The 57,671-nt window shown below is 43.3% G+C and carries 43 protein-coding genes and 2 tRNA genes (1 of these 45 running past the window's edge); 35 read left to right on the top strand and 10 right to left on the bottom strand.

Annotation, left to right across the window (positions count from 1 at the left end; genetic code table 11):
• The 3 genes from der to BN161_RS19780 all read left to right on the top strand — a co-directional run.
• Nucleotides 1–932, top strand: the 3' portion of a protein-coding gene (gene der / locus BN161_RS19790) for a ribosome biogenesis GTPase Der (protein ID WP_044269563.1). The gene continues 382 nt to the left of window position 1, outside the view; 932 of the gene's 1,314 nt are visible here — the last part of the coding sequence; the start codon falls outside the window, past its left edge; its stop codon occupies nucleotides 930–932.
• Between the two features lie 153 nt (nucleotides 933–1,085).
• A complete protein-coding gene (locus BN161_RS19785; RefSeq protein WP_044269561.1) occupies nucleotides 1,086–3,287 on the top strand; it encodes an ATP-binding protein in 2,202 nt (733 codons plus the stop codon).
• A gap of 7 nt (nucleotides 3,288–3,294) precedes the next feature.
• Nucleotides 3,295–3,948, top strand: coding sequence for a response regulator (locus BN161_RS19780; protein ID WP_044269559.1), 654 nt, complete (start codon nucleotides 3,295–3,297; stop codon nucleotides 3,946–3,948).
• Nucleotides 3,949–4,180: 232 nt separating this feature from the next.
• On the opposite strand, the gene BN161_RS19775 is transcribed toward BN161_RS19780, so the two are convergent.
• Together BN161_RS19775 and BN161_RS19770 are read right to left on the bottom strand one after the other, a co-directional pair.
• On the bottom strand, nucleotides 4,181–4,951 hold the full coding sequence (locus BN161_RS19775) for an ABC transporter ATP-binding protein (RefSeq protein WP_044269557.1): 771 nt from the start codon (nucleotides 4,949–4,951) through the stop codon (nucleotides 4,181–4,183).
• Entirely contained in the window at nucleotides 4,948–5,691 is a 744-nt protein-coding gene (locus BN161_RS19770; protein ID WP_007210210.1) for an MlaE family ABC transporter permease, read from the bottom strand. Before BN161_RS19770 ends, BN161_RS19775 begins: the two co-directional genes overlap by 4 nt.
• 123 nt (nucleotides 5,692–5,814) lie before the next feature.
• On the opposite strand from BN161_RS19770, the gene lptB reads away from it, so the two are divergent.
• Nucleotides 5,815–6,570: an LPS export ABC transporter ATP-binding protein gene (gene lptB, locus BN161_RS19765; protein WP_007218708.1), complete on the top strand. Its 756-nt coding sequence runs from the start codon at nucleotides 5,815–5,817 to the stop codon at nucleotides 6,568–6,570.
• 104 nt (nucleotides 6,571–6,674) lie between these two features.
• On the opposite strand, the gene BN161_RS19760 is transcribed toward lptB, so the two are convergent.
• Entirely contained in the window at nucleotides 6,675–6,923 is a 249-nt protein-coding gene (locus BN161_RS19760) for an RNA recognition motif domain-containing protein (RefSeq protein WP_007210212.1), read from the bottom strand.
• 454 nt (nucleotides 6,924–7,377) lie between these two features.
• On the opposite strand from BN161_RS19760, the gene tig reads away from it, so the two are divergent.
• From tig to BN161_RS19700, 12 genes are all read left to right on the top strand, one after another.
• Nucleotides 7,378–8,733, top strand: coding sequence for a trigger factor (gene tig, locus BN161_RS19755; RefSeq protein WP_044269555.1), 1,356 nt, complete (start codon nucleotides 7,378–7,380; stop codon nucleotides 8,731–8,733).
• Between the two features lie 139 nt (nucleotides 8,734–8,872).
• Nucleotides 8,873–9,535, top strand: coding sequence for an ATP-dependent Clp endopeptidase proteolytic subunit ClpP (gene clpP / locus BN161_RS19750; protein ID WP_007210214.1), 663 nt, complete (start codon nucleotides 8,873–8,875; stop codon nucleotides 9,533–9,535).
• 2 nt (nucleotides 9,536–9,537) lie between these two features.
• Nucleotides 9,538–10,785: an ATP-dependent Clp protease ATP-binding subunit ClpX gene (clpX, locus tag BN161_RS19745; RefSeq protein WP_007218710.1), complete on the top strand. Its 1,248-nt coding sequence runs from the start codon at nucleotides 9,538–9,540 to the stop codon at nucleotides 10,783–10,785.
• 169 nt (nucleotides 10,786–10,954) lie between these two features.
• Nucleotides 10,955–13,138, top strand: a complete 2,184-nt coding sequence (gene recQ / locus BN161_RS19740) for a DNA helicase RecQ (protein ID WP_044269553.1) — start codon at nucleotides 10,955–10,957, stop codon at nucleotides 13,136–13,138.
• 106 nt (nucleotides 13,139–13,244) lie between these two features.
• Nucleotides 13,245–14,720, top strand: coding sequence for an IMP dehydrogenase (gene guaB, locus BN161_RS19735; protein ID WP_044269551.1), 1,476 nt, complete (start codon nucleotides 13,245–13,247; stop codon nucleotides 14,718–14,720).
• 428 nt (nucleotides 14,721–15,148) lie between these two features.
• Complete coding sequence (locus tag BN161_RS19730) at nucleotides 15,149–16,690, top strand: peptidylprolyl isomerase (protein WP_044269569.1); 1,542 nt, start codon at nucleotides 15,149–15,151, stop codon at nucleotides 16,688–16,690.
• Nucleotides 16,691–16,747: 57 nt separating this feature from the next.
• Entirely contained in the window at nucleotides 16,748–17,590 is an 843-nt protein-coding gene (locus BN161_RS19725) for a peptidylprolyl isomerase (protein ID WP_044269549.1), read from the top strand.
• Between the two features lie 14 nt (nucleotides 17,591–17,604).
• Complete coding sequence (locus BN161_RS19720; protein WP_044269547.1) at nucleotides 17,605–18,969, top strand: peptidylprolyl isomerase; 1,365 nt, start codon at nucleotides 17,605–17,607, stop codon at nucleotides 18,967–18,969.
• A gap of 26 nt (nucleotides 18,970–18,995) precedes the next feature.
• Nucleotides 18,996–20,657, top strand: coding sequence for an OstA-like protein (locus tag BN161_RS19715; protein ID WP_044269545.1), 1,662 nt, complete (start codon nucleotides 18,996–18,998; stop codon nucleotides 20,655–20,657).
• Between the two features lie 5 nt (nucleotides 20,658–20,662).
• On the top strand, nucleotides 20,663–20,953 hold the full coding sequence (locus BN161_RS19710) for a hypothetical protein (RefSeq protein WP_044269543.1): 291 nt from the start codon (nucleotides 20,663–20,665) through the stop codon (nucleotides 20,951–20,953).
• Between the two features lie 97 nt (nucleotides 20,954–21,050).
• The gene (gene mutL, locus BN161_RS19705) at nucleotides 21,051–22,985 is read left to right on the top strand and encodes a DNA mismatch repair endonuclease MutL (protein WP_044269541.1); all 1,935 of its coding nucleotides are present in this window, start codon (nucleotides 21,051–21,053) and stop codon (nucleotides 22,983–22,985) included.
• Nucleotides 22,986–23,232: 247 nt separating this feature from the next.
• Nucleotides 23,233–24,423: an OmpA family protein gene (locus tag BN161_RS19700; RefSeq protein WP_007210422.1), complete on the top strand. Its 1,191-nt coding sequence runs from the start codon at nucleotides 23,233–23,235 to the stop codon at nucleotides 24,421–24,423.
• A 90-nt stretch (nucleotides 24,424–24,513) separates the two neighbouring features.
• Here BN161_RS19700 and trpS read toward each other — a convergent pair whose 3' ends face one another.
• The 4 genes from trpS to BN161_RS19680 form a co-directional block, all read right to left on the bottom strand.
• On the bottom strand, nucleotides 24,514–25,608 hold the full coding sequence (gene trpS / locus BN161_RS19695) for a tryptophan--tRNA ligase (RefSeq protein ID WP_044269539.1): 1,095 nt from the start codon (nucleotides 25,606–25,608) through the stop codon (nucleotides 24,514–24,516).
• Nucleotides 25,609–25,621: 13 nt separating this feature from the next.
• Nucleotides 25,622–25,813, bottom strand: coding sequence for a hypothetical protein (locus tag BN161_RS19690; protein ID WP_044269538.1), 192 nt, complete (start codon nucleotides 25,811–25,813; stop codon nucleotides 25,622–25,624).
• Between the two features lie 8 nt (nucleotides 25,814–25,821).
• On the bottom strand, nucleotides 25,822–27,378 hold the full coding sequence (locus BN161_RS19685) for a hypothetical protein (RefSeq protein WP_044269536.1): 1,557 nt from the start codon (nucleotides 27,376–27,378) through the stop codon (nucleotides 25,822–25,824).
• A gap of 73 nt (nucleotides 27,379–27,451) precedes the next feature.
• A complete protein-coding gene (locus BN161_RS19680; RefSeq protein ID WP_044269534.1) occupies nucleotides 27,452–28,084 on the bottom strand; it encodes an HU family DNA-binding protein in 633 nt (210 codons plus the stop codon).
• A 693-nt stretch (nucleotides 28,085–28,777) separates the two neighbouring features.
• Between BN161_RS19680 and BN161_RS19675 the strand changes: the two genes are divergently transcribed.
• The 3 genes from BN161_RS19675 (at nucleotide 28,778) to carB (ending at nucleotide 35,999) form a co-directional block, all read left to right on the top strand.
• Entirely contained in the window at nucleotides 28,778–30,127 is a 1,350-nt protein-coding gene (locus BN161_RS19675; protein WP_044269532.1) for a PEGA domain-containing protein, read from the top strand.
• Between the two features lie 42 nt (nucleotides 30,128–30,169).
• Entirely contained in the window at nucleotides 30,170–32,482 is a 2,313-nt protein-coding gene (locus BN161_RS28200; RefSeq protein WP_052356343.1) for a fibronectin type III domain-containing protein, read from the top strand.
• A 298-nt stretch (nucleotides 32,483–32,780) separates the two neighbouring features.
• A complete protein-coding gene (carB, locus tag BN161_RS19665; RefSeq protein WP_044269531.1) occupies nucleotides 32,781–35,999 on the top strand; it encodes a carbamoyl-phosphate synthase (glutamine-hydrolyzing) large subunit in 3,219 nt (1,072 codons plus the stop codon).
• Nucleotides 36,000–36,098: 99 nt separating this feature from the next.
• On the opposite strand, the gene BN161_RS19660 is transcribed toward carB, so the two are convergent.
• Nucleotides 36,099–36,638 (bottom strand): DUF5043 domain-containing protein, encoded by a 540-nt coding sequence (locus BN161_RS19660; RefSeq protein ID WP_052356342.1) that lies wholly within the window; start codon nucleotides 36,636–36,638, stop codon nucleotides 36,099–36,101.
• Nucleotides 36,639–36,891: 253 nt separating this feature from the next.
• On the opposite strand from BN161_RS19660, the gene BN161_RS19655 reads away from it, so the two are divergent.
• From BN161_RS19655 to tsf, 11 genes are all read left to right on the top strand, one after another.
• The gene (locus BN161_RS19655) at nucleotides 36,892–37,449 is read left to right on the top strand and encodes a sugar O-acetyltransferase (RefSeq protein ID WP_044269530.1); all 558 of its coding nucleotides are present in this window, start codon (nucleotides 36,892–36,894) and stop codon (nucleotides 37,447–37,449) included.
• A gap of 176 nt (nucleotides 37,450–37,625) precedes the next feature.
• Nucleotides 37,626–37,700: transfer RNA gene (locus BN161_RS19650), tRNA-Val, on the top strand.
• 29 nt (nucleotides 37,701–37,729) lie between these two features.
• Nucleotides 37,730–37,804 (top strand) — tRNA-Val (locus tag BN161_RS19645).
• Between the two features lie 153 nt (nucleotides 37,805–37,957).
• On the top strand, nucleotides 37,958–39,304 hold the full coding sequence (purB, locus tag BN161_RS19640) for an adenylosuccinate lyase (protein ID WP_044269529.1): 1,347 nt from the start codon (nucleotides 37,958–37,960) through the stop codon (nucleotides 39,302–39,304).
• Between the two features lie 144 nt (nucleotides 39,305–39,448).
• Nucleotides 39,449–40,942 carry a pseudouridine synthase gene (locus BN161_RS19635; RefSeq protein ID WP_044269528.1) on the top strand — a complete coding sequence of 498 codons (1,494 nt, stop codon included), beginning with the start codon at nucleotides 39,449–39,451 and terminating at the stop codon, nucleotides 40,940–40,942.
• A 28-nt stretch (nucleotides 40,943–40,970) separates the two neighbouring features.
• Nucleotides 40,971–42,374 carry an asparagine--tRNA ligase gene (asnS, locus tag BN161_RS19630; RefSeq protein ID WP_044269527.1) on the top strand — a complete coding sequence of 468 codons (1,404 nt, stop codon included), beginning with the start codon at nucleotides 40,971–40,973 and terminating at the stop codon, nucleotides 42,372–42,374.
• Nucleotides 42,375–42,515: 141 nt separating this feature from the next.
• The gene (locus tag BN161_RS19625) at nucleotides 42,516–43,007 is read left to right on the top strand and encodes a DUF4488 domain-containing protein (RefSeq protein ID WP_044269526.1); all 492 of its coding nucleotides are present in this window, start codon (nucleotides 42,516–42,518) and stop codon (nucleotides 43,005–43,007) included.
• Between the two features lie 289 nt (nucleotides 43,008–43,296).
• On the top strand, nucleotides 43,297–43,758 hold the full coding sequence (gene rplM, locus BN161_RS19620) for a 50S ribosomal protein L13 (RefSeq protein WP_007659593.1): 462 nt from the start codon (nucleotides 43,297–43,299) through the stop codon (nucleotides 43,756–43,758).
• A gap of 5 nt (nucleotides 43,759–43,763) precedes the next feature.
• Nucleotides 43,764–44,150 (top strand): 30S ribosomal protein S9, encoded by a 387-nt coding sequence (gene rpsI, locus BN161_RS19615; protein WP_007210470.1) that lies wholly within the window; start codon nucleotides 43,764–43,766, stop codon nucleotides 44,148–44,150.
• Between the two features lie 174 nt (nucleotides 44,151–44,324).
• Nucleotides 44,325–45,161: a 30S ribosomal protein S2 gene (gene rpsB, locus BN161_RS19610; RefSeq protein ID WP_007210471.1), complete on the top strand. Its 837-nt coding sequence runs from the start codon at nucleotides 44,325–44,327 to the stop codon at nucleotides 45,159–45,161.
• 111 nt (nucleotides 45,162–45,272) lie between these two features.
• The gene (tsf, locus tag BN161_RS19605; protein WP_044269525.1) at nucleotides 45,273–46,265 is read left to right on the top strand and encodes a translation elongation factor Ts; all 993 of its coding nucleotides are present in this window, start codon (nucleotides 45,273–45,275) and stop codon (nucleotides 46,263–46,265) included.
• Nucleotides 46,266–46,391: 126 nt separating this feature from the next.
• Here tsf and BN161_RS19600 read toward each other — a convergent pair whose 3' ends face one another.
• Nucleotides 46,392–46,739: a translation initiation factor gene (locus tag BN161_RS19600; RefSeq protein WP_007210473.1), complete on the bottom strand. Its 348-nt coding sequence runs from the start codon at nucleotides 46,737–46,739 to the stop codon at nucleotides 46,392–46,394.
• A gap of 109 nt (nucleotides 46,740–46,848) precedes the next feature.
• On the opposite strand from BN161_RS19600, the gene BN161_RS19595 reads away from it, so the two are divergent.
• From BN161_RS19595 to porV, 5 genes are all read left to right on the top strand, one after another.
• A complete protein-coding gene (locus BN161_RS19595) occupies nucleotides 46,849–49,338 on the top strand; it encodes a DUF5686 family protein (protein ID WP_044269524.1) in 2,490 nt (829 codons plus the stop codon).
• A 97-nt stretch (nucleotides 49,339–49,435) separates the two neighbouring features.
• The gene (locus tag BN161_RS19590; RefSeq protein ID WP_007218733.1) at nucleotides 49,436–50,098 is read left to right on the top strand and encodes a redox-sensing transcriptional repressor Rex; all 663 of its coding nucleotides are present in this window, start codon (nucleotides 49,436–49,438) and stop codon (nucleotides 50,096–50,098) included.
• Nucleotides 50,098–50,715, top strand: a complete 618-nt coding sequence (locus BN161_RS19585; protein ID WP_007210477.1) for a fumarylacetoacetate hydrolase family protein — start codon at nucleotides 50,098–50,100, stop codon at nucleotides 50,713–50,715. Before BN161_RS19590 ends, BN161_RS19585 begins: the two co-directional genes overlap by 1 nt.
• Before the next feature lie 16 nt (nucleotides 50,716–50,731).
• On the top strand, nucleotides 50,732–54,568 hold the full coding sequence (gene porU, locus BN161_RS19580; RefSeq protein ID WP_044269523.1) for a type IX secretion system sortase PorU: 3,837 nt from the start codon (nucleotides 50,732–50,734) through the stop codon (nucleotides 54,566–54,568).
• 130 nt (nucleotides 54,569–54,698) lie between these two features.
• Nucleotides 54,699–55,871 (top strand): type IX secretion system outer membrane channel protein PorV, encoded by a 1,173-nt coding sequence (gene porV / locus BN161_RS19575; RefSeq protein WP_044269522.1) that lies wholly within the window; start codon nucleotides 54,699–54,701, stop codon nucleotides 55,869–55,871.
• 65 nt (nucleotides 55,872–55,936) lie between these two features.
• On the opposite strand, the gene BN161_RS19570 is transcribed toward porV, so the two are convergent.
• Entirely contained in the window at nucleotides 55,937–57,379 is a 1,443-nt protein-coding gene (locus tag BN161_RS19570) for a retropepsin-like aspartic protease (RefSeq protein WP_044269521.1), read from the bottom strand.
• Nucleotides 57,380–57,671: the final 292 nt, after the last annotated feature.

The raw sequence follows: 57,671 nt of genomic DNA, 5'->3' as shown, positions 1-57,671 counted from the left end.
ACAATGCTCCCGAATTTTATAAGCTGGGATTGGGTGATCCTTACTGTATCTCGGCTATGACGGGTAGTGGAACGGGTGATATGATGGATTTGATTGTTGGTACATTCAAGAAAGAAGCTGACGAAATACTGGATGAAGATATTCCCCGCTTTGCAGTGGTGGGACGTCCGAATGCAGGTAAGTCTTCTATCGTGAATGCTTTTATAGGTGAAGATCGTAACATTGTGACGGAGATTGCCGGTACAACACGTGATTCCATCTATACACGTTACAATAAATTTGGTTTTGATTTCTATCTGGTAGATACTGCCGGTATCCGTAAGAAGAGCAAGGTGAATGAAGATTTGGAATATTATTCCGTAATCCGTTCTATCCGTTCTATTGAGAACGCTGATGTGTGTATCCTTATGTTGGATGCTACCCGTGGTGTTGAGAGTCAAGACTTGAATATATTCTCACTGATACAGAAAAATGCCAAAGGTTTGGTAGTGGTAGTAAATAAATGGGATTTAGTACAGGACAAAACAGTGAAGGTAATGAAGACTTTCGAAGATGCTATCCGTAGTCGTTTTGCTCCGTTTGTTGATTTCCCTATTATCTTCGGTTCGGCATTGACCAAACAACGTATTTTGAAGGTGCTGGAAGAAGCGCGTATAGTGTATGATAATCGTATGACGCGTATTCCTACTGCCCGACTGAATGAAGAAATGCTTCCCTTGATTGAGGCGTATCCGCCTCCTGCAACCAAAGGCAAGTATATTAAGATTAAGTATATCACACAGTTACCTAATACGCAGGTACCTTCTTTTGTGTATTTCGCTAACTTGCCGCAGTATGTAAAGGAACCCTATAAACGTTTCCTGGAAAATAAGATGCGTGAGAAGTGGAGTTTGACCGGAACTCCGATAAACATCTATATCCGTCAGAAGTAGGATTATTAGGACTTTAAGATATTGAAATGAAACCGCTTGATTTAGTTATAAATCGGGCGGTTTTTTACGTTTTATCAGTGAAATGCAAACAAAAAATAGGTTAGTATGAATATAATATTTATTTTTGCTTAGGTAACAGAAAAAAAGGATTAGATGAAACGCTACGGGTGGTTATTGGTATGCTGCTTGTTCCTGTCCATAGGTATGCTATGGGCTGCGGATGAGCCGGATTTACATATGCTTCAACAAAAGGCTGCCCAAAGCAGAGATATGGAGGGCTATGTCGGAGTTTGTAAATATCTCTACCAAACGGAAGAAAATCCTGAATTACTCCTTTTATATGCAGATTCTATTCATCAGTTGGCTACGAAAAGCAAGAAGCCGGAACAACTCGTAGAATATTATATTTGGGCAAGTGAGGGAAACTTCATCAAGGGAGATTTCCAACAGGGATATGCCTTAAAGCGGAAAGCTATTGCTCTGGCTGAAAAAGCGGGGTTGAAATTTGCAATAAGCCAGTCTTGTTGTGATATGGGGTATTATTGTAATGTGGATGCTCGTTATGATTCTGCACGTTACTATTTTCGTAAAGGGTTGGAAGCCGGAGAGGATTTATCGGAGGCAGGAGAGGCGTGCCGTACCATGTTGACAAATTATGCCAGCTCGTTTCTTTTTGAAGGGAAGACGGATTCTGCTCTAGTTTATACTATCCGTGCCAGCGAGCGTTCTGCTGCTGATAAGGATACAGCCATGTTAATTGAAAATTTGAATCAGTTAGGTACTATCTATCGTCGGAAAAAGGATTTAGAGAATTGCATTGCCAACTTTGAACAGGCACTCCATTTATGCGAGTTACGTGGAAATCATAATGCAGTTGCTTTTATATATGGAAATATAGCAACGGCTTATTGTGATTGGAATCGTCCGGGAGATGCGATTCCTTTTTCTGAGAAAGCCGTGGAATATGCTTTGAAGACAGGTAATAAGCGAAGGATAGGTACATGTTATGTCAATTTGGGAGCTATTCAGACCCGATTGGTGCAAATGCGTGCGGAGGGAATTGTTACATTATTGAAAGCCATACCTATTCTGGAAGAAGTGAATGACAGACGACTATTGTGCGATGCTTATAATTATTTGGTGAACGCCTATCGGATGGATGGAAATCTGAACCAGGCAATGTATTATTTGCAAAAGCTTGATAGGCTGGCACATGAAATGCAAACTGATGCGGAACGGTTCCGATATTATCAGGCGAAGGCGGGTTTATTGCAAGAGAGTGAAAATTATACGGAAGCCATTGTTTATTATCGGAGAATAATCGATATGCTCCGTAGTGGCTACAAGGACACCCGTGATTATGAACATTATAAGCGGTTGGCAGATTGCTATCTGGCTGTGAACAACTCATCTCAGGCCTATGGGTATCTGACCCAAGCCTATGCGCTGCGTGATTCAGCCTTTCATACTGAACAAACCGAACAGCTATCTGAGTATTCAGTAAAATATCAGACGAAAGAGAAAGAACTGGAGATCGTTACTTTGAGACGGGAACAGTTGGAGCAGGAGACGTATATGCTGCGTCACCGTATCATTGTAGGATCAGTAATTTCACTGTTGGGAATTCTATTATTAGGTTCTCTCTATGCACGTCAACGCCAAAGGGCAAGAATCGCTGTGTTGGCTAATGCCGCTAATGAGAAAGAACGTGAGTTTCTGGAACTTCAGAAAGAGACTGAGCAGCGCCTGACACGAAAATACATTGATGGCTTGGAGAGTGAGCGTGAACGTATGGCGACTGAATTACACGATGATGTGTGTAACAGTTTGCTTGTGCTTGAAATGAATATTCGTGCTATTTCCGGTGAGGAAAGTTCGGATTTGAGTGAACAGTTGGGACTATTGAGCAATACTCGCGAAAGGTTGAGAACCCTTTCGCATGAGTTGATGCCACCTGCCTTCCAGTATGCTACGCTCGACGAGATGTTGGGAGACTATGTGCTGCATTTGGCATTACCGGAGGGTATGTATGCGGAGTATCACTCTACAGAAAATGTCGACTGGAATATAATTCCTAAAGCTGTTGGATTTGAATGTTATCGTATTGTTCAGGAAGCGGTGAGCAATGCAGTGAAATATGCCAGCTCTGCCCGTATACAGGTGAAGTTAGCACTGAAAAACAAGAACCTTTCCATACTTGTTGCAGACGACGGAAAGGGGTTTGATATGAGCAAGAAAACCAAAGGTATTGGCTTGCATACCATCTGGCAACGGGCTGAAACGATTGGTGCTAAAGTTGAACTGACTTCTGCTCCGGGTGAAGGAACCCGGCTGAGAATAAATGTAATAATCTAATCGAGCAATGGAAAAGAATGTGAAAGCGGAATTATTGGTAGTGGATGACCATAGCCTGATTTTAGAAGGTATTTGCAAAATTGTGAATAAGATGCCGGAAGTAACAGTGGCGGATGCGGTGACTTCCGGAAAGCAGGCTATAAAGTTGATTGAAGAGCGTGATTATGATGTATATATACTGGATATCAGTATCCCCGATATTTCAGGTTTTGAATTGATAGCCAAAATTCGTGAGTTGAATGACCAGGCGAGGATTGTCGTAAATACGATGCATGAGGAGATATGGATGGTGAACCGATTAGTGCAATGCGGAGTAAATGCGGTTATTCTGAAATCTTCGGCTCATACAGAACTGGTGGCAGCTATTCGCAGTGTGCTGAGGGGAGAGAGCTATACTTGTCCTCGTTTTGCTTCTATATTGCAAAAGTTAAATTCTTCATCATCAGGTTTACAACCCAAAGATGCTCCGACGCGGCGCGAACGTGATGTTCTGGAAGCTGTAGCCAAAGGAATGAATACACATGAGATTGCTGCGTTATTAAAAATTTCAGAAAATACTGTAGAAACATTTCGCAAGAGGCTTATTAGTAAATTTGGGGCGAAAAATGCAATAGATATGGTGGTCAAGGCTGTTTCACAAGGATGGATAAAGCTGGATTGATTTACGGAAAATTCAATAAGTAACGGTTTTCCGTGATTTTTTATTAATATATTTTGGTTATCTTTGTTGCGTAATTGAAATTGTTCTTCATGTTTTCTCATGAAGATATAGGGACAATCAAAGTATGTCGTGAGGATATATGTCAATTCTATTAACTGGTTTTATGAGAAAAAAGCGTCCGGGGGTATCTCCGGACGCTCCTATTTATGATAGATGGATGAGGTTAAGCGGCTTATCCTTCTATGTTTTGTACTTCCAATTCCTTTACCTTACGGAAGAGATCGGATGCAAAGATGAAGTCATTCAATTTCTTGTTGCTAGAGGTGAAGATGTCATCCTTACTGCCTTCCCATTCTTTATATCCGTCGTAGATATAGATAATTTTCTCACCTATTCCCATGACGGAGTTCATATCATGAGTATTGATGAGGGTGGTCATATTATACTCATGCGTGATGTCGTGTACCAGTTCGTCAATGACGAGCGATGTCTTTGGGTCCAGGCCAGAGTTTGGTTCGTCGCAGAACAGGTATTGAGGATTCAGAGCAATGGCACGGGCAATGGCGACGCGCTTTTGCATACCGCCACTGATCTCTCCCGGAAATTTGTCCTTTGCTTCTACCAGGTTCACGCGGTCCAGGCAGAACATAGCACGGCGGGTACGGTCGCGGAATGTATCGTTGCTGAACATGTTTAATGGAAACATCACATTATCCAACACAGTCATGGAATCGAACAATGCTGCACTCTGGAAAATCATTCCCATTTCCCGGCGCAATGCTTTCTTTTCCTTCTTGCCCATGGCAAGGAAGTTTCGGTTATCGTATAATAATTCACCACGTTCCGGCGTCAGTAGTCCGACGATGCATTTCATCAGTACCGTTTTTCCTGAACCACTTTGTCCGATGATAAGATTCGTTTTTCCGTTCTCAAAAGTGGCGTTGATATCCTTCAATACATCCCTGTCTTCAAATGATTTCCAAAGTCCTTTCAGTTCAATCATCCCATTAAGAGTTTAGTTAATATTAAGTCGGCAAATAAGATAAGCACGCTGCTGCATACTACAGAGTCCGTAGAGGCTTTGCCAACCTCTATGGAACCGCCTTCGACGGTATAACCGAAGAAGGCCGATACACTGGCGATGATAAAAGCGAAGAACAATGATTTGATGATACCACACCAAATGAACCATTCCACAAACATGTATTGTAAACCGTATTCCAGGTCCACTGCCGACATGATGCCACCGAACCAACATGTGGCAAAGGCTCCGATGATACCGGCAAAGATACTGAACGTCACCAGGAAAGGGATAGTGGTGACCATGGCAAAAATTTTGGGTAGTATCAGGTAATTGGCTGAATTGACTCCCATGATCTCCAGTGCGTCGATCTGTTGTGTCACTCGCATGGTTCCCAGCTCTGAAGCGATATTGGAACCTACTTTTCCCGCTAATATCAGACACATGATGGAGGAAGAGAATTCCAATAGCATGATTTCACGCGTCACATAGCCTACCGTCCAACGCGGCATAAACGGGCTTTCGATATTCAGCTTGATTTGTATGGTGATAACAGCGCCGATAAAGAACGAAATCAGCAACACAATGCCGATAGAGTTCACACCGAGTTGCCCCATTTCGTTAATGTATTGGCGGAAGAACATACGCATACGCTCTGGTCGGGCAAAAGTACGCCCCATCAACATGATGTATCTTCCGACAGTTTTAAGTGCTTTTATCATGACTCTTAACTATTTTGTCTGCAAATATAGCCCATTTTCAGCTGATAATTGCTACATTTGCCGCAAAATGTGTGAGTGACAAGCTTGTCACTTGTGGTTTTGACAGTTTGTAACTGAAAGAATATGGAAGAAAGTAAAATGGTGCTTCGCACCGAAGACTTGGTGAAAAAGTACGGTAAACGTACAGTAGTGAGCCACGTCTCCATAGATGTGAAGCAGGGAGAGATTGTAGGTTTGCTGGGACCGAACGGTGCCGGTAAAACGACTTCATTCTATATGACCGTTGGATTGATTACGCCGAATGAGGGACGTATCTTTCTGGATGATCTGGATATTACGAAATATCCGGTGTACAAGCGTGCGCAAACCGGAATCGGATATCTGGCACAGGAAGCATCCGTATTCCGCCAGATGAGTGTGGAAGATAACATTGCTTCGGTACTTGAAATGACAGATAAGCCTTTGGAATATCAGAAAGAAAAGCTGGAAAGTCTGATTGCGGAGTTTCGTTTGCAGAAAGTGCGTAAGAATAAGGGTAATCAACTTTCGGGTGGTGAGCGCCGCCGTACGGAGATTGCTCGCTGTCTTGCTATTGATCCTAAGTTTATCATGCTCGATGAACCTTTTGCAGGAGTTGACCCGATTGCGGTAGAGGATATTCAGCAGATTGTGTGGAAGCTGAAAGATAAAAATATTGGTATTCTGATTACTGACCATAACGTGCAGGAAACATTAAGTATTACTGACCGTGCTTATTTGTTGTTTGAAGGTAAAATCTTGTTCCAGGGAACGCCGGAAGAATTAGCAGAAAATAAAATTGTGCGTGAAAAATACCTGAGTAATAGCTTTGTGCTGCGTCGCAAAGACTTTATGAAATAGTGATTAGCGCAACATTAATCATTTATTCCTAATCACTAAAAACAAAGTCCGCCTGCTCTCTTTCTGAAAGGGAGCAGGCGGACTTGTTTTTTTCTCCTGTATAATTAGTATTTCGGAGGTCTTGCTTCTTTCACTACCATGTTACGGCCAAAATATTCGGCTCCATCGAGTTCTTCAATAGCTTTAGCTGCAGCTGCTGCATCTTCCATTTCTACAAATGCGATACCTCTGAAACGACCGGTTTCGCGATCTTTAATAAATTTGACTGCGGTTACAGCACCGTAATCTTCCATGACCTTTTGGAGGTCTGATTCCCTAACTTTATAGTTAAGGTTTCCTACGTAAATGTTCATAATGAAAATGTAAAATAAATAAATGAATAAAACTCTCTTGGAAGGGTAACTATAATAAAAGGATCACAACAACAGAGAGTTTACAAAAGCGTTTCATGAAAAACGGAAGTAAAAACCATGTACTGAAAATCTAAGAACTAATGTATTACCATTCCGCAACAAAGAAACATAATTATTTCGGATTTTCCATATTTTCTTTCTGTTTTTTTTTGCTTTTTCTTCCGATTCTGAAGCTAAATGCCTTATATAATTACGATCTGTAGCTTATGGAGAATAATCATAATTATGTTTTCATTAAACAATACAGAGAGTATGATTTAGTGATAACTAATCTCTCCTTTTGTTATAAAGAAATAATTCAGCAATGTTTTTTTGATAATTGAAAGAATAACGCTAATTTTGCACCCTCATTTGAGATTGGAACAAAGTATAAATCAAATAAATAATTGTCAGAATGAACGTTTCATTACAAAACATTGACAAAGTAAGCGCTCTGCTTACTGTGAAGCTTGAGAAAGCCGATTATCAGGAAAAAGTTGATAAATCATTGAAAAATCTTCGTCAGAAAGCTCAGGTTCCGGGGTTCCGTCCGGGAATGGTTCCGATGAGTCTGGTGAAGAAAATGTATGGTAAATCTGTTATTGCTGAAGAAGTAAACAAGGCACTTTCAGAAGCTGTATATAAGTATATTCAAGATAATAATGTATCTATTCTCGGCGAACCGCTGCCAAATGAAGATAAGCAACCGGATATCGACTTCGATACTATGGAAGAATTCGAATTCCTTTTCGATATTGCTCTGGCACCTGAATTCAAAGCTGAAGTAAGCACTAAAGATAAAGTTGACTATTATTTGATTGACGTTACTGAAGATATGGTAAACAATCAGGTGAAGGCTTATACCCAACGTAATGGTAAGTACGAACAAGTGGACGTTTACGAAGATAACGATATGCTGAAGGGATTGCTGGCTGAATTGGATGAAAACGGCAATACCAAAGAAGGTGGCATTCAGGTAGAAGCTGCTGTAATGATGCCGTCTTACATGAAGAACGATGAGCAAAAAGCTATCTTTGCCAATGCAAAAGTAAATGATGTACTCGTATTCAATCCTTATACTGCATGGGATGGTAATGCAGCTGAACTGTCTTCTTTGTTGAAGATCGATAAAGAAGAAGCCGCTGAAATGAAATCTAACTTCAGCTATCAGGTAGAAGAAGTGACTCGTTTTGTAGCCGGTGAACTGACTCAGGAAATTTTCGATCAGGTATGTGGTAAAGATGTTGTGAAGACTGAAGAAGAATTCCGTGCTAAAGTAAAAGAAGTAATTGCTAATCAGTTTGTAGCAGACACTGATTATAAATTTCTGATCGACGCTCGTAAGATGTTGATGGAGAAAGTTGGCAAGTTGGAATTCCCGGATGCATTGCTAAAACGCATCATGCGCATGAACAACCAGGACAAAGACGAGAAATTTGTAGAAGACAACTATGATAAGAGTATCGAAGAACTGACATGGCACCTGATCAAGGAACAGTTGGTGAAAGCTAACGATATCAAGGTTGAACAGGAAGATGTAGTCAATATGGCTAAGGAAGCTACCCGTGCACAGTTCGCACAATATGGTATGATGAGTGTTCCTGAAGATCTTCTGGAAAACTATGCAAAAGAAATGCTGAAGAAGAAAGAAAGCGTTGAAGGTTTGGTAAACCGTGTTGTTGAAACTAAATTGGCTTCTGCTTTGAAGTCTCAGGTGACGCTGGAAAGCAAAACAATTTCTGCAGAAGAATTCAATAAGATGTTTGAATAAGCTTTTTTATTCTGAAAACAGTTTAAAAACATTAAGAAACACAGAGTCTTATATCATATAACTCTGTGTTTTTTTGTGTCTCTGTGTTCTTTTTTGTTTCTTTGCATTTCAATTTACTAAACCTAAAAAAGAAAGTAATATGGATGATTTTAGAAAATACGCTACCAAGCATTTAGGTATGAATAGCTTGGTGTTGGACGATGTGATTAAATCACAAGCCGGGTATTTAAATCCTTATATCCTGGAAGAACGTCAACTCAATGTAACCCAGTTGGACGTTTTCTCCCGCTTGATGATGGATCGTATCATTTTCCTTGGTACACAGGTTGACGATTATACCGCTAATACTTTACAGGCGCAGTTACTGTATCTGGATTCGGTAGAACCGGGTAAAGATATCTCTATTTATATTAATTCACCGGGTGGTTCCGTATATGCGGGATTGGGTATCTATGATACAATGCAGTTTATCACGAGCGATGTGGCTACTATCTGTACAGGTATGGCAGCAAGTATGGCTGCAGTGTTGCTGGTGGCAGGTGCGGAAGGCAAGCGTTCGGCGCTGACTCACTCTCGTGTAATGATACATCAGCCAATGGGTGGTGCACAGGGACAGGCTTCGGATATTGAAATCACGGCACGTGAAATTCAGAAGCTGAAAAAGGAACTGTATACTATTATTGCTGACCACTCTCATACTCCTTTCGATAAAGTTTGGGCAGACTCTGACCGTGACTACTGGATGACGGCACAGGAAGCCAAAGAGTATGGCATGGTAGATGAAGTGTTGATTAAAAAATAAATATGGCAGACTCAAAAAGAAACAAAAATAGGTGTAGTTTCTGTGGGCGTACGGAAGATGAAGTCGGATTTCTGATTACGGGAATGAACGGCTACATTTGTGATAGTTGTGCCACTCAGGCCTATGAGATCACTCAGGAGGCGCTGGGTGGAGCAAAAAGGAGTGGCGCTGCAACGAAACTGAACCTGAGAGAACTTCCGAAACCTTTAGAAATAAAAGAATTCCTTGATCAATACGTCATTGGACAGGATGATGCAAAACGCTTCCTTTCCGTGTCGGTATACAATCATTATAAACGCCTGTTGCAAAAAGACGGCGGTGATGATGTGGAAATTGAAAAGTCTAATATCATCATGGTAGGTAGTACCGGAACGGGAAAGACACTGCTTGCACGTACCATTGCTAAATTGCTTCACGTACCTTTTACTATTGTAGATGCTACGGTGCTTACCGAGGCTGGATACGTGGGCGAAGACATTGAAAGTATTTTGACCCGCCTGCTTCAGGTGGCAGATTACAATGTTCCCGAAGCTGAGCAGGGCATTGTGTTCATTGATGAAATTGATAAGATCGCCCGTAAGGGAGATAATCCTTCCATTACACGTGATGTAAGCGGAGAGGGTGTTCAACAAGGTTTACTGAAATTGTTGGAAGGTTCTGTTGTGAACGTTCCGCCTCAGGGAGGACGCAAGCATCCTGATCAGAAGATGATTCCGGTGAACACAAAGAACATTCTTTTTATTTGCGGTGGAGCATTCGATGGCATTGAGAAGAAAATTGCCCAGCGTCTGAACACACATGTGGTGGGTTATAGTGCAGTGCGTAACACTGCGGTAATTGATAAAAGCAATATGATGCAATATATTGCTCCTCAGGATTTAAAGTCATTCGGTCTGATACCTGAAATCATCGGTCGTCTGCCGGTGCTGACTTATTTGAATCCGTTGGATCGTGCCGCTTTGCGCTCTATCCTGACTGAACCTAAGAATTCCATTATCAAACAATATGTTAAACTGTTTGAGATGGACAATGTGGAACTGACATTCGAAGCTACTGTCTTTGAGTACATCGTAGATAAAGCTGTGGAATACAAGTTGGGAGCTCGTGGATTGCGATCCATTGTGGAAACCATCATGATGGATGCTATGTTCGAAATCCCGTCCGAACACAAGGATCACTTTGAAGTGACGTTGGATTATGCTAAACACCAGCTTGAAAAAGCAAACATTGCAAAACTGCAAACTGCTTAAAATCAAATGGTAAGGGTACACGAAACTGACTGTTTTGTTTTTTATTGAAAAATATTCATTGGATTATGCTTGAAATTTAAGAAGTTGTTTATAACTTTGTTAGAGTTCTTACAAAAAGAATAGCTAACCGAGATGTTAAACAATCACTCAAAAAACAACCTAATGAATCATGGCAGGGAAGAAGATTAATTTGACAGACCAGCTGAAGAAGTACTTCGGATTTGACACATTTAAAGGAAATCAGGAGGCTATCATACAAAATCTGTTGGCAGGTAACGATACATTCGTGCTGATGCCTACAGGTGGAGGAAAATCACTATGCTACCAGTTACCGTCATTAATGATGGAAGGTACGGGTATTGTGATTTCTCCGTTGATTGCCCTAATGAAGAACCAAGTCGATGCGATGCGTAACTTCAGTGAAGAAGATGGTATTGCCCATTTTATCAACTCTTCTCTTAATAAAGGTGCGATAGATCAGGTGAAGTCTGACATCCTCAGCGGTAAGACAAAGTTACTGTATGTAGCTCCCGAATCGCTGACGAAAGAGGAAAATGTAGAGTTTCTGAAGACAGTGAAGATTTCCTTCTATGCTGTAGACGAAGCCCACTGTATTTCTGAATGGGGACATGACTTCCGCCCGGAATATCGTCGTATCCGCCCTATTATCAATGAAATCGGAAAAGCTCCGGTGATTGCTCTGACTGCGACTGCGACCCCTAAAGTGCAACATGATATCCAGAAGAATCTGGGTATGATTGATGCCGAAGTGTTCAAGTCGTCGTTCAATCGTCCAAACCTCTATTATGAGGTACGTCCCAAGACCAATAACATAGATAGAGATATCATCAAGTTCATCAAGAATAATTCGGAAAAGTCGGGAATTATTTATTGCCTGAGTCGGAAAAAGGTAGAGGAACTTGCTGAGATTCTACAGGCGAATGGTATTAATGCCCGCGCATACCATGCAGGAATGGATTCTGCAACACGCACGCAAAATCAAGACGACTTCTTGATGGAGAAAATAGATGTGATTGTAGCTACCATTGCTTTTGGTATGGGTATTGACAAGCCTGATGTGCGTTATGTTATTCATTATGATATCCCGAAAAGTCTGGAAGGATATTATCAGGAAACAGGACGTGCCGGAAGAGATGGAGGCGAAGGACAGTGTATTACCTTTTATACCAATAAAGACTTGCAGAAACTTGAAAAGTTCATGCAAGGTAAACCTGTGGCAGAGCAGGAAATCGGTAAACAGCTTCTGCTGGAAACCGCTGCTTATGCCGAATCTTCCGTATGTCGCCGAAAGACGCTGTTGCATTACTTCGGTGAAGAGTATATGGAAGAGAACTGTGGAAATTGTGACAACTGTTTAAACCCGAAAAAACAAGTGGAGGCTCAAGAATTATTGTGTACCGTGATAGAGGCTATTCTCGCGGTGAAAGAAAATTTTAAGGCAGATTATATCATCGACATTATACAAGGACGTGAAACTACCGAAGTGCAGGCGCATTTGCATGAAGACCTGGAAGCTTTCGGCTCCGGCATGGGAGAAGAGGACAGAACATGGAATGCTGTCATTCGTCAGGCGCTGATTGCTGGTTACCTGAGTAAAGATGTGGAAAATTACGGTTTGCTGAAAGTAACGGATGAAGGAAAGAAGTTCCTGAAACATCCTAAATCGTTCAAGATAACCGAAGATAATGATTTCGAAGAAGTGGAAGAAGAAGCTCCGGCAAGGGGCGGTGGCTCTTGTGCTGTCGATCCGGCTCTTTATTCCATGCTGAAGGATTTGCGTAAGAAGCTTTCCAAGAAACTGGAAGTACCGCCTTATGTAATTTTCCAGGATCCTTCATTGGAAGCCATGGCAACCATTTATCCGGTGACACTGGATGAATTGCAAAACATTCCTGGGGTAGGTGCAGGTAAGGCTAAACGCTACGGTGAGGAGTTTTGCAAGCTGATAAAACGTCACTGTGAAGAGAATGAAATCGAACGCCCTGAAGACTTACGTGTTCGTACGGTTGCTAATAAGTCAAAACTGAAGGTTTCTATTATTCAGTCTATAGACCGGAAAGTGGCACTGGATGATATCGCTCTTTCCAAGGGTATCGAGTTCAGTGATTTGCTGGACGAGATAGAAGCTATCGTTTATTCCGGCACGAAGTTGAATATCGACTACTTCCTGGATGAGATTATGGATGAAGACCATATGCTGGATATCTATGATTATTATAAAGAATCCACCACAGACAAAGTAGATGATGCCCTCGATGAGTTGGGGGATGATTTCACGGAAGAAGAAGTACGTTTGGTTCGCATCAAGTTTATTTCTGAAATGGCGAATTGATCCTCGACTGTTGGTTTAAAAAAAGAAAAAAAATATTGCGTGCAGATATACGGAATGGAATAAAAACCGTATATTTGCACGCAATAAATTTTAAACGCATAGCCCTATGTCATTTATTGCTGATAAGATTGTAATGGATGGATTAACTTATGACGACGTTTTGTTAGTCCCCGCTTACTCTGAAGTACTCCCTAAAACTGTCGAACTCTCGACAAAGTTTTCAAAAAACATTGAGTTGAAAATTCCGTTTGTAACGGCCGCTATGGACACGGTTACTGAAGCGAAAATGGCTATTGCCATTGCACGTGAAGGTGGTATTGGTGTTATTCATAAGAATATGTCCATTGAGGAACAGGCGCGTCAGGTTGCCATTGTGAAGCGCGCTGAAAATGGTATGATTTATGATCCGGTAACCATTAAGAGAGGTTCTACTGTAGGAGATGCATTGGCATTGATGGCAGAATACAGAATCGGTGGTATTCCAGTAGTAGATGATGAAAGATATTTGGTAGGAATTGTTACTAATCGTGACCTTCGCTTCGTAAGAGATATGAATAAGCATATCGATGAAGTGATGACAAAAGAAAATATCATTACTACAAACCCGACTACCGATATGGAAGCTGTTTCTCAGATTTTGCAGGAACACAGAATTGAGAAATTGCCGGTTGTGGATAAAGATGGTAAGCTGGTAGGACTGATTACTTATAAAGATATTACGAAAGCTAAAGATAAACCGATGGCCTGCAAAGATTCCAAAGGCCGTTTGCGTGTAGCTGCCGGAGTGGGGGTTACTGCTGATACCCTCGACCGTATGCAAGCTTTGGTGGATGCCGGTGCCGATGCTATCGTTATTGATACCGCCCACGGACATTCCATCTATGTGATAGAGAAATTGAAAGAAGCAAAGAAGCGTTTCCCGAATATTGATATTGTAGTAGGTAACATTGCTACCGGAGAGGCTGCAAAGGCATTGGTAGAAGCTGGTGCTGATGGTGTGAAAGTAGGTATCGGTCCGGGTTCTATCTGTACTACTCGCGTTGTAGCAGGTGTAGGTGTTCCTCAGTTGTCTGCTGTATATGATGTTGCTAAGGCATTGAAGGGAACAGGTATTCCTTTGATTGCTGACGGTGGATTGCGCTACTCAGGAGATGTTGTGAAGGCTTTGGCTGCCGGAGGTTATAGTGTAATGATCGGTTCGCTGGTTGCCGGAACGGAGGAATCTCCCGGTGATACGATTATCTTTAATGGACGTAAATTCAAGTCTTATCGTGGTATGGGCTCGTTGGAAGCAATGGAAAATGGTTCAAAGGACCGTTATTTCCAGAGTGGAACCAATGACGTGAAGAAGTTGGTACCCGAAGGTATTGCTGCTCGTGTTCCTTATAAAGGAACTTTGTATGAAGTAATCTTCCAGTTGGTAGGTGGTCTGCGTGCCGGTATGGGCTACTGTGGTGCAGGCAATATCGAGCAGTTGCACGATGCTAAGTTTACCCGTATTACTAATGCGGGTGTACTCGAAAGTCATCCGCACGATGTAGCGATTACAAGCGAGGCTCCGAATTACAGTCGTCCCGAATAAAAGTATAGGCAAGAGTTATATAAGAATACCCGGAAAGGAGCAGTTTCTTTCCGGGTATTTTAATTTCTAATTTAAGTTTCGCATGCTGCTCGACTTCTTAGTTAACAAGGCTTCAGTTGACGAGGGAACAAGGGAGATAGCCCTTGAAATGCTCGCTTATATTGCACAATACACAAACTATAAAAGGGCGTTTTATTTTCCCAATTGGAGAAATATTTTTTCCTAACTGGAAAACTGTTTTTTCCCAATAGGGGAAAAATAGTTTAGTAATAGCTGCTACTAGAATGGGAGATAAATTAGATCTATTGGGTAAGTTGTTTTCTAAACGTTACTAAACAGATGATATGTTTAAAGAAAGCCCTTGAAGGTAAACAATATGAAAGATGTTTCTCCGTTATTACATTGTTCTTTTTCAAAAGAAGATAGTTATGATAAGAAGTAGATTGACAATAATTCTCCTTTGTCTGGGATGGACAGTTTTTGCTCAGCAGGATCCTGTGCTGATGCGTATTAATGGGAAAGATATTCTCCGTTCAGAGTTTGAATATATCTATAATAAGAATAATGCTCTTTCCGGTGTGGAGCAAAAAACGCTGAAAGAATACGTTGATTTGTTTGTGAATTTTAAGTTGAAAGTCTCTGCTGCCGAGGCTGCGGGGGTGGATACTACCCGTGCTTTCCGTGAAGAACTGGAAGGGTATCGTCGTCAGTTGGCAAAGGCTTATTTAACAGATGAAACCGCATCAACACTTGCCGCACGCCAGGTATATGACAAGATGAAAGCCAATCAGCGTGCGGGACAAGTACGGGTTAGTCATATTTTTAAATCCCTGCCTCAGATAGCTACCAGTCATTTGCTCCGTACTACTGAAACCCGCATGGATTCTCTTTATACTGCATTGCAGAACGGACAAGCAGATTTTGATACTTGCGTACGTAACTTTTCTGACGAAAAGAAGTCTTTCTGGGTAAGTTGGCTACAGATGCCAGCTGAATTTGAAGATACGGTCTTTGAAATGAAACCGGGTGAAATATCCCGCCCTTTCTTCACTCCGCAGGGTATTCATATTGTCAAGGTGCTTGAACGGAAAGATATTTTGCCTTTCGAGGATGTGAAAGATGAAATTATCCGTCGCCAGACCCGCCGTCATGGAATGGATAAGGGAACAGAATTTTTGGTGGAGAAGTTGAAAAAAGAGTATCAATACGCACCGGATAAAGCGGGAATGGATGAATTGCTGGCAAAAGGACAGACTGAAAAGAAACTTTTTACTCTTGGTGGCAGAGAATATACGGGACAAATGTTTGCCAACTTTGCTATTGCCCATTCTCAGGGAATACAACGTCAGTTGAAAGGGTTTATCATGAAATCCGTGCTCGACTATGAATACAGTCGTTTGGAACAGAAGTATCCGGAGTTTCGTATGCTTATGCAAGAGTATCGTGATGGTATGTTGTTGTTTGAAATCAGTAACCGGGAGATTTGGGAACGTGTATCTTCGGATGAGGTGGGAATGGCTGCCTACTTTGATAAGCATCGTTCAGGCTACCATTGGAAAAATCCTCATTATAAGGGGATTGTGATACATTCTGCAACAAAACGAATAGGAAAACAAGTTCGTAAACTTTTGAAATCTCTGCCGGAAGAGGAGTGGCAGAATGCCATCCGGCTGACGTTTAATGCAAAGACGCGGCAAGTGCAGGCAGAACAAGGCTTATTTGCTCCCGGAGATAATGCTTATGTAGATGAAGAAATCTTCAAAAAGGGGAAAGCTGAACCTATGACGTCATTTCCTTTTACCACTTTTCTGGGTGAAAAGGTGAAGGGTCCGGAGACTTATCAAGAGGTGCGTGGACTGCTTGTAGGCGATTATCAGAACTATTTGGAGGAGCGTTGGATTGCACAATTACGGAGCACCGCTAAGGTTGAAATAAACCAAGAGGTTTTAAAAACCGTTAATAAGCACTGATGCAACCGATTAAACCGTTATCTTCGTACCTTGAAATAAAGTAAATATCAATCGGTAATGCGAATATTTTTCCTGGCACTCCTCTCCATCCTTTTGTGTGTGGCCTGTAGCGAGCAACACGACCATAAAGGAAAGACACCACTGGTGGAATTGGACGGCAATTTCCTTTACCGGGAAGACTTGCAATCTGCGCTTCCGGCGAGATTGTCGAAAGATGATAGTTTACTGTTCGCAGAACATTATATCCGCAATTGGGTGGAAGATGTCTTATTATATGAGAAAGCGCAGAGTAATATTCCCGATAACGGGGAGATTGAGAAACTTGTGGAGAATTATCGCAAGGCGCTGATTATGCACACCTATCAGCAGGCATTGATTCACCAAAGACTCTCGAATGAAATTTCAGAGGGAGAGTTGGCGGACTATTATGAAAAGAATAAAGAGCTTTTCAGGTTGGAACGGCCGCTGATGCAGGGGTTGTTCATCAAAGTCCCCCTCACCGCACCACAACTAAACAATGTACGTCGTTGGTATAAAGCAGCTACGCAAGATGCAGTGGAACATCTGGAAAAGTATAGCTTGCAGAATGCCGTGAAGTACGAGTACTTTTATGATAAATGGGTACCGATGGCAGATGTGCTTGATCTGATACCGTTGAAAGTACCCGAAGTAGAAGATTATGTAAATAAGAACCGTCATATCGAATTGAAAGATACGGCGTTTTATTATTTCTTGAATGTGAGCGATTTTCGTTCGGTGGGCGAGCAGGAACCTTATGAGTTTGCTCGTCCTAAAGTGAAAGATATGATGCTGAACCTGAAGCAAGTGGAGTTTATGAGAAAAGTGAAAGATGACTTGTATCAGCAGACAGTGAAGAAGAATGAGATTAAATATAATTAGTTTAGATACACAGAATGAAAAATTTTATGAACTTTAAGTTTGTAGTTTTATGTGCCTTGGCGCTGATGACCGGTTCTGCCGTTTATGGACAAGACAACGTGATTGACGAAGTAGTTTGGGTAGTGGGCGACGAGGCTATATTGAAGTCTGAAGTAGAAGAAGCTCGGATGAGTGCTCTGTACGAAGGGCGTAAATTTGACGGTGATCCCTACTGTGTGATTCCTGAAGAAATAGCAGTACAAAAGCTGTTTTTGCATCAGGCAGCTCTCGATAGTATTGAAGTTTCTGAAAGTGAGGTGATCCAACGTGTGGACCAGATGACGAATATGTATATCGCCAATATCGGTTCGCGTGAAAAGGTGGAGGAATACTTCAATAAGACATCCAGTCAGATTCGCGAAGCTTTGCGCGACAATGCCCGTGAAGGATTGAAAGTGCAGAGAATGCAGCAGAAACTGGTAGGAGAGATTAAAATCACTCCGGCAGAGGTGCGCCGTCACTTCAAGGATTTGCCGCAGGACAGTATTCCTTATATCCCTACTCAGGTAGAGGTGCAGATCATCACACAGCAACCGAAAATTCCTTTGGAGGAAATTGAAGATGTAAAAAGTCGTCTGCGCGAATATACGGATCGTGTGAATAAGGGAGAAAGCTTCTCTATGTTGGCACGTTTGTATTCCGATGACCGTGGTACGGCTATCAATGGTGGCGAAATGCCATTTACGGGACGCGGTTATCTGGATCCAGCATTTGCTAATGTGGCTTTCAATCTGCAAGACCCCAATAAGGTTTCCAAGATTGTAGAGTCTGAATATGGCTTCCACATTATCCAGTTGATGGAAAAACGTGGTGACCGTATCAAAGTACGCCATATCTTGTTGAAGCCACACGTACCGGAAGAAGCACTGATGGCAGGTACTGCCCGTCTGGACTCTATTGCCGATGACATCCGTAACGGTAAGTTTACTTTTGAAGAAGCAGCTTCCGTACTTTCACAGGATAAGGATACACGTAACAATCACGGTCTGTTACCTAACCCTCAAACCAATACATCAAAGTTTGAGATGCAGGAACTTCCGCCCGAGATTGCTAAAGTGGTGGATAAGATGAAAGTAGGAGAAATCTCCGAGGCATTCACTATGATTCCGCAGAAGACCGGTAAAGAAGAATGTGTAATCGTGAAACTGAAAAGCCGCATCAACGGACACAAAGCAACTATTTCGGAAGACTATCAGAACCTGAAGGAAATTGTATTGGAGAAACGTCGTGACGAGATGCTGGATAAATGGATTCGCGAAAAACAAAAGCATACGTACGTGCGTATCAACGAAAATTGGAAGAACTGTACATTTAAGTATCCGGGGTGGATTAAAGACTGATCCCGGGTGATACACTAACTTTTTGTATGCAGAAGAAAAATACAAGAAATAATTTTCTGAACAGGCATAGATTCCTTCTCACAGGCCTTCTATGCCTGTTTGGCATCTGTTTGCTGAGTGCCCAGGATAAGCAGAAACAGCCGGAAAAGAAGAAAACCCGGGTTGATTTGCTTCACGCTGAGGAGGCGCAGGCGGATAAAATCCTGCTTCCGGATGTTCAGATTCTGATCCGGTCGGTAAAGCTGCGCCATGACAGTATGTATATGTACTGTGACAGTGCGTTGATTTACGAGAAGACAAATTCGGTGGAAGCTTTCGGTAATGTCCGTATGGAACAGGGGGATACGCTCTTTATTTATGGAGATTATCTGTATTATGACGGTATGTCGCAGTTGGCAATGCTTCGTGAGAATGTCCGCATGATTAACCGGAATACGGTATTGACAACGGATAGTTTAAACTACGACCGTCTGTATAATTTGGGCTATTACTTCGATGGCGGCACATTGACCGATGAAGAGAATGTGCTGACTTCCGAGTGGGGAGAATATAGTCCGGCTACGAAGATTTCCGTATTCAATCATGATGTGAAGCTGGTAAATCCGAAATTCGTATTGACTTCGGATACCCTGAAATATAGCACCGATACGAAGATTGCTACGATTCTGGGTCCTTCGGATATTGTGAGTGATAAGAACCACATCTATTCCGAACGAGGTATTTATAACACCACTACAGAGCAGGCTGAACTGCTGGATCGTTCCGTGCTGACCAACGAAGGCAAGAAACTGACGGGTGACAGTATTTTCTATGATCGTGTTTTGGGATATGGTGAAGCGTTTGACAATGTGCAGATGAATGATACCATTAACAGGAATATGCTCACGGGTAACTATTGCTTCTACAATGAGATTACGGGAAGTGCACTTGCCACTCAACGTGCGGTTGCCATTGATTATTCACAAGGTGACAGTTTGTTTATGCATGGTGATACACTGCGGTTGATTACCTATCATATAAATACGGACTCCATGTTCCGTGAGATGAGGGTGTATCATAAAGTACGTGCTTATCGTACGGATGTTCAGGCAGTATGCGATTCTTTGGTGTATAATTCTAAAGACTCTTGTATGACGATGTATACTGATCCTATCTTGTGGCATGGCTCACAGCAACTGTTGGGTGAGGAAATTAAAGTCTATATGAATGACAGTACCATAGACTGGGCGCACATCATTAATCAGGCTTTGGCTGTGGAGCAGAAAGACTCTGTTCACTACAACCAGGTGACGGGCAAAGAGATGAAAGGCTTTTTTGTCGGCGGAGATATGCGTCAGGTGGATGTGAACGGTAATGTGCTGGTTATCTTCTATCCGATAGATGATAAAGACAGTACCATGATAGGATTGAACTATTCTGAGGGCAGTTTCCTGCGTATGTTGCTGAAGGAAAGGCGTATGGAGCAAGGAGCCTTTATAGGGAAAGCGAACGGTACGCTCTATCCGATGGACCAGATTCCGGCTGATAAATATAAGCTGCCGCCTTTTGTCTGGTTCGACTATATCCGACCGAGGAATAAGGAAGATATATTTGAGTGGAGAGGTAAAAGGGCTGGCGAACAATTGCAGAAATCAGATCGTAAGCCTATCGTTTCACCAAGGAATATGAATATAAAAAGAAATAAATAAGCGCTATGGGAATGTTCACAATGAGAAAGCCTCGTGGCTTTAATCATCCATATATATATGTGGATGAGCGGAAAGAAAAGTTGGCGAAGATGGAAGAAAATGCCAAACGTGAATTGGGAATGTTGCCTGAGAAGGAATTTTCACCGGAAGATATCCGGGGAAAATTCGTAGAAGGCACTACCCACTTGAAACGACGCAAGGAAAGCGGGCGTAAACCGGTACACTTGGGGGTAATACTGGTGATTATTGCTTTGCTGATATACTTGTGGTATGCCATAAGCACCGGAATCATTTAATTTAATTACGAATTACAAATTACGAATTGCAATGTAGCATCATGGAACCTGTTGTTATTCGTTATTTGTAATTCATAATTCATAATTTGTAATTATCATGAGCGACATAATTCATCTGCTGCCCGATTCGGTTGCCAATCAGATTGCTGCCGGAGAGGTGATTCAGCGTCCGGCATCCGTCATTAAGGAATTGGTAGAGAATGCGATTGATGCCGAAGCACAAGAAATACACGTATTGGTGACAGATGCAGGGAAAACCTGCATACAGGTGATTGACGATGGCAAAGGTATGTCCGAAACGGATGCGCGCCTTGCTTTCGAACGCCATGCCACGTCTAAGATAAGGCAGGCCGCCGATTTATTTGCCTTGCGCACGATGGGATTCCGTGGAGAGGCGTTGGCTTCTGTTGCTGCGGTGGCGGAAGTAGAACTCAAAACCCGTATGGCGAATGAGGAACTGGGTACACGGATTGTGATAGCCGGCTCTAAAGTAGAGAGTCAGGAAGCCGTTTCGTGTCCTAAAGGAAGTAACTTTTCCATTAAGAACTTATTCTTTAATATACCTGCCCGCCGCAAGTTCCTGAAAGCGAACTCGACGGAATTGAGTAATATCCTTACTGAATTTGAACGCATAGCTCTGGTACATCCCGAAGTGGCTTTCTACTTATATAGTAATGATACCGAATTATTCAACCTGCCTGCGATGCCGCTTCGCCAACGCATTCTTGCCGTATTTGGCAAGAAGTTGAACCAGCATCTGCTGTCGGTAGATGTGGATACTACTATGGTGAAGGTCTCCGGCTTTGTTGCCAAACCGGAGACGGCGCGTAAGAAAGGAGCTCATCAGTATTTCTTTGTGAACGGGCGTTATATGCGTCATCCGTATTTCCATAAAGCGGTGATGGATGCTTATGAACAATTGATTCCGGCAGGCGAACAGATTTCTTATTTCATTTACTTTGATGTGGACCCGGCCAACATTGATGTGAATATACATCCTACCAAGACCGAGATTAAGTTTGAAAACGAGCAGGCAATTTGGCAGATCGTTTCCGCAGCGGTAAAAGAGTCATTGGGTAAATTCAATGCTGTGCCGTCCATTGATTTCGATACGGAAGGTATGCCGGATATTCCCGCATTCGATCAGACTCGTCCGATAGAGCCTCCGAAGGTGCATTATAATTCAGACTTCAACCCGTTCAAGACTTCTTCCGCTTCTTCTTCTTATAGTGGTGGTGGCAGCTATTCCCGACCGAAAGTGGATTGGGAGGGACTGTATGATGGTCTGGAGAAAGCCAGCAAGATGAATACGCCTATGGAAGAAGAACCTTTTGTAGACGAAACGGACTGGACTTCCGCACCTACATCGGTAGATATGGCCGAAGAACGTACTCCGTATGTTCAGGAGACGGAAACTGTATCCTCCCCATCTGCATCGTTGTATACCAACGAACCGGCAGTGGAGAAAGGTGCGCAGCATTTTCAATTCAAAGGGCGCTTTATCCTGACTTCGGTAAAATCCGGTTTGATGCTGATAGACCAGCACCGGGCACATATCCGAGTGCTGTTTGAACGCTATATGAATCAAATACGCCAGAAACAAGGGGTTTCTCAAGGAGTTTTGTTCCCTGAAATCGTGCAATTGCCCGCTTCGGAAGCTGCGGTATTGGAAAGTATCATGGAAGACTTCTCGGCAGTTGGGTTTGAACTGACACCACTGGGAGGAGGAAGCTATGCGATTAATGGTATTCCGTCCGGCATTGAAGGGTTAAATCCGGTGGAGCTGGTACGCAATATGGTGCATACGGCTATGGAAAAGGGAAATGACGTGAAGGAAGAAGTACAAACAATGTTGGCTCTGACACTGGCAAAGGCTGCTGCCATTGTTTACGGTCAGGTGTTGAGTAATGAAGAAATGGCTAATCTGGTAGATAATTTGTTTGCTTGTCCTACTCCGAATTATACACCGGATGGGCGTACCGTATTGTCAACGATTAAAGAAGAAGATATTGAAAAACTATTTGCTCGTTAAAGTAGTATAATCTATTTGTTAAAACAATTTCGCACATACGTGTGAATGATATTCGCCCCTACAGGATTGATTAAGGCACTTGTAGGGGCGAATCATCATTTATTTATCTGTATAGAAGCCTTCCTGCCCGGCTTGTGGCGCGGTCGGAACAAAAAAAACTCTCTTCGTAAAACCTTTTAGTTCGGATGGTGTTATTTAAACAGTTACAATAATGAATTTAAATTAACCACTTAACTATTTAAGGTATATGAAAAAGATTCTAATGTTACTGGCTTTGGCCGGTTTGTCTTCTGCTGCTATGGCGCAACAGAAGACTGAAGTAGTCGAATACGAAATTATCCAGGTACAGGATAAATATCAGGTAATCACCAATCCTTTCTGGAGCAATTGGTTCTTCTCTATCGGCGGCGGTGCTGAAGCAACTTTTGGTGATAATGATAGTGCGGGAAGTTTTGGTAAGCGTATCAGTCCTACATTAAATATCTCTGTCGGTAAATGGTTTACTCCCGGTTTGGGATTGCGTCTGCAATATAGCGGCTTACAGGCAAGAGGCTTTACTTATGATAAAGGTGCCGACTATGTGAAAGGTGCCGAACTGAAAGACGGTTACTATAAACAACGTTTTGACTATATGAACTTGCACGGTGACGTGATGTTCAATCTGAATGCTCTTTTCGGAGGTTATAATCAGCATCGTGTTTATGAGATTATTCCTTATGTAGGTGCCGGTTTCACTCACAATTACTCCAAACCTCATCGCGAAGCTTTGTCTGTGAATGCAGGTATTATCAATAAATTCCGTATTTCGAATGCGGTAGATATTAACCTGGAATTGAGTGCAATGGCTGCTGAAGATAAATTTGATGGTGAAGTTGGTGGTGATCACGGATATGATGGCGTATTGAGCGCTACGGTTGGTTTGACTTATCGTTTCCCGGCCCGTGGTTTCCGTCGTCCGATGCCGCAGTTGATCTCTCAGATCGAACTGGCTGCCATGCAGGATAAGTTGGCTATGATGGGTGCACAGAATGCAGAATTGAAGAATGCATTGGTACAGGCTGAAAACCAACCGGTAGCTGAAGTGACAGAAACTCAGGTGATTGTTCCGGATCCGGATATCGCACCGCGTACTGTATTCTTCCAAATCGGTTCTGCTGAATTGTCCCCGCGTGAAATCATGAACCTGTCTTATCTGGCAGAACAAATGAAACAGTTCCCGAATGCAACGTACACCGTAAACGGTTATGCTGACTCTGCAACCGGTACTCCGGCATTCAACAAGGAGTTGAGCTTGAAACGTGCACAGGCTGTTAAGAATGCATTGGTTAAGAATTACGGTATTGCTGCCGACCGCTTGAATGTTGAAGCCGGTGGTGGTGTAGACAAGTTTGGTCAACCGATTCTGAACCGTGTGGTATTAGTGAAATCTGCTAACTAAATATAGTCTTTTCATTAAAAAGGGAACGCCCTGTTCTCTCGTAGATTCTACGGGAGGTCAGGGCGTTACTCGTTACAGGGGATATTGTTTTTATTCTCCGCTGAATTTCTTCACTTGTTCTGCTATCAGTTCCGCATCGTCGAAGTAGTTAATCTTCATCGCTTTGCGTACATCATCCAATGTAGCGGCGGCAACTTCGCGTGCAGCGTCGCAACCTTTCTTCAGCATGTCATAGATGGCAGGAATGTCTTTTTCAAATTCTTTGCGACGATTGCGGATCGGTTCCAGCGTCTCCTGCATGATGGAGTTAAGGAATCCTTTCACCTTCATATCACCCAGACCGCCACGCTGATAATGTGCTTTCAGCTCATCAAGGTTCGGATATTCGGGCAGGTAAAGGCCAAAGTGTTCGGGGCGGCAGAAAGCGTCCAGATAAGTAAATACAGGGTTACCTTCTACTTTACCCGGGTCTTGAACACGCAAGTGATCGGGATCGGTATACATACCTTTCACTTTTTTCTGTACTTCGTCGGCAGAGTCGGAGAGGTAGATGCAGTTTCCCAGGCTCTTACTCATCTTGGCTTTTCCATCTGTTCCGGGCAGGCGCAGGCAGGCGGCGTTGTCGGGCAGGAGGATCTCCGGCTCAACCAGTGTTTCGCCATAAATATAGTTGAAGCGACGAACGATTTCGCGTGCCTGTTCCAACATAGGCTCCTGGTCTTCGCCCACAGGGACAGTTGTTGCCTTGAAAGCGGCAATGTCCGCAGTCTGGCTGATGGGGTAGGTGAAGAAACCTACCGGGATGCTGGCGTCGAAGTTGCGTAACTGAATTTCTGCTTTTACTGTGGGATTGCGTTGCAGGCGGCTTACGGTCACCATATTCATGAAGTAAAAACTCAATTCGCACAGTTCGGCAATCTGAGATTGGATGAAGATGGTGCTTTTTGCCGGATCCAGTCCGCATGCCAGATAGTCAAGCGCCACTTCGATAACATTCTGACGTACCTTTTCCGGGTTGTCCACATTGTCCGTCAATGCTTGTGCATCGGCTATGAAAACAAATATCTTGTCATACAAACCGGAGTTCTGCAACTCCACTCTTCTTCTTAATGAGCCTACATAATGTCCTATATGCAGGCGTCCTGTAGGGCGGTCGCCCGTGAGGATGATTTTCTCTTTGGTCATATATCGTTTCTCTTTAGTCTGTTAATACTAATTTTTTCGCAGAGATGCTGGATTTTTTTTCTTTTGCAACGTAGTCACGATGTACTTCCGTCATTTTTCGGTTAAAGACATCCATAGCCTGATAGTCTTCTTTGGTATTATATAGTCTTTCGACTTTTAATTCCGGGGCATTAAAACCAGCGTATTTTTTTAAATCTACTAGCATATAATATATTAGTTTTTTAGGTTTCTATCAAATATGGTGAATGGCGTATTCTGTAATGGAGAATCTCCTACAGTTCGTTTATCTTTATCATATTGTACCACTTTTTGGTCGTATGCAGCGAATATCAATGATCTGTAATCCAGCTTGTTCGCTTCAGTTGCATCTAATAGGATCAGACCATTTGCCTGTTTTCTTAAAATACCTAGGTCATCCGAAATTTCAGTGATCCATATAAAGCGGGGCAAACTTTTATTCATGATGATTCTCTTCAATTCATCATTCATATTGCCGAGCATAACATATTCCCTGTATGAACGTGTCGAACATAGGAAGGTTCGCAAATATAACTCTTTTCCATTTGCAAAATCAAAAAAATCGGAACATAATAGCTCTTTTACAAAATTTTTAGCTACATAAGCTTCCAGATATATCTTACGATACAATGGCACTATAAAGTGGGAAATTTCACAATTGTTCCAATTTACGTCTCCCAAGCTTGCGTATCTGCCTGTCGGGGTTCCTAACTTTTCAGATTGATAGACTGGAAAATTATCGTCTATAAATAGGAATTTCTTGTCAGCTTCATCCCAGTCTTTTATTTTCAGAGTGTTTTTTGCAGTTGTTTCAAATTCTTTTCCGGATAAAGATTGAATTCTTTTGGCACTTACTTTCTCATGACCAATACATAAGACCGCATGACCAATAAACTTGAATTTTTCCGGAGGAATTCTATCACGTGCTTTTTCATTTTGCAACGCCACTATAACAGGAATCCCACTTTCTATATAACAACTTAATAAAGATTCAAAATCCTCTCCGAATACATCTCGTGAATAGAGCTTGGGACCAAAACCGAATTCTTTCAATAGATAAGACATGCTCTCTACCGATAATCCTGCCGAAGGCAGCTGTCTCTCTACAGTGTTTTGTTTCAATAGTTGTAAAATCCGTGAAGGTAAAACCGGAGAATATTCAGGGTATTTGTTCCCGTAATACTCCATCAGTGCCCAAATCATAGTTTCTGCACAACTGATTGTTTCGGTATCTTGAGAGGCAAACGGGAAAGCCTGAACATTGAATTTTACTCCCATCGCAGTAGAAGGAATGGCTGCCACACACGTTTTGAAAGAGTTGTCTTTTAGTAAATTGGGTGCGATGGCACTTCTGCCGACAATGTATGGAGACGTGGGGCGCAATACTACAAACCCCCGATAATTCTCTTTAAGAAATGTGATATAATTCTTGTCTTTGAATATATCCAAAGATGTAATTTTATAATTTTCGTCATTAAAGAAAGAGATTTTGATGGCGTCTCTTCCGTAGTGGGTTCGTTTGGAAGCATAATAGCTGTAGTAACTATCCCTATAGACCTTATCAACATAATTCCGCTCTATTACCAGCTTCGTATGTTTTACCAACCTGTTTAAATGTGGCATGACACGTTCTTCTACTAAATGAAGCGCATACTCTTCGGCCAAGCAAAAATCTTCACAGATAATTTGTGCCAGAGCTTCTTTGAGAAAAGAATCGTCAATAGGTATTAAGAAAAAATTGTCTTCCAGCATGAATATTCCTTATAGTTATATCCTATAATATTGAAAAAGTTTACAAAAGTAGATATAATAATTGAAAGTCTGATCAATTTCCTTCACTTTTCACATACACTTTATGATTGCCTCTTCCGCTGGTCTCGATGCCAGTGCCCGGCGTATGCGCCCACTTACGCAGTTCGGTGGTGGCGGCGGTTTGTAGCAATCCCGTCAGTTGGCGGTAGTTCAGTACGGTGAGGTAAGGATGTTCTTCCAGATAAGCTTTCGCCAGTATCAGGCGTTGTTCGCTGGTATATTTCTGCGAAGAGCGTGCGGGCTTCCAGGGAGCGCGTTTGAGGTCGCACCAACCATTGGTTTCCCTTATCAGGTCTTTGTCCGCGCGGAAGTTCACTCCACCCACACGAATGCTTTGTGCGTTTCGTTTCGTGGCATTTTTTTCCATCTTTTCCCGTTCCTTGTCCGGGCGCAGGGACAGTGCCGGAGTAAATACACCCAGACCTTCTATTTTCACCGAGCGTCCCATTCCCATTTCGTGGGCCAGTGCTTCGCCCAGTTCGCAAATCACTCCCTCGGTCACTCCTTTGGCGAAGGCGCATTTCATGGCGATGTATTCGGCCAGTTCTCGTGTACTGGTCTGTCCTGTCATTACCATTTGCGGGTAGGTGGTCTGCTCACCTGTGTCTTGCATATCGGGCATTTCTTTCATTATGTAGTGGGGCATTGTTGGGCTCTCCTTTCTTGTTTGATGATTCATCCAGTTACTTGGTTGCCTTCCTGTGTTGGAAAGGTGTTTGCCTTGCAACGCAAACTTCCTTTTGTGACAGGAAAAACTTGAAACGAAATCTCCATTTTTAAGAGTGAAGTCTTCGTTTGTAAGAATAAAGCTTTCATTTTTAATAATGAAAGTCTTGCTCTGAGTCTTGGCAGGCGCAAAGATAACTATCTACAGCCGGGAAAGCAAGTTTTTATTGGGAGAATCGCTCTTTGTCTTTTGCATATCACTTAGTCTGATTCATTCATGAGAGCAAAAATGACAGTTACTTTACTGGCCGTTGAAAAATATCATAAAAGTAATTTTATGGACAATAATGTTTTTTTGAGAAAATTACCTTATATTTGTAGCGAATCTTGATATTGTAGCAATAGAGCGAGAGATTTGTCAATATTGAGTTAATACGCAAGAAGCGAAAGTTATTATCCCTATTTCTGAAATCTGGTAAATTTCTAAACACCTGGGGATGATAGCAACTGTTTCTTCACGTCTATGTTATATATACTTAGGCGTGAGGACTGTTGTCTATTCAGGTGTTGGGTTTACCAGAGCCTCAGAAATGAATGGAAAATAACGGTCCTCGCGCTTTCTTTATATATAAACCCGCCTTAGAGGGCAGACGGAAGAAACTAAGAAAAACACATGGCAAACAAAACATTCAGATTTTTGCTGTTTACAGGGATGCAATTACTGTTCCTGTTGCTTGTTACACAACGTGCGTCAGCACAAAACAAAATTCAAATTACTTCTTTTCAGCGGATGGAGATGGATGTAACAGCACGTATCACCGCTCCCCTCAAGGATCAAAATGGAGAGGTCTGTGCACTGATACGCATTGTTACCACTGATAAAAATTTCATGTTCGAGCCGGATGCATTGGGCATTGTGGCACGCGAGAACAAGCCGGGTGAAATATGGCTGTACGTTCCGCGTGGGGCGAGACGTATTTCCATCATGCACGAAAAGTATGGTGTGCTGCGAAATTATTTCTATCCGGACATTATCGAAAAGGCCGTGACCTACGAAATGGAACTTTCTGCGGGTGACGGAACTGAACCTGTTGCTGCTGATGCTAACATGCAACTTCTCGTGATGCGTCCCGAACCCGCTACGGCAGATATCTATATTGATGATGAAAAGATGCCGACTGAAAAAGGACTGTTCACGGCTACTATGAAAAAAGGCACACATACCTATCGGGTAGAGGCGCCGATGTATGCTCCGGATGCCGGGATTATAGATTTAGGTAGTGAACAGAAGATAATGAGTGTCACGCTGAAACCTCGTTTTGGCTATATGGAAATCTTTTCTTTGCCGGAGGAGGATGCTAATGTATACATTGATAATGAACTTGTCGGGAAAACTCCGTACAAGAGTGATCGCTTGCCGTTACGCGACTACCGTGTGAAGGTGGAGAAAGATTTGTTTTTTCCTCAGGATACATTGCTTACCGTGTCTCCCGGCGCGACAATCGGCTATACCTTTAAACTTGTTTCAACCATCAAACCCAAAGAACCCCGCCGTACATTGGTGATGCTGGAGGCCGGCTGGCATCCTTCTCAAATTTCGTTTGGGGCTATGGTGGCTATGGTTGCCAATAATGGTGCTTATGTTCGTTTTCGGAGTGATTTTGGTTCGGTATCCGCTGATCTTGAATGTGATGATACTGGAGCATTGACTGCCGGTGGTGCAGGCACACCTTATTATAAGGAAGGTGTGTCGAAGAAAGCCCGTATGTCTGTAACCGCCGGATATATGCGCCGCATTGCGAAGCCGCTGTATGGTTATATTGGTGCGGGATATGGTAATCGTGCATTGGCTTGGGAGACGGTAGAAGAAGAATTGGTAAAGAATACCGACCATTCTGCCACGGGAATTGCTGCTGAAATCGGTGCTATAGGTCGTTTGGGCAAATTTGCCGTGTCAGTGGGGTGCCAGACGGTGAACTTCAAATATTTGGAACTGAGTGCGGGTGTAGGTTTCTTTTTCTAAAAGCCGGTTGACGGAAATTTCATAATTCATAAGTATAGTAAGATGAAAAGAATAGAATATATATTGCTGTGCAGCCTGTTAGCGCTGTTGGCAGCTTGTGAGAAAGATACATTGCCGATGAATTTCTCTCCGGTGTTGAAGACGGGAGAGGCTACGGAGATTTATCGAATGGGGGCTACACTTTCGGGTAGTATACAGAAGTCGGAAGGCGTGGTTGTGAAGGATTGTGGCATTTTGCTGTCCGAACTTCAAAGTATGGCAGAGTATACGGAACTTAAAATCACTACTTCGGATGTGACATCGCTGAGTGTGCAAGTGAAGGACTTGCAGCCGGGTAAGACTTATTATTATTGTGCGTATGCCAGTAGTGGTTACAGTATAGCACGGGGTGAAATAAAGACATTTACGACAACGGAAAGCAATGCGCCGGTCTTCGGAGAGCTACAGGTGTCGGAGCGGGATGAGAAAAGTCTCACAGTTTCCACCGTTCTACTGGATGAAGGAGGAAGTGAGCTGATACTTAGCGGCTTCTGTTGGAAGGAGGCGGATGAAGGTAAGGGTAATCCTACAACCAAGGACAACGTAGTGAACGCTACGCCGGAAGGCGGCAAAATCACCGCCCGTATGAAAGATTTGAAAGCCGATAAGGAATATGCGGTTTGTGCTTATGGTGTGAATGCCAAGGGAGTAGGATATGGTAAAACGATAGTTGTGAAGACACAGAATGCTACGGTACCTGCTTTGTCCAGTATTACTCCGGTAGATTCCACTGCGCTAAGTATTATGGTGAAAGCATCTATATTGAGTAGTGGTGAGACGGAAATTTCTGAATATGGTTTCTGTTGGAGTGCTGAGAGCCAAACGCCTACCACGGCACATATGAAGCAAGTGGTGACGGAAAAGGATAACAATAATGCTTTCAGTCTGAATATTGCGGACTTGCGGTCGGAAACGACTTATTATATTCGGGCGTATGCCATAAACGGACAAGGAAACGGGTACGGAGATATACTTAAATATACCACTAGAAAAGGCTTGGCCGTAACTACCTTGCATGCTGAAGTCACCGGTACTACGGTTGTTGTTTACGGGGTAGTGACTCCCGGTACGGAAAATAACCATCATGGCTTTGAGTTTGCCACTAACCGCGATGATTTGCTGAATCAAACGGGGGATATTCGTTCAGTGGATGTACACACTAATCTGTCCTATAATCAGGTGGATGGAACTTTTCATGGTGAATTGGGCACATTGGAAGCTAACACTACTTATTATGTACGCGCTTGGTTTATGGATGCGGAAACGTCGCAATGGGTGTATGGTGATATTATGGAAGTCAGAACCGGAGCGAAAGGTATTTATACGTTGGAGGATTTGATTGCGTTTCGTGATGCGAAGAAAACGTCTGTTGATATGTCAAAGTGGACTGATAGTGAAAATGTGGTCAATATTTATGCCGACATTGATTTAAGCTCCGTTGATAATTGGGAGCCAATTAAACATATTGGTGCTATTGTCAGTTCAGATAACAGAGAATCACTAAATGGACATGGGCATACGATTTCCGGATTAAAAATGAGATATTCGCCTTCTGAAGCACATTATGGCTTTATTGAGTCTAATCAAGGGGCAATCCGAAATCTTCATCTGAAAGGTAGTGTCATAATTGATGATTACGATACGGAAATAAGTTGCTGTGCGGCTTTATGTGGAATAAATCATGGTGTCATAGAAGATTGTTCTGTGGAAGTGGATATAGATGCGGGCGAAGTAAAATCCAACGTATATGTAGGTGGTATCTGCGGGTTCAATGCTTTGAATGGAGTGATAAAACGTTGTGTGAATCGTGGTACCGTCGCAGGTACACAAGGAGCGCATTGTCATGGCATCGCCGGTAACAACTATGCAGGCTTGATTGAAGATTGTGATAATTACGGTGCTGTGATTAGTAACAGTTGGGCTGCGGGTATCGCTATTTCCTTTCAACCGGAGTCTAAGGTTGTGAATTGTACGAACTATGGTGAAATAATAGGCTCCTCTACCGTAGGAGGAATTGTTTCACACTTGGGAGGAACAATCGACAACTGCAAAAATCACGGAAAAGTGAGTGGTGAAAGTTCGGTTGGAGGAATTGCTGGGGCTGTTCTGGAAAATGCCATTTTGAAGAATAGTCAGAATATAGGCGATATTATGGGTACAGATGCTTCATCTACCGGTGGTGTTTGCGGTTGGTTGGATGGTTCTGGTACTTATGAAAACAATACGAATGGTGGAACGGTGAATGGCGTTGCCGGAACGGAAGCCAATGCCATAGGATATGATGGGAGAAAAGGTGGCATCATTGATCCCGAATAGCTATTGTTTCTCTTTTCTCGTGTAGTTGCAATACTTGTAAGAATATTGTGGACGATAATTTGTTTATTATCGAAATAAGTCGTTACTTTGCACAAATTTTAAAGCAACGATGCAACAACACGGGAAAAGAGATACATATAATCTGCATTCGAATGAATTTCATTCGTTAGTCGATGATTTCTCTTTCTCTGAGAAGATATTGTTAGTTCTTTGGTAATGCGTTAATCCTTTGTTGGGTAACGCATTTTTTTTGTGCCCGAATGTATAGGAAGAAACTTAATAGACAACAAGAGAATATATGGAAAAGAATTTGAAGAAAGTGTTGGTCTTGGGCTCAGGTGCACTCAAGATCGGTCAGGCCGGGGAGTTCGACTATTCCGGTTCGCAGGCATTGAAGGCTCTGCGTGAAGAAGGTATCAGTTCAGTGTTGGTGAACCCGAATATTGCTACTATCCAAACATCGGAAGGTATTGCAGATCAGGTTTATTTCTTGCCTGTAACCACTTATTTCGTAGAAGAAATCATCAAGAAAGAACGTCCTGATGGTATTCTGTTGGCTTTCGGTGGCCAGACGGCTCTGAACTGCGGTGCCGAGTTGTACACAAGCGGTGTGTTGGCTAAGTACGGTGTGCGCGTATTAGGAACTTCGGTGGAAGCTATCATGTATACGGAAGACCGTGACCTCTTCGTGAAGAAGCTGGACGAGATCGATATGAAAACTCCCGTCAGCCAGGCTGTAGAAAGTATGGAAGATGCAATCACTGCTGCTGAACGCATCGGTTTTCCGGTTATGGTTCGTTCCGCTTATGCACTGGGCGGTTTGGGTAGCGGTATCTGCCAGGATAAAGAAGAGTTCCTGAAGTTGGCCGAAAGCTCTTTCGCTTTCTCTAAACAAATTCTTGTAGAAGAGTCTCTGAAAGGTTGGAAAGAAATTGAATTCGAGGTAATCCGCGATGCCAACGACCACTGCTTCACGGTGGCAAGCATGGAAAACTTCGACCCGCTGGGTATCCATACGGGAGAGTCTATCGTAGTAGCTCCGACTTGTTCGCTGACTGACGAGCAGGTGAAGATGTTGCAAGATCTTTCTACGAAGTGTATCCGTCATCTGGGCATCGTGGGCGAATGTAACATTCAGTATGCATTTAATGCGGAAACTAATGACTACCGTGTGATTGAGGTGAATGCCCGTCTGTCGCGTTCTTCGGCTTTGGCTTCTAAGGCTACGGGTTATCCGTTGGCATTCGTAGCCGCTAAGATTGCATTAGGCTATACGCTCGATCAGATTGGCGAAATGGGGACTCCGTATTCAGCGTATGTAGCTCCGCAACTGGATTATCTGATTTGTAAGATTCCTCGTTGGGACTTGACGAAGTTCGTAGGTGTATCCCGTGAAATCGGTTCCAGCATGAAGTCTGTAGGTGAAATCATGTCTATCGGACGCTCTTTCGAGGAAATCATCCAGAAAGGTTTGCGTATGATCGGTCAGGGTATGCACGGATTTGTAGGCAACGACCTACACTTCGATGATCTGGACCGTGAACTCTCACGTCCTACCGACTTGCGCGTGTTCGCTATCGCTGAGGCCTTAGAGAATGGCTATACGATAGACCGCATCTTCGATCTGACCAAGATTGATCCCTGGTTCCTTGGCAAGTTGAAGAACATTGTTGACTATAAGTTGAAACTTTCCCAATATAATAAGGTGGAAGATATTCCGGCCGACGTATTGCGTCAAGCAAAAGTATTGGGCTTCTCTGACTTCCAGATTGCGCGTTTCGTGCTCGAACCGCAAGGCAATATGGAGAAAGAAAATCTGATGGTGCGTGCACGTCGTAAAGAATTGGGTATCCTGCCGGCTGTAAAACGTATCAATACGATTGCTTCCGAGCATCCTGAACTGACTAACTACCTGTACATGACGTACGCCGTTGAGGGTTATGACGTGAACTATTACAAGAATGAAAAGTCAGTGGTTGTACTGGGTTCCGGCGCTTACCGTATCGGGTCTTCCGTAGAGTTCGACTGGTGTTCGGTAAATGCTGTGCAAACTGCACGTAGGCTGGGTTACAAGTCCATCATGATTAACTACAATCCCGAAACCGTATCTACGGACTATGATATGTGCGACCGTCTTTACTTCGATGAGCTGTCTTTTGAGCGTGTACTCGATGTTATTGACCTGGAACAGCCGCGCGGTGTAATCGTATCTGTAGGCGGACAGATCCCGAACAATCTGGCAATGAAACTGCATCGTCAGTCAGTGCCCATCCTGGGAACTTCTCCTCTTTCTATCGACCGTGCTGAAAACCGTAATAAGTTCTCCGCTATGCTCGACCAACTGGGTATCGACCAGCCGGCTTGGCAAGAGCTTACCAGCCTGGAAGATGTGAAAGGTTTCGTTGAGAAAGTGGGTTATCCGGTACTGGTTCGTCCGTCTTATGTACTTTCGGGTGCTGCGATGAACGTATGTTACGATGAAGAAGAATTGGAGAACTTCCTGAAAATGGCTGCCGAAGTTTCTAAAGAATATCCGGTGGTGATTTCTCAGTTCTTGCAGAATACAAAGGAAATCGAATTTGATGCTGTTGCTCAGAATGGTGAAGTAGTGGAATATGCAATTTCCGAGCACGTGGAGTTTGCCGGTGTACACTCCGGTGACGCTACATTGGTATTCCCTGCACAGAAGATTTACTTTGCTACGGCACGTCGTATCAAGAAGATCAGCCGTCAGATTGCAAAGGAACTCAATATCTCCGGTCCGTTCAATATTCAGTTCCTGGCACGTAACAATGAGGTGAAGGTAATCGAATGTAACCTTCGTGCTTCACGTAGTTTCCCGTTCGTGTCTAAGGTGCTGAAGCGTAACTTTATTGAAACTGCTACCCGCATCATGCTGGATGCTCCTTATACCCGTCCTGACAAGTCGGCATTCGATATCGACTGGATTGGTGTGAAAGCTTCTCAGTTCTCTTTCTCCCGCTTGCACAAGGCAGACCCGGTACTGGGTGTAGATATGTCTTCTACCGGTGAAGTAGGCTGTATCGGTGATGATTTCTCCGAAGCATTGCTGAGCGCCATGATTGCTACCGGCTTCCAGATTCCTCAAAAGGGAGTGATGTTCTCTTCCGGTGCCATGAAATCGAAAGTAGATTTGCTGGAGTCCAGCCGCATGCTCTTCAATAAAGGGTATAAGATTTATGCAACGGCAGGTACAGCCGCTTTCCTGAATGCTCATGGAGTGGGCACTGAAGCTGTTTACTGGCCCGATGAACGTCCTGATGCAGAGAACAACGTGATGAAGATGATTGCCGAACACAAGTTCGATTTGATTGTCAACATTCCGAAGAATCATACGAAGCGTGAATTGACGAACGGTTACCGTATCCGTCGTGGTGCTATCGACCATAACATTCCGTTGATTACGAATGCTCGTCTGGCAAGTGCTTTCATCGAAGCATTCTGCGAACTGAAGTTGGAGGATATTGCTATCAAGAATTGGCAGGAATATAAGTAACTGAAGAGGAAATAAAAAGGAGGATGCTCTATCAGAAAGAGTGTCCTCCTTTTTTTATCTTTAGTTTTTTTCTGGCGCTATCACTGACTATAAGGCTTATTATTGGGGCTCTTGTGCCCACCAATAGTATATATAATTTAATTTTTTGCCTTCTTCAGTAGGGATATACCAGACCTTTTCTTTTAAATCTGTTTCGATTTTACGGTAAACAGAGATAGGGATTGTGGCATAAGTACCGAAGTTCATGAAAGAAAATTCGACCTCATCAACCTTGCCGGTATCTGAATTTATGCACATTGTTATTATGAGTTCGTGGCCTTTTACTCTTTGCTTTTCACTAGCGGAAAATGCAGCATTTACAATGGAAAGGCGCTCTGCTCGTGTCCATGCGTCATATTGGAGTAAAACGATACCTTCATCTGTTTGTGAGAAAGTTTCTCCTGTATTTTTGTAACTTTGAGTAGTAAAGAGTAATTTGTTACTCTTGTTATAGAGTGTGACTGTCTTTGACGCTGCCACATCGCATTGGTAGATGTAACCATTTTCATTGAATGTTTTAGTTACAGCATAATAATTTGTCTGTGCATATATATATGTAGTACAAAGTGATATGCATATAAAAAAGAATATAGTTTTCATAAAGTGCGGGAACTTACCGGTTTGTCTTTAAAATAGTTTTATTGCGAATGCTTGTTTCTGTTTAAATTGCAATAAATGTACGAATATTTTTTGTATATAAAATAGTATAGCTGCGATTCTTTTGAAAACATTTACTGTTTCTTTTTATCAGTATGGTTGGCTGTTTGGAATAAATATCTATTTTTGTGGAAAGTGTAATGGCGAAAGGGTGAATAATTACGCTTTTGAGAGTATAATCTGGTAATTGAAATATATGAATGAAGTAGAGAAAATGCGTAGTTCGCAATTGGCGGATATGTCTGCCCCGGAAGTACAGGTAAAGTTTGAATATGCCAAGAAGTTGCTGGCAAGAATGCGGAAACTGAGTACTTACGATGAGGCTTACAGAGGATTGTTGGAAGACCTGATACCGGGAATACCGGAGACATCCGTTGTGTGCCCGCCTTTCCATTGCGATCATGGGGATGGTATCCGTCTGGGTGAACACGTATTTGTGAATGCAAATTGTACTTTTCTGGACGGAGGTTATATCACGATTGGTGCCCATACATTAGTGGGACCTTGTGTACAGATTTATACTCCACAACATCCGATGGATTATGTAGAACGTCGTACTCCGAAGGAATATGCCTATCCGGTGACGATAGGAGAGGATTGCTGGATTGGAGGTGGTGCTGTAATTTGTCCCGGCGTAACAATTGGTGATCGCTGTATTATTGGCGCCGGAAGTGTGGTGACGAAAAACATACCCGATGATAGTGTGGCGGTAGGAAATCCGGCGAAGGTGATCAGAAGGAATATATCGGAATGACGGTGTGCTTCTATATCACCGGTTCGTAGATGATGAAAAAAAGTTTCTTTGTTAAATTGCTGAATTTCAATCAGTATATATCTTTCTGTATATTTTTCTTAGAAAATAGTTCGCAATTGTTTTGGTAATTTCAAAATAAGCTGTACCTTTGCATCGCTTTTGAAACGAAAGTGTACGGGCGCTTAGCTCAGCTGGTTCAGAGCATCTGGTTTACACCCAGAGGGTCGGGGGTTCGAATCCCTCAGCGCCCACATTAAAAACCGCACACTTTCGAACAAAAGGGCGCTTAGCTCAGCTGGTTCAGAGCATCTGGTTTACACCCAGAGGGTCGGGGGTTCGAATCCCTCAGCGCCCACATTCGATTTCTATGATGAGTGGTCTTACAAGTTGTTGTAAGGCTATTTTTTTTATCTGTTAACTTCCTTACTTAACTTTCTTTCCCCTTTATGGCTTATTACTCAGAAAAAAAAGCTAATTTTGCGGCTCGATAATTATCTAATATACACGTATGGAACTTGATTTACTTACTGCTATCTCTCCGATTGATGGTAGATACAGAGGAAAAACAGATGCTTTGGCAGCTTACTTCTCGGAATTTGCCTTGATAAAATACCGTGTGCAAGTGGAAGTGGAATACTTCATCACCTTGTGCGAATTGCCTTTGCCGCAATTAAAAGGCGTAGACAAAAACGTATTTGAAACATTAAGAAATATCTATCGTAACTTCTCAGAAGCTGACGCGCAGCGTATCAAAGATATTGAGAGCGTAACGAACCATGATGTAAAAGCCGTAGAATACTTCCTGAAAGAAGAGTTTGATAAAATGGGTGGAATGGATGACTACAAAGAGTTTATTCATTTCGGACTGACTTCACAGGATATCAATAATACTTCCGTTCCTTTATCTATCAAAGAGGCTTTGGAACAGGTTTATTATCCGCAAATAGAGGAACTGATTGCGCAACTTCGTACGTATGCGGAAGAATGGACGGCTATTCCTATGCTTGCCAAGACACACGGTCAACCGGCTTCACCTACTCGCTTGGGGAAAGAGGTGATGGTATTTGTATATCGTCTTGAACGCCAGCTGGCTACTTTGAAGTCTTGTCCGCTTACTGCCAAGTTCGGTGGTGCTACCGGAAATTACAATGCGCATCATGTGGCTTATCCGGAGTTCGACTGGAAAGCATTTGGTAACCGGTTTGTTGCTGAAAAACTGGGCTTGGAACGTGAAGAATATACTACGCAGATTTCTAATTATGATAATCTGTCTGCTGTATTCGATGCTATGAAGCGCATAAATACGGTAATGATCGATATGAACCGTGACTTCTGGCAATATATTTCCATGGAATATTTCAAGCAGAAGATTAAAGCCGGTGAAGTAGGTTCCAGCGCCATGCCGCACAAAGTGAATCCGATTGACTTTGAAAATGCGGAAGGTAATCTGGGTGTGGCAAGTGCCATCCTGGAACATCTGTCGGTGAAACTACCTGTGTCCCGCTTACAACGTGACCTGACGGATTCTACCGTATTGCGTAACGTAGGCGTTCCGTTCGGGCATATCGTAATTGCCATTCAGAGCTCATTGAAAGGCTTGCGTAAATTGTTGTTGAACGAAACGGCTATCTATCGCGATCTGGATAATTGCTGGAGCGTGGTAGCTGAGGCTATTCAGACAATTCTGCGCCGTGAAGCATATCCGCATCCGTACGAGGCGTTGAAGGCCTTGACCCGCACTAATCAGGCTATTACGGAGGCTTCTATAAAGGAATTTATTGAAGGATTGAATGTAGATGATGAAATAAAGAAAGAATTACGTGTGATTACTCCTCATACATATACAGGAATCTAAGATAGAAACATTAAATTTAGCTGTATAATGAAGGCAACATTTTAAATCCGGCGATTGTTAATATAGTATACATATATAATAAAGGTATAAGAGTGATAATAGAATGGCCGTGAGGCCAACGTTTAATTTTATTCGAATAAAACAATGAGTACAGAAAACGAAAATTGGCGTGACGATTCTTCCAGTGAGGAGAATTCAGGCAACAGATTTGAAAGAGAAAACAATTACAGCCGTCCGTCTTACAACCGTGAAGGTGGTGACCGACCCTATCGTCCGCGTTTTAACAGCGAGAGTGGCGAACGTCCACAGCGTGCTTACAGCAGTGATCGCCCGTATCGCCCGCGCTTTAACCCTAATGCTGAAGGTGGTGAACGTCCACAACGTTCTTATGGTGACCGTCCGTCTTACAATCGTGAGGGTGGTGATCGTCCGCAACGCCCGTATGGTGATCGTCCGTCCTATAATCGTGAAGGCGGCGACCGTCCGCAACGTCCTTCTTATGGAAACAACAGTGGTGGTGACCGTCCTTATCGTCCTCGCTATAATAGCGGTGATGGTGGTGATCGTCCGCAGCGTCCTTCTTATGGAGGCTCTTCTTATGGTGACCGTCCCCAACGCCCACGTTTCAATAGTGGTGACGGACAGCGTTCTTATAACAACGACCGTCCTTATCGTCCTCGCTATAATAGCGGTGATGGTGGTGATCGTCCACAACGTCCTTATGGTGGCTCTTCTTATGGAGGATCTTCTTATGGAGGATCTTCTTATGGCGACCGCCCGCAGCGTCCACGCTTCAATCCGGATGGTGGAAGAGGCGGATATGGTCGTCCCCAACAGCGTCGTACGCCGGATTATGATCCGAATGCAAAGTACAGCCGTAAGAAACAGATAGAATATAAGGAACAGTTTACGGATCCTAATGAACCGATCCGTTTGAACAAGTTCCTGGCTAATGCAGGTGTCTGCTCTCGTCGTGAGGCGGATGAATTCATCACGGCAGGTGTGGTTTCCGTAAATGGAGTCGTGGTTACAGAGCTCGGAACTAAGATCAAACGTGCTGACGAAGTGAAGTTCCACGATCAGATGGTGAGCATTGAACGTAAGATTTATATCTTGCTGAATAAGCCGAAAGATACTGTGACTACCTCGGATGATCCGCAGGCACGTCGTACAGTGATGGATTTGGTGAAAGGTGCTTGCGATGAGCGTATTTATCCGGTAGGTCGTCTGGACCGTAACACTACAGGTGTGTTATTGCTGACGAACGACGGTGACCTGGCTTCCAAGCTGACACATCCGAAGTTCCTGAAGAAGAAGATTTATCACGTACATACAGATAAAAATGTGACGAAAGCTGATATGGATCAGATTGCAGCCGGTATTCAGTTGGATGACGGTGAAATCCATGCAGATGCTATCAGTTATACGGATGATGTTAGACGGGATGAAGTGGGTATTGAAATCCACTCAGGTAAGAATCGTATTGTTCGTCGTATATTTGAGTCACTGGGTTACAAGGTAGTGAAACTCGACCGCGTATTCTTTGCCGGACTGACTAAGAAAGGCTTACGTCGTGGTGAATGGCGCTATTTGAGCGAACAGGAAGTAAACTACCTGCGCATGGGCTCTTTTGAGTAATTATATAATATAGGTTTAACACAAATTTATGGAAAAGATTAGTAGAACAAAGATTGTTGACGTGTTGAAGCGCGAAGATTTCGGCGCTATGGTCAACGTGAAAGGCTGGGTTCGTACCCGTAGAGGTAGTAAACAAGTTAATTTTATCGCCCTGAATGACGGTTCTACAATAAATAATGTGCAGGTTGTAGTAGATTTGGCAAACTTTGATGAGGAGATGCTGAAAGATATTACCACCGGTGCCTGTCTGAGTGTGAACGGTGAATTGACGGAGTCAGTAGGCTCCGGTCAGAAGGCTGAGGTTCAAGCTCGTGAGATTGAAGTGCTGGGTACTTGTGATAATACATATCCTTTGCAGAAGAAAGGTCATACGCTGGAGTTCCTGCGTGAGATTGCCCACCTGCGTCCCCGTACGAATACTTTCGGTGCAGTGTTCCGCATCCGTCATAACATGGCGATAGCTATCCATACTTTCTTTCATCAGAAAGGTTTCGTTTATTTCCATACACCTATCATCACGGCTTCTGACTGTGAAGGTGCCGGACAGATGTTCCAGGTAACGACGAAGAACCTTTATGATTTGAAGAAGGATGAAGCCGGTTCCATCATTTATGATGACGACTTCTTTGGTAAGCAAGCCAGTCTGACGGTTTCCGGACAGTTGGAAGGTGAACTTGCTGCTACGGCGCTGGGCGCTATTTATACGTTTGGTCCTACATTTCGTGCAGAAAACTCCAATACTCCACGCCATTTGGCTGAGTTCTGGATGGTGGAACCGGAAGTAGCGTTCAACGACATTACGGACAACATGGATCTGGCAGAAGAGTTTATCAAATTCTGTGTGAAGTGGGCTTTGGATAACTGTGCTGACGACGTGAAGTTCCTTAACGATATGTTTGACAAAGGTTTGATTGAACGTTTGCAAGATGTATTGAAAGAATCTTTCGTACGTTTGTCTTATACGGATGGCATCAAGATACTGGAAGAGGCTGTTGCTAAAGGTCATAAGTTCGAATTTCCGGTATACTGGGGTGTGGACTTGGCTTCTGAGCACGAACGTTATCTCGTGGAAGAGCACTTCAAGCGTCCGGTTATCCTGACTGACTATCCGAAGGAAATCAAAGCGTTCTACATGAAGCAGAACGAAGATGGTAAAACAGTACGTGCAATGGACGTATTATTTCCGAAGATTGGTGAGATTATCGGTGGCTCTGAGCGTGAGTCTGATTATGACAAGTTGATGACGCGTATTGACGAAATGCATATTCCGATGAAGGATATGTGGTGGTATCTTGATACCCGCAGATTCGGTACGTGCCCTCACTCCGGTTTTGGTCTGGGTTTTGAACGCTTGCTTCTGTTCGTGACAGGTATGGCAAATATTCGTGACGTAATACCTTTCCCGCGTACGCCACGTAATGCAGAGTTCTAACTCTTAAAATAAATAAGTGAAGTAGCCCGCACAATCTTGTTGTGCGGGCTCTTTTTTTACTAAGAAACTGTTATAATATTAAAATAATTACTTATATTTGTGACAGTCAGATGCCTATACGTTAACCAAATATATACGAACATGAAGAAGAAGTATTTCATTACCATGTTGGCAGCGGTGCTGTTGGCGGTAACAGGAGCGACAGCGCAGAAGAAGGCGAGTTTCAAACCTGCGGATTTGAAAGGTATCTGGCAGCTGTGTCACTATGTATCCGAAATTCCGGATGTTCCCGGTGCTTTGAAGCCCAGTAACACATTCAAGGTATTGAGCGATGACGGGCGTATCGTCAATTTCACTCTTATTCCCGGCAAAGATGCCATAATCACCGGATATGGTACCTATATCCAGCTGACGGACAATAGCTATCGGGAAAGTATTGAGAAGAATATTCATCTGCCCATGTTGGATAATAAAGATAATGTCCTGGAGTTTGAGATGGGAGAAGGCGGACTTATGCATCTGAAGTATTTTATTTCTAAAGATTTGAACGGCAATGAATTGAACTGTTGGTATCATGAAACCTGGAAGCGGGTAACGATGCCGCCTGTATTCCCTGAAGATATTGTTCGTTAAAACGGGCTATCCGGATATAATAAGCAATGTTCCGATGCAAAGCAAGCAATCTTTTGCATGGGAACATTGCTTGTTTTGTGTCCTAACATTGCTTGTGATTGATAGTCAGCTTCTTTAAAAAAAAGAAGAAAACGTTTGCCAGTTTTGGGAAAATCCGTACCTTTGCAAGCCGATTATTATCTAATAAGGATAAGCAATTAATTCAGAGCGAGTTAATTCACCTTTGTCCGGGGTGGCTAATCCGTAATGAAGATTTTTTTAGTAGTAACATTTAAAAAACAAATCAAGAGTGGATACTTTAAGTTACAAGACCATTTCTGCAAACAAAGCTACGGTAACCAAAGAATGGGTTATTGTTGACGCTACAGACCAAGTATTGGGTCGTCTGGGCGCAAAAGTTGCGAAACTGTTGAGAGGGAAGTATAAACCAAACTTTACTCCTCACGTAGATTGCGGTGATAATGTAATCATTATCAATGCCGACAAAGTTAAAATGACAGGTAATAAGTGGACTGACAAGGTGTATTTGTCATACACAGGTTATCCCGGTGGTCAGAGAGAAATGACTCCTGCTCGTCTGCAGGCTAAACCGAACGGTGATGACAGACTGTTGAGAAAAGTAGTAAAGGGTATGTTGCCTAAGAACAAATTGGGCGCTAAATTGCTGAGCAATATGTACGTATATGCCGGCAGTGAGCACAAACATGATGCTCAGAACCCGAAATCAATTGATATAAACTTACTTAAATAATAGATATGGAAGTAGTAAATGCATTAGGCAGACGTAAAAGTGCAATTGCACGCATTTTCGTAACCGAAGGTACAGGAAAGATTACTATTAACAAGAGAGACCTTGCAGAGTACTTTCCATCAACTATTCTTCAGTATGTAGTTAAACAACCGCTGAGCAAGCTGGGTGTTGCTGAAAAATATGATATTAAAGTAAATCTTTGCGGTGGTGGTTTTACCGGTCAATCTCAGGCTTTGCGTCTGGCTATCGCCCGCGCATTGGTGAAGATGAATGCTGAAGACAAGGCTGCTCTCCGCGCTGAAGGCTTCATGACTCGTGACCCGCGTTCTGTTGAACGTAAGAAACCGGGACAACCGAAAGCACGTAGAAGATTCCAGTTCAGTAAACGTTAAGAGTTGCAGAAATGTTGGGGCGGACAAGTTGCTTAATTCTCAACTTTTATCTCTCAACTCTCAACTGAAAGAGCGTTTAGTATCTAAACTACCGGGACTCTGGATTGATAGACTACCCGGCGGTTGGTTTAGAAAAAACAAAAAAGAAAGTAAACGATTTAAAGAAAAAACAAGATGTCAAGAACAAATTTTGATACATTATTGGAAGCCGGTTGCCACTTTGGTCACCTCAAAAGAAAGTGGAATCCTGCAATGGCTCCTTATATTTTCATGGAACGCAATGGTATCCACATCATTGACCTCCACAAAACAGTTGCTAAAGTAGACGAAGCTGCTGAAGCTTTGAAGCAAATTGCTAAATCAGGAAAGAAAGTCCTGTTCGTTGCTACTAAAAAACAAGCTAAACAAGTGGTTGCTGACAAAGCATCTGCTGTAAATATGCCTTATGTAATCGAGCGCTGGCCGGGCGGTATGTTAACTAATTTCCCTACAATCCGCAAGGCTGTTAAGAAGATGGCTACCATCGATAAATTGACGAATGACGGTACGTATTCTAATCTGTCTAAGAGAGAAGTTCTGCAGATTTCACGTCAACGTGCTAAGTTGGACAAGACTTTGGGGTCTATTGCTGACTTGACTCGTCTGCCGTCTGCACTGTTCGTTATTGATGTTATGAAAGAAAATATTGCAGTTCGCGAAGCTAACCGTTTGGGTATACCTGTATTCGGTATCGTTGATACGAACTCTGATCCTTCTAATATCGACTTCGTAATTCCAGCTAATGACGATGCTACTAAATCAATAGAAGTAATTCTGGATGCTTGCTGCGCTGCTATGCAGGAAGGTTTGGAAGAAAGAAAAGCTGAAAAAGTAGATATGGAAGCTGCTGGTGAAGCTCCTGCCAATAAAGGCAAGAAGAAAGCTACAAAAGCAAGACTCGACAAATCTGACGAGGAAGCAATCAATGCAGCTAAAGCTGCTGCTTTCCTGAAGGAAGACGAAGAGGCTTAATCATAATTGAATGGTAAGATGGTAAAATGATAAGATGATAATGTCGTCTTACCATCCTATCATTTTACCATTTTATCATTTAGAATATTAATTATAAAAAGAAAATATATTATGGCTGTAACAATGGCTGATATTACCAAACTCCGTAAAATGACCGGAGCAGGTATGATGGACTGTAAGAATGCATTGACGGAAGCTGAAGGCGATTTCGACAAGGCAATAGAAATAATCCGTAAGAAGGGACAGGCTGTTGCCGCTAAGCGTTCAGACCGCGAAGCTTCTGAAGGTTGTGTTTTGGCTAAAACTACCGGTAACTTTGCCGTAATCATTGCGTTGAAGTGTGAAACTGACTTCGTAGCTCAGAATGCTGATTTCATAAAATTGACTCAGGATGTTCTTGATCTTGCTGTAGCTAACAACTGCAAAACTTTGGATGAAGTGAAAGCATTGCCGATGGGTAGCGGTACTGTACAGGATGCAGTGACTGACCGTAGCGGTATTACAGGCGAGAAAATGGAACTTGACGGCTACATGACTGTAGAGGGTGCAAGCACTGTTGTTTACAATCATATGAATAGAAATGGTCTCTGCACTATCGTTGCTTTCAATAAAGAAGTTGGCGAGCAGTTGGCTAAGGAAGTGGCTATGCAGATTGCTGCCATGAACCCGATTGCAATTGACGAGGATGGTGTTTCTGAAGAAGTGAAGCAGAAAGAAATTGAAGTTGCTATTGAGAAGACCAAAGCAGAACAGGTACAGAAAGCTGTTGAGGCTGCTTTGAAGAAAGCAGGTATCAATCCGGCTCACGTGGACAGCGAAGACCACATGGAAAGCAATATGGCTAAAGGTTGGATTACAGCTGAAGATATAGCAAAAGCAAAAGAAATCATTGCTACTGTTTCTGTTGAAAAGGCTGCACATCTGCCTGAACAAATGATTCAGAACATCGCTAAAGGTCGTCTGGCTAAGTTCTTGAAAGAAGTTTGCTTGCTGAACCAGGAAAATATTATGGACTCTAAGAAGACTGTAAGAGAAGTGTTGGCAGCAGCTGACCCTGAATTGAAGATTGTAGCTTTCAAGCGTTTCACTTTGAAAGCTGAATAATTCAACTCAATATATATAAAAAACGACCGCACGGGAATTTCCGTTGCGGTCGTTTTTTATGCATATTTTCCTCCTTTGGAAGAAGTGATATACTTACTGATAGACCGTCTGTTTCGGTGAACCGGATTATCCGACCGGTTTAGTCTGCGTATATCCCTCTTTTTTAAGTAGTTCCAGCACTTTCTGTTTGAAATCTCCCTGTACGATGATTTCTCCGTCTTTGGCACTTCCGCCTACGCCACATTTGGACTTCAGCAATTTACCTAACTCCTTCAGGTCATTTTCCGTACCTACGAAACCTGTGACAAGTGTGACTACTTTTCCTCCTCGATTCTTGCGATCCAACTGAACACGCAACTTCTGCCTGGAAGCTTCCGGGGTAACTTGTTCCCCATCATCTTCCATTTCATAACTATAGTCCGGATTGGTAGAATAAACAACATTCAACCGTTCTTTCCAATCATTATTCTTCATATTCGTTCTGTTTTAAGAATCAAAAGTAATATTTTGCGTGGAACTTTGCAATCTTTTGGGACTTTTGTCGTCTAATAGAAAACGCTAATTAGCTTCAAATATACGAAATATGAAAAGAATCATCTGGCTATTCCTATTGTCTTTGGTTACTATACTATCTTTTGCACAATCTTTCAAGGGTACTGTTACGGATACTGACGGAAAGCCGGTTCCTTATGCCGCTCTCTATCTGAGAGAAATGAAGTCAGGTTTAACTACCGATGAGCATGGACGGTTTCAAACGAAGTTATCTGCCGGACAATATACCTGTGAGGTCTCTTCTTTAGGATTCATATCCCAGACCTTTACTTTTCAAATGCTGAATCGTGATTATGAGAAGGATATAATACTTGCCGAACGTACCTATAGCCTGCCGGAAGTAAACATTACCAAGGGAAATGAAGATCCGGCTTATGCAGTGATGCGTAAAGCGATAGCACGTGCTCCTTATTATCGCACTCAGATAAAAAGCTACACTGCCGGCACGTATCTGAAGGGAACCGGTAAAGGGACCGCTATTCCCGCTGTCCTGAAATTATCCAAAGAGGTGCGGAAAGATGCAAAAGAATGGCTTGGAAAGCTGTTTGTCTTGGAGCAACAGCAGATCGTGAATTTTACTGCCCCCAATGTTTGGAATAATAAGGTATTAGCCAATAAGAACTCTTTTCCAGAAGAAATAGGGGTGGACATGGGGATAACTACGATTAATCTCTATACCCCCGAGCTTTTCGGTAAAGTTTCCCCGTTAAATAAAAATGCTTTCTCGTACTATCGTTTCAAACTTGACGCTTGTTTTGTGGAAGAAGGACAAATGATAAATAAGATCCGTGTGATTCCCAAGAAAGACGATAACCGTTTGCTGGAAGGAGACCTGTTCATTGTAGAAGATTTGTGGTGCATATCAGCTGCTGATGTCAATGTTCGCGCTACCGGGTTGAAAGCAAAGATTAAAATCACTTGCAAGGAAGTACAGTCATCTGTTTTTCTGCCGGTTTCTATTACTACCTCTTCTACCATTGATATAATGGGTTTCAAGGCAGAGGCTTCTTATCTGGCAGCAATACACTATAGAGAGGTAAAAACGGATATCCAGTCGGAGACCAATACGGATAAAGCGGCAAAACCTGTAACTGCCACTGCAATAGCGCAGCCGAAGAAACATAAATTTGAACGTCCGGCACGGATCGGACGCAAAGATACTCAGATTGATTCGCTTGCCGATAAGCGGGATTCTCTTTATTGGACCACTATCCGTAGCGTGCCGTTGCGATTGGAAGAAGTGCAGAGTTATCAATATAAAGAAGAAAAGATTGCGCTGAAAGATTTATCACCCGGAGAAAAATCCGAGAAGAAAACAGCGGTCGGGCAAGTACTGAATACCATTATGTGGGGAAAGACTTTTAGGACTTCCAATAAAAATGCATGGTTAACTTTACCTGGTCTTTCCGCTTATATTCCCGAATATAATTTTGTGGATGGCTTCTGGTTAGGAGTTAAGCTAAAGACAGGAGTGAAGTTATCAGAATCTTCTACACTTCGTTTTGTGCCTTCTTTCTATTATACCACTGCCCGCAAAAACTGGATTGGACAAGGAGAACTGACGCTGGATTATGCTCCCCGGAACCGTGGTTATTTATCTCTTTCCGGAGGTCTTCTGTCCGCCGATTATAATTCGGAAAGCGGAGAATCCCGTTTGATTAACAGTATGTCCAGCTCGCTGTTCGGTCATAATCATCTGAAGCTTTATGAGAATACCTTCTTCACTGTTGACCATGCGATAGAGCCGGCTAACGGATTACTTTTTTCTTCCTCACTTTCCTGGCAACGCAGGAAGATGCTGGATAACCATATCCGTAAAAGTTGGTTCAAAAGAGATGCCGAACCGAATATTCCGGAAAACGCTGCTTTCCGACCAATGCCGGAGAATGATATCCTGAAAGCTTCTTTTGAGTTGGAGTACACTCCGGCTCACTACTATCACATGTCGCAAGGTAAGAAAGTGTATGAAGCTTCCCGTTATCCTACATTTGCCCTGAAATATGACAGAGCTTTCCCTATGAGCGGAAGCCGTTATCTTACCTCGTACCACCTGATGCAATTCTCTGCTAAACAGAAAATCGAATTCGGTATGTTCAATCGCCTGCATTGGTCAGTGAATGCAGGCTCATTCTTTGATGCAAAGAATCTTCAGTTCCCCGACTTTAAGCATTTCGCTTCTACCCGCATACTGGTTACGGAACGTTCTTTCGATACCGGGTTTAGTTTACTGGATAACTACGTTTTGTCCACTAATACCCGCTGGGCACAGGCTAATGTTTCCTGGTATACTCCATATCTGTTTCTGAAACATCTTCCTTTTCTGTCAAGAAAAGCATTTGATGAAGCCTTGCATCTTCGTTCCATCGTGATATATGGTCGGCGCCCCTATACGGAGATTGGATATTCGATCGGGTTTTCCGATATGGCACGGATAGGAGTCTTTGCCGGTTTCGATTGCCTGAAGTTCCATTCGGTGGGAGTTTCCCTTAGTTTGCCGTTATCCCTCTTTGCTGACGAGTAAAACTTTTGTAGAAATTATGTTAACTTTCTTCTATAGGACTGTTCTTTTCAGAAAAAAACGTATTTTTGTCAACCCGTAACCGAAAGAAATGAAGAAAATGACCACGAACCAGGCAATTCAATATAAGGATAGCATGAAAGTGCCGGAGCCTACTTTGCGCAGGTTGCCGTGGTACTTGTCGAATGTTAAGCTGCTCAAGCAGCGGGGCGAACGGTACGTCTCTTCTACACAGATATCCAAAGAAATCAATATAGATGCTTCACAGATAGCCAAGGATTTGTCGTATGTCAACATTTCCGGGCGTACGCGTGTAGGCTACGAAGTCGATACGCTGATAGCTGTACTGGAAGACTTCCTCGGATTTACCGATATGCATAAAGCATTTCTGTTTGGAGTAGGTAGTCTGGGTGGTGCATTGTTGCGCGACTCCGGTTTGAAGCACTTCGGACTGGAAATTGTAGCAGCATTTGATGTGACGCCGGAATTGGTAGGCACTACATTGAACGGAATACCGATCTTTCATTCCAGTGAATTCGAGCAGAAGATGCGCGAATATGATGTGAACATCGGTGTGCTGACTGTACCTATCGAGATAGCCCAATGCATTACGGATACCATGATAGCCGGTGGCATCAAAGCTGTATGGAACTTTACCCCGTTCCGTATCCGTGTGCCGGAAAATATCGTTGTTCAGAATACTTCTCTATATGCTCATTTGGCGGTGATGTTCAACCGCCTGAATTTTAACGAAATCGAATAATGAAGATTATTGCTGTCGGAATGAACTATGCACTGCACAATAAAGAGCTGGGGCATACGTTAGTTAATAAAGAGCCGGTTATCTTCATGAAGCCCGACTCGGCTATATTGAAAGACGGAAAGCCTTTCTTTATTCCCGATTTTTCGGATGAGGTTCATTACGAAACTGAGGTGGTGGTACGTATTTGCCGTTTGGGAAAAAACATTGCGCCGCGCTTTGCCAATCGTTATTATGACGCAGTGACTGTAGGCATCGACTTTACGGCACGCGACTTGCAACGTAAGTTCCGTGAAGCGGGTAATCCCTGGGAACTTTGCAAAGGGTTCGACCATTCGGCAGCTATCGGAACTTTTGTTCCTTTGGAGCAGGCAGGAGGCGATTTGCAGCAGCTTGATTTCCGTCTGGAAATAGACGGCAAGGAAGTGCAGCATGGCAATACCTCGGATATGCTTTTCAAAGTGGATGAGATCATTGCATACGTCAGCCGCTTTATGACGCTGAAAATAGGCGACCTGTTGTTTACGGGAACTCCCGCAGGCGTAGGTCCGGTACAGATAGGACAGCATTTGGAAGGATACCTCGGAGAAGATAAGTTGCTCGACTTTTATATTCGTTGAGTCAATTTATTACGATATGTTTATCAAACGTTGCTGGTTGCTTTGTTGCTTTATCGCTTTTCTTCTTCCGGTTTCAGCGCAGGAATTCATTACGCTGAACTGGCAGGAATTGTCTTCTGCACAAACGCTTCCCATAGTGACGCGTGAACTCTCTTTGGGGAAAGACTTCCGTTCCTTCACCTATCAGGTGGAAATAGAGTTTCCGGAATACCAGAAGTTAAATCGGAGTGAGGTGGCAGCATTAGAGATGCGACTCGACAGTTTACGTTGGTTACCCAATGAAAATGTTGCTTTCCGCGAAGGCTTGCCGGCGTTTCCACAGATAAACTCCTTCATTAAGGTCTCCGCACATCGCGGCTTTCTCTCCATAAGCTTTGTTCCTGTTGTTTTTCGTGAAGGAAGTTATCAACGATTGAATTCTTTCAAACTATCCGTGAAGTCTTTACCTAAGAAAGATAGAATAGGAGAGGAAACAGCTACCCGAAATCAGAATACAACGTCAACCGAAGTTTCTTTAAAAGATTGTACAACATCACTTCTTGCTTCCGGCCGTTGGACGAAGATAAGTGTGAGAAATACCGGAGTCTTTAAAATCACGAATGCCGAATTAAAGAAGATGGGATTCTCAAGGCCCGAAAAAGTCCGCGTATTTGGTTATGGCGGTTATTTGCTGTCTCAGCGTTTCAATGAACATCCGGCGGCTGACTTACCCGAAGTGCCTTTGTTGCGTTTGTCAGATGGCGTGTTGTTTTATGGTCGTGGCACTGTATCCTGGACGCCGGATAGCCAAAATACTTACTTTGTCCGCGAGCGCAACTTCTACTCCGATGAAGGATATTACTTCCTGACTGACCGGGAGGATATTCCGGAAATGGAAACTGAAGTCTTCTCTTCCTTGAAAGAAACCTCGGCTAACAGACTGACGACTTTTAATTCCTTTGCTATCTATGAAAAAGATGCATATAGTTGGGCAGGTACCGGCAGGCAGCTTTATGAAGATTATGATTATGCGGCCGGAAATACGAAAAGTTATACGCTGAACTTGCCGGGCATTGTGCCGGAAGCTGCCGGATGGTTGACTACTGTCTTTGCCGCCCGCTCCATTGATGTGTCTACCAGCTACTCTGTTTCAGTGAACGGTGAACAGAAAGGAAATATCGCACTGGCATCCATCGATTCCGATAATCAATATTATACCAGAGCTACTTCTGCAACGATGAATGGCTCCTGGCAAGGGACTAAGTCGGAAAATACAGTTGTAACCATCACCCATACCCGCCCTTCGGGTACATCGGGGCGTCTGGATTACATCGCCTTAAACTATATGCGTGCACTTACGTTGAACACTCCTTATCTCACTTTTCGCTCTTTGGCTTCCATTCATAAGGAGACGACGTTCGTTCTTTCCGGTGCCACAGCTTCTACTGTTGTGTGGGATGTCACCAATCCTGCAAACATTGGCAGGATAGAAGGCAGTTTTGCTGATGGCACCTATACATTTACCATTCCCGCAGGAGAGTTGCGTGAGTTTGTTGCCATCACTCCCGAAGCGGGAGGCTTTGATACAGTGGAAAACGCAGGTGGGGTTGCGAACCAGAATCTGCATTCTTTGGAAGCTACGGATATGATTATCATTGCTCCCGACCGGAAAGACCTGCTGGCACAGGCGGAACGACTGGCACAAGCCCATCGTGAGAAAGACGGATTGTCCGTCCTTGTCCTTACCGCTCCGCAAATCTACAATGAGTTTTCCTCCGGTACACCGGATGGAACGGCTTATCGCCGTCTGATGAAGATGTTGTATGATCGCTTTCCGAATGAAGCTGAACGTCCCAAATACCTGTTATTCTTCGGAGATTGCAGCTACGACAATCGTATGCTGACTTCTTCCTGGAAGAGTTACCGGCCTGAAAACTTTCTGCTATCTTATCAATCGGAAGCTTCTTTGGAAGAGACTTCTTCCTATGTAACTGACGATTACTTCGGCTTTCTGGATGATGAAGAAGGTGATGATCTTACAGCCGGTATGTTGGATATTGGCATCGGACGTTTCCCCGTTCGTACGGCGGCTGAGGCAAAAGCCACTGTAGATAAGACAATTGCTTATATGGAAAATAAACAGGCGGGTCCGTGGAAACATACAGTTTGCTATGTAGCTGATGACGGAGATAAGAATATGCATGCTTCTCAATCTGAATTATTGGCAAGCTACACCGAGAGAAATTATCCTTCTCTGCTTGTCAACCGGATCTATGCCGATGCTTTCCATCGTGAATCTTCCGCTACCGGAGAAACTTATCCTGATGCTACGAAGCGCCTCTTGCAGTTATTTAACAGGGGAATGTTGGTAGTCAACTATACAGGTCATGGAAGTACTTCTGCATGGGCGGCAGAGAATCTGCTGACGATGGCTGACATCACTAAAATGACGTCTCCCCGCCTTCCTCTATGGATTACCGCCACCTGTGACTTTACCCGTTTTGATGATATACAAACTTCCGCCGGAGAGCAGGCTTTCCTGAATACTAAAGGTGGCGCTATAGCTTTACTCACTACATCGCGGGTGGTATATGCTTCGCAAAACTCCACGTTGAATCAGGCTTTCCTCCGCCATATTTTTTCGCGTCCCGAAGGTAAACGTTTGCGGCTTGGAGACATCATGCGGCTTTCCAAGTGCGATGAATCTTTGGCTAACGATAGGAATAAACTGAACTTCTCTCTGATTGGCGACCCTGCTCTGACTTTGGCATATCCCGATTACCAGGTGCAGGTAGACGAATTTGCGGGTGTGAATGTGACAGAAGAAACGAGCGTCTATCCGCAGGTGAAAGCCGGTAGCAAGATTACAGTAAAAGGACGTATCCTGACTCCCGAAGGAGCTTTGGCTGAAGACTTTACCGGTACAGTGCATCCTACTGTGTTGGATAGTAAGGAAGAAGTGACGACTCTTGATAATCGTGATGAGGGAGCTTTCACTTATACCGAGCGCAGCAAAACTCTTTTCTCCGGCAGTGACTCGGTTCGTCAGGGACGGTTTGAATTTACTTTCCCCGTGCCGTTGGATATCAACTATTCCGATGAAGAAGGTTTGTTGAGCCTTTATGCCCTGGATGCCGTTCATTCTTATGAAGCCGGCGGAGCTTTCGACCGCTTCCTGGTGGGTGGAACAGATGATGGTGTTTCTCTGACGGACACATTAGGACCTAAGATAACCGTTTATCTGAATACGCCGGACTTTAGTCCCGGTGGACAAACCAATACCACCCCGTTGTTTGTGGCGGAGTTGGAAGATGCGGATGGTATCAATACGGTTGGCAATGGCATCGGGCATGATCTTTCGCTTTGTATCGACGGCAGTGCGGTGCTGACTTATAATCTGAATGATTATTATACTCCGGTAGCGGGAGACTATACCCGGGGAACGGTATATTTTTCTGTGCCCGAACTCACTGAGGGCAAGCATACGTTGTCGTTCCGTGCCTGGGATTTACTGAATAATTCCTCTACAAAAACTTTGGAGTTTGAGGTGGTTCGCGGATTGCGTCCCGGTCTGTTCTCTGTTATTTGTACACAGAGCCCTGCCCGTGAAAGTACTACATTCGTTCTTTCTCACAATCGTCCCGGCTCCACGCTTGCGGTCCGTATGTCCGTATACGATTTTGCCGGACGGGAAATGTGGACACATCTGGAGAAGGGAGTATCCGAAGGACAAACTTATTATGTGGAATGGGATTTGTGCAGTAATGGCGGGCAACGTCTGGCACCGGGTGTTTATCTGTATCGTGCATCTATTGTCTCCGACGGTAGCCGCGAAAGTACGAAATCACAGAAAATCATTATCCTGTCACAATAAACAGGGGGATTCTCTGTTTTATTAGTATAAAAGATATTTTTCATCCGCAGATGACGCAGATATTCTTTTGCATAGCTTTTAAATCTGTGTTATCTGCGTCATCTGCGGATGAGAATTTAAATGATATTGTATGAAGAAATATATCTTACTCTTACTCATAGCCTTCTTGTCCGCAAACCTTCTTGCCCAGGACAAGAATCAGTTTAATCCCGTTAATACCGGTGTTAACTCTTTGGGTATTGCCCCTGACTCCCGTGGCGGTGGTATGGGAGATGTGGGTGCGGCTACAGATCCGGACGTAAACTCTCAATACTGGAATCCGGCTAAGTATCCGTTTACGATCAGCCGTGCCGGAGTAGCGGTTTCCTATACGCCTTGGTTGCGTAAGTTGGTGAATGATATTGATCTGGCATATCTGGCAGGCTACTACCGTATCGGAGATTATCAGGCTGTCAGCGGCTCTTTGCGTTATTTCTCTTTGGGTGAAGTGCCCGTAGCGTATCAGGATGAGAATTCTCCCGGATATACCATTAAGCCTTATGAAATGGCGGTAGATGTGGCGTACTCCCGTATGCTTTCCGAACATTTCTCTGCTGCGGTTGCCTTGCGATACATTTACTCCGACCTGGCGTACAGGGAAGATGAAGACGTTTCCGCCGGCTCTGCTTTTGCTGCCGATATTGCCTTCTATTATACGAATTACGTCATACTTGCCCAACGGGAGTGTATGCTTTCTTTCGGACTGAATGCTTCCAATATCGGTACGAAGATTTCTTATGATAGTGGTAATACCAGTCAGTTCCTGCCTACCAACTTACGTTTGGGTGCTTCCCTGTTATTCCCGATAGATGATTATAATACAATCGGAGTTAGTTTTGATGCCAATAAGTATATGGTTCCTACCCGTCCTGTTCGTGGAGAAGATGAGTCGCAGGAAGAGTATGAAGAACGTTTGGACCGTGATTATAATGATATTTCTCCCATTAAGGGGATCTTTAAGTCTTTCAGTGATGCTCCCGGTGGCTTCAAGGAAGAATTGCAGGAGATACAGTGGTCTTTGGGATTGGAATATACTTATCACGAACAGTTCTCCATTCGTGGCGGTTATCACTGGGAACATGAGAACAAAGGAAACCGCAAATATTTTTCTTTTGGTGCAGGATTCAAGATGAGCGTATTCTCGTTGGATGCTGCTTATCTGGTATCTACGGCACAAAGCAATCCGCTCGACCAGACGCTTCGTTTCACGTTAGGTTTTGATCTGGATGGGATAAAGGACTTGTTCGGACGTCGCAGAAGATGAATCAGCTACGAGTTACGGGCTACAAGTGCCTTTCGACAGAAAGGGGGGAGTTGTGTGTAGAGTATTTAGCGATGCTGGTTCCAGTAGTCCAGATATACATTTGCTATCCCCAATAATATATCCGTTATATTCAGTTTGTCTTCCGGTAGTTTTAAGCGTAGCTTTTCGCTATCATAGATCATTGCGTTTCTCTCTTGTTTTTTCGGGGTGGTTTTTACGAACATATCCTTCAGATTAATAGTAATGGTGTTGAAGCTCCGGAAGAAATCCATTCCTGCTACTCCGTCTCCAACAAAATGAAGAGCATCTTCTCCGGATGTTGCCACTACATTCAGGCTATCGATGCATCCTGTATATTCTCCTATCTGGAAGCATCCTCCACCCGGCATCTTGTAGACACAAACTCGTGTTGTTCCGCCGAAACCTGCCATTCTCATAGAATCCTTTTCCGCTATTTGCTCAATGCGATCTTTATGTCGCTTGAAATAATCGTAGTTCAGTTGGCTGACGCCGGAACCACTGTCGAAGTTCATACGTAACAGTTCTTGGTTATACACTACTTCCAGATCAAGAATATTCTTCCCTGTATGGCAGATATTCGGTGCAAACGTCGGTGCGGGAGTCAGGACTTTGGGAATAGTCAGCCGGTTGGTAAGGAAATCCAATCTGATTTCCTGGAGCTGATTAAGTAAAGGCAATCCGATGATAGCTTCCAAATGCTTCATATAGCGGTCTGCTTTTTCTTCTCCGGTCTTCATATCCAGTACATAGAAAGGTACGTTCCGGATCACGAGATCACCTATTCTTACTTCTTCTGCCAAGGCAAGATGCCCACTGCCCGCTCGTATTCCATGTGCCGTAATCTCCACATCCAGCATCTTCATACCGCAGGCTTCCGCTACTTCGGGTGTCACTACATTGACTCCGGCACCGGTATCCAGTGTATAGTTTCGTTCCTTTCCGTTTAGTTCTCCTTGCAGGGTAATAGCGGTAGAACCTTTAGTTCCTATACTGTCTATGCGGAAGGGGAGGATAAGATCGTTATCCGCTTTGTTCCATTGGTATAGGTCGTATTTCGCCAGCGCCCGGTATTGACATTCCCTTGTCCGGTAGCCGGCAAGGAAAGCGCTGTCCACCTGACCTTCCAGTTGGTCACAAAAACTTTTCAGCGTTTCGGCAGCTTGGTCGTTAGCTCCCAGTTTGCTTAGGTTTTCGGATAGTAAGTATATCATGGAAGCTGTATTCTCAAATCCCATATTATTTTGTTGTTCGTTCAGCAATTTGCCTATGGATTCGCAGGCAGCTTCAGGGCGGTTAAAGAAATTATCCAGTAGTGCCTGACCGAATTCTTGCAGGAAAGGATGTAGGGAGTCTTTGTTAATAGCGAATTCGCGTTGCAGACTGAACCAGTCTGCCTGATTCATGTAAGTTCCGGCACGTTCATCAGCTGTTTGGGCAGATGTGCTGAGGCTTATGCAGAGAAGTAAAAAGAGTAGTATTGTCTTCATATCTATAGATTGTTTCAGGGTTAGACAATCTTCTGGGTGATTCATTTTTCAAATATACGAAATATTCTGTTTGGATGGGTTAAAGGATAACATGAAAGTTTTATTTGTTCTGATTACCACCTGATTAAACACTGTGATACTCTGTGCTCCGTGTGTTCCGTGATCAGAATATATTCATAACTGGAAAGAAACGAATATAATTACTGGTCATCAGTTCGTCTCCTTTCTTTTGTTTTGTTTTCATTTCAACAAAGGTAACATGAACATGTTGAATGTCAAAATGCCAGGTACA

Origin of the sequence: Bacteroides timonensis (assembly GCF_000513195.1) — a bacterium.
Taxonomy (GTDB): Bacteria; Bacteroidota; Bacteroidia; order Bacteroidales; family Bacteroidaceae; genus Bacteroides; species Bacteroides timonensis.
This window is presented reverse-complemented; position numbering and strand designations above follow the sequence as displayed.

Excerpts from the sequence above, each read along its gene's own strand:
- BN161_RS19785 (WP_044269561.1), top strand. The coding sequence starts at position 1,086 with ATGAAACGCTACGGGTGGTTATTGGTATGCTGCTTGTTCCTGTCCATA.
- BN161_RS19780 (WP_044269559.1), top strand. The coding sequence starts at position 3,295 with ATGGAAAAGAATGTGAAAGCGGAATTATTGGTAGTGGATGACCATAGC.
- BN161_RS19775 (WP_044269557.1), bottom strand. The coding sequence starts at position 4,951 with ATGATTGAACTGAAAGGACTTTGGAAATCATTTGAAGACAGGGATGTA.
- BN161_RS19770 (WP_007210210.1), bottom strand. The coding sequence starts at position 5,691 with ATGATAAAAGCACTTAAAACTGTCGGAAGATACATCATGTTGATGGGG.
- lptB (WP_007218708.1), top strand. The coding sequence starts at position 5,815 with ATGGAAGAAAGTAAAATGGTGCTTCGCACCGAAGACTTGGTGAAAAAG.
- BN161_RS19760 (WP_007210212.1), bottom strand. The coding sequence starts at position 6,923 with ATGAACATTTACGTAGGAAACCTTAACTATAAAGTTAGGGAATCAGAC.
- tig (WP_044269555.1), top strand. The coding sequence starts at position 7,378 with ATGAACGTTTCATTACAAAACATTGACAAAGTAAGCGCTCTGCTTACT.
- clpP (WP_007210214.1), top strand. The coding sequence starts at position 8,873 with ATGGATGATTTTAGAAAATACGCTACCAAGCATTTAGGTATGAATAGC.
- clpX (WP_007218710.1), top strand. The coding sequence starts at position 9,538 with ATGGCAGACTCAAAAAGAAACAAAAATAGGTGTAGTTTCTGTGGGCGT.
- recQ (WP_044269553.1), top strand. The coding sequence starts at position 10,955 with ATGGCAGGGAAGAAGATTAATTTGACAGACCAGCTGAAGAAGTACTTC.
- guaB (WP_044269551.1), top strand. The coding sequence starts at position 13,245 with ATGTCATTTATTGCTGATAAGATTGTAATGGATGGATTAACTTATGAC.
- BN161_RS19730 (WP_044269569.1), top strand. The coding sequence starts at position 15,149 with ATGATAAGAAGTAGATTGACAATAATTCTCCTTTGTCTGGGATGGACA.
- BN161_RS19725 (WP_044269549.1), top strand. The coding sequence starts at position 16,748 with ATGCGAATATTTTTCCTGGCACTCCTCTCCATCCTTTTGTGTGTGGCC.
- BN161_RS19720 (WP_044269547.1), top strand. The coding sequence starts at position 17,605 with ATGAAAAATTTTATGAACTTTAAGTTTGTAGTTTTATGTGCCTTGGCG.
- BN161_RS19715 (WP_044269545.1), top strand. The coding sequence starts at position 18,996 with ATGCAGAAGAAAAATACAAGAAATAATTTTCTGAACAGGCATAGATTC.
- BN161_RS19710 (WP_044269543.1), top strand. The coding sequence starts at position 20,663 with ATGGGAATGTTCACAATGAGAAAGCCTCGTGGCTTTAATCATCCATAT.
- mutL (WP_044269541.1), top strand. The coding sequence starts at position 21,051 with ATGAGCGACATAATTCATCTGCTGCCCGATTCGGTTGCCAATCAGATT.
- BN161_RS19700 (WP_007210422.1), top strand. The coding sequence starts at position 23,233 with ATGAAAAAGATTCTAATGTTACTGGCTTTGGCCGGTTTGTCTTCTGCT.
- trpS (WP_044269539.1), bottom strand. The coding sequence starts at position 25,608 with ATGACCAAAGAGAAAATCATCCTCACGGGCGACCGCCCTACAGGACGC.
- BN161_RS19690 (WP_044269538.1), bottom strand. The coding sequence starts at position 25,813 with ATGCTAGTAGATTTAAAAAAATACGCTGGTTTTAATGCCCCGGAATTA.
- BN161_RS19685 (WP_044269536.1), bottom strand. The coding sequence starts at position 27,378 with ATGCTGGAAGACAATTTTTTCTTAATACCTATTGACGATTCTTTTCTC.
- BN161_RS19680 (WP_044269534.1), bottom strand. The coding sequence starts at position 28,084 with ATGCCCCACTACATAATGAAAGAAATGCCCGATATGCAAGACACAGGT.
- BN161_RS19675 (WP_044269532.1), top strand. The coding sequence starts at position 28,778 with ATGGCAAACAAAACATTCAGATTTTTGCTGTTTACAGGGATGCAATTA.
- BN161_RS28200 (WP_052356343.1), top strand. The coding sequence starts at position 30,170 with ATGAAAAGAATAGAATATATATTGCTGTGCAGCCTGTTAGCGCTGTTG.
- carB (WP_044269531.1), top strand. The coding sequence starts at position 32,781 with ATGGAAAAGAATTTGAAGAAAGTGTTGGTCTTGGGCTCAGGTGCACTC.
- BN161_RS19660 (WP_052356342.1), bottom strand. The coding sequence starts at position 36,638 with ATGAAAACTATATTCTTTTTTATATGCATATCACTTTGTACTACATAT.
- BN161_RS19655 (WP_044269530.1), top strand. The coding sequence starts at position 36,892 with ATGAATGAAGTAGAGAAAATGCGTAGTTCGCAATTGGCGGATATGTCT.
- purB (WP_044269529.1), top strand. The coding sequence starts at position 37,958 with ATGGAACTTGATTTACTTACTGCTATCTCTCCGATTGATGGTAGATAC.
- BN161_RS19635 (WP_044269528.1), top strand. The coding sequence starts at position 39,449 with ATGAGTACAGAAAACGAAAATTGGCGTGACGATTCTTCCAGTGAGGAG.
- asnS (WP_044269527.1), top strand. The coding sequence starts at position 40,971 with ATGGAAAAGATTAGTAGAACAAAGATTGTTGACGTGTTGAAGCGCGAA.
- BN161_RS19625 (WP_044269526.1), top strand. The coding sequence starts at position 42,516 with ATGAAGAAGAAGTATTTCATTACCATGTTGGCAGCGGTGCTGTTGGCG.
- rpsI (WP_007210470.1), top strand. The coding sequence starts at position 43,764 with ATGGAAGTAGTAAATGCATTAGGCAGACGTAAAAGTGCAATTGCACGC.
- rpsB (WP_007210471.1), top strand. The coding sequence starts at position 44,325 with ATGTCAAGAACAAATTTTGATACATTATTGGAAGCCGGTTGCCACTTT.
- tsf (WP_044269525.1), top strand. The coding sequence starts at position 45,273 with ATGGCTGTAACAATGGCTGATATTACCAAACTCCGTAAAATGACCGGA.
- BN161_RS19600 (WP_007210473.1), bottom strand. The coding sequence starts at position 46,739 with ATGAAGAATAATGATTGGAAAGAACGGTTGAATGTTGTTTATTCTACC.
- BN161_RS19595 (WP_044269524.1), top strand. The coding sequence starts at position 46,849 with ATGAAAAGAATCATCTGGCTATTCCTATTGTCTTTGGTTACTATACTA.
- BN161_RS19590 (WP_007218733.1), top strand. The coding sequence starts at position 49,436 with ATGACCACGAACCAGGCAATTCAATATAAGGATAGCATGAAAGTGCCG.
- BN161_RS19585 (WP_007210477.1), top strand. The coding sequence starts at position 50,098 with ATGAAGATTATTGCTGTCGGAATGAACTATGCACTGCACAATAAAGAG.
- porU (WP_044269523.1), top strand. The coding sequence starts at position 50,732 with ATGTTTATCAAACGTTGCTGGTTGCTTTGTTGCTTTATCGCTTTTCTT.
- porV (WP_044269522.1), top strand. The coding sequence starts at position 54,699 with ATGAAGAAATATATCTTACTCTTACTCATAGCCTTCTTGTCCGCAAAC.
- BN161_RS19570 (WP_044269521.1), bottom strand. The coding sequence starts at position 57,379 with ATGAAGACAATACTACTCTTTTTACTTCTCTGCATAAGCCTCAGCACA.